This window comes from uncultured Sphingomonas sp. (assembly GCF_964243315.1).
In the GTDB taxonomy this organism is placed as follows: Bacteria; Pseudomonadota; Alphaproteobacteria; order Sphingomonadales; family Sphingomonadaceae; genus Sphingomonas.
Genome location: NZ_CAXTEM010000016.1, coordinates 1 through 54,624 on the forward strand (window position 1 = coordinate 1; position 54,624 = coordinate 54,624).

The 54,624-nt window shown below is 67.6% G+C and carries 49 protein-coding genes; 33 read left to right on the forward strand and 16 right to left on the reverse strand.

Annotated elements, in window-relative coordinates; genetic code table 11:
- Both ACFE77_RS07140 and ACFE77_RS07145 read left to right on the forward strand, forming a co-directional pair.
- A partial coding sequence (locus ACFE77_RS07140; protein WP_375420940.1) for a hypothetical protein occupies positions 1-191 on the forward strand: 191 nt, incomplete at its 5' end.
- Positions 192-216: 25 nt separating this feature from the next.
- Positions 217-1,206, forward strand: coding sequence for an NADP-dependent oxidoreductase (locus ACFE77_RS07145; protein ID WP_375420941.1), 990 nt, complete (start codon positions 217-219; stop codon positions 1,204-1,206).
- Between the two features lie 119 nt (positions 1,207-1,325).
- On the opposite strand, the gene ACFE77_RS07150 is transcribed toward ACFE77_RS07145, so the two are convergent.
- Complete coding sequence (locus ACFE77_RS07150) at positions 1,326-2,243, reverse strand: neutral zinc metallopeptidase (RefSeq protein WP_375420942.1); 918 nt, start codon at positions 2,241-2,243, stop codon at positions 1,326-1,328.
- A 112-nt stretch (positions 2,244-2,355) separates the two neighbouring features.
- On the opposite strand from ACFE77_RS07150, the gene ACFE77_RS07155 reads away from it, so the two are divergent.
- A complete protein-coding gene (locus tag ACFE77_RS07155; protein WP_375420943.1) occupies positions 2,356-3,141 on the forward strand; it encodes a 3-hydroxybutyrate dehydrogenase in 786 nt (261 codons plus the stop codon).
- A complete protein-coding gene (locus ACFE77_RS07160) occupies positions 3,138-3,758 on the forward strand; it encodes a DUF4893 domain-containing protein (protein WP_375420944.1) in 621 nt (206 codons plus the stop codon). Before ACFE77_RS07155 ends, ACFE77_RS07160 begins: the two co-directional genes overlap by 4 nt.
- Before the next feature lie 10 nt (positions 3,759-3,768).
- Here ACFE77_RS07160 and ACFE77_RS07165 read toward each other — a convergent pair whose 3' ends face one another.
- Positions 3,769-4,335: a hypothetical protein gene (locus ACFE77_RS07165; protein ID WP_375420945.1), complete on the reverse strand. Its 567-nt coding sequence runs from the start codon at positions 4,333-4,335 to the stop codon at positions 3,769-3,771.
- Positions 4,336-4,723: 388 nt separating this feature from the next.
- On the opposite strand from ACFE77_RS07165, the gene ACFE77_RS07170 reads away from it, so the two are divergent.
- Positions 4,724-6,106 carry a short-chain fatty acyl-CoA regulator family protein gene (locus ACFE77_RS07170; protein WP_375420946.1) on the forward strand — a complete coding sequence of 461 codons (1,383 nt, stop codon included), beginning with the start codon at positions 4,724-4,726 and terminating at the stop codon, positions 6,104-6,106.
- Positions 6,107-6,315: 209 nt separating this feature from the next.
- Here ACFE77_RS07170 and ACFE77_RS07175 read toward each other — a convergent pair whose 3' ends face one another.
- Genes ACFE77_RS07175 through ACFE77_RS07185 form a run of 3 tightly spaced genes read right to left on the reverse strand, consistent with a single transcriptional unit; the run spans position 6,316 to position 7,813 of the window.
- Positions 6,316-7,266: an aldo/keto reductase gene (locus ACFE77_RS07175; RefSeq protein WP_375420947.1), complete on the reverse strand. Its 951-nt coding sequence runs from the start codon at positions 7,264-7,266 to the stop codon at positions 6,316-6,318.
- A complete protein-coding gene (locus tag ACFE77_RS07180) occupies positions 7,263-7,466 on the reverse strand; it encodes a hypothetical protein (RefSeq protein ID WP_375420948.1) in 204 nt (67 codons plus the stop codon). The genes ACFE77_RS07175 and ACFE77_RS07180 overlap by 4 nt, the downstream gene beginning before the upstream one ends.
- Positions 7,466-7,813: a hypothetical protein gene (locus ACFE77_RS07185; RefSeq protein WP_375420949.1), complete on the reverse strand. Its 348-nt coding sequence runs from the start codon at positions 7,811-7,813 to the stop codon at positions 7,466-7,468. Before ACFE77_RS07185 ends, ACFE77_RS07180 begins: the two co-directional genes overlap by 1 nt.
- Before the next feature lie 103 nt (positions 7,814-7,916).
- Here ACFE77_RS07185 and ACFE77_RS07190 point away from each other — a divergent pair, with 103 nt between their 5' ends.
- From ACFE77_RS07190 to ACFE77_RS07210, 5 genes are all read left to right on the forward strand, one after another.
- Positions 7,917-8,888: an ArsR/SmtB family transcription factor gene (locus ACFE77_RS07190; RefSeq protein WP_375420950.1), complete on the forward strand. Its 972-nt coding sequence runs from the start codon at positions 7,917-7,919 to the stop codon at positions 8,886-8,888.
- A 2-nt stretch (positions 8,889-8,890) separates the two neighbouring features.
- Positions 8,891-9,826 (forward strand): methylenetetrahydrofolate reductase [NAD(P)H], encoded by a 936-nt coding sequence (gene metF / locus ACFE77_RS07195; protein ID WP_375420985.1) that lies wholly within the window; start codon positions 8,891-8,893, stop codon positions 9,824-9,826.
- Between the two features lie 120 nt (positions 9,827-9,946).
- Positions 9,947-10,993: a homocysteine S-methyltransferase family protein gene (locus tag ACFE77_RS07200; protein WP_375420951.1), complete on the forward strand. Its 1,047-nt coding sequence runs from the start codon at positions 9,947-9,949 to the stop codon at positions 10,991-10,993.
- A gap of 115 nt (positions 10,994-11,108) precedes the next feature.
- On the forward strand, positions 11,109-13,706 hold the full coding sequence (gene metH / locus ACFE77_RS07205) for a methionine synthase (protein ID WP_375420952.1): 2,598 nt from the start codon (positions 11,109-11,111) through the stop codon (positions 13,704-13,706).
- 5 nt (positions 13,707-13,711) lie between these two features.
- A complete protein-coding gene (locus ACFE77_RS07210) occupies positions 13,712-14,641 on the forward strand; it encodes a right-handed parallel beta-helix repeat-containing protein (protein WP_375420986.1) in 930 nt (309 codons plus the stop codon).
- A 176-nt stretch (positions 14,642-14,817) separates the two neighbouring features.
- Here the strand turns inward: ACFE77_RS07210 and ACFE77_RS07215 are convergent, their stop codons facing one another.
- Positions 14,818-16,452: an alkaline phosphatase family protein gene (locus ACFE77_RS07215; protein WP_375420953.1), complete on the reverse strand. Its 1,635-nt coding sequence runs from the start codon at positions 16,450-16,452 to the stop codon at positions 14,818-14,820.
- 66 nt (positions 16,453-16,518) lie between these two features.
- Between ACFE77_RS07215 and ACFE77_RS07220 the strand changes: the two genes are divergently transcribed.
- From ACFE77_RS07220 to ACFE77_RS07235, 4 genes are all read left to right on the forward strand, one after another.
- Positions 16,519-18,513 carry a protein-disulfide reductase DsbD family protein gene (locus tag ACFE77_RS07220; protein WP_375420987.1) on the forward strand — a complete coding sequence of 665 codons (1,995 nt, stop codon included), beginning with the start codon at positions 16,519-16,521 and terminating at the stop codon, positions 18,511-18,513.
- Positions 18,514-18,596: 83 nt separating this feature from the next.
- Positions 18,597-20,099 carry a circularly permuted type 2 ATP-grasp protein gene (locus ACFE77_RS07225; RefSeq protein WP_375420954.1) on the forward strand — a complete coding sequence of 501 codons (1,503 nt, stop codon included), beginning with the start codon at positions 18,597-18,599 and terminating at the stop codon, positions 20,097-20,099.
- Complete coding sequence (locus tag ACFE77_RS07230) at positions 20,099-21,034, forward strand: alpha-E domain-containing protein (protein WP_375420988.1); 936 nt, start codon at positions 20,099-20,101, stop codon at positions 21,032-21,034. The genes ACFE77_RS07225 and ACFE77_RS07230 overlap by 1 nt, the downstream gene beginning before the upstream one ends.
- Positions 21,034-21,834 carry a transglutaminase N-terminal domain-containing protein gene (locus ACFE77_RS07235; RefSeq protein WP_375420955.1) on the forward strand — a complete coding sequence of 267 codons (801 nt, stop codon included), beginning with the start codon at positions 21,034-21,036 and terminating at the stop codon, positions 21,832-21,834. The genes ACFE77_RS07230 and ACFE77_RS07235 overlap by 1 nt, the downstream gene beginning before the upstream one ends.
- Positions 21,835-21,837: 3 nt before the next feature.
- Here the strand turns inward: ACFE77_RS07235 and ACFE77_RS07240 are convergent, their stop codons facing one another.
- Positions 21,838-22,629 (reverse strand): arginyltransferase, encoded by a 792-nt coding sequence (locus tag ACFE77_RS07240; protein ID WP_375420956.1) that lies wholly within the window; start codon positions 22,627-22,629, stop codon positions 21,838-21,840.
- Positions 22,630-22,861: 232 nt separating this feature from the next.
- On the opposite strand from ACFE77_RS07240, the gene ACFE77_RS07245 reads away from it, so the two are divergent.
- Positions 22,862-23,110 carry a hypothetical protein gene (locus ACFE77_RS07245; protein WP_375420957.1) on the forward strand — a complete coding sequence of 83 codons (249 nt, stop codon included), beginning with the start codon at positions 22,862-22,864 and terminating at the stop codon, positions 23,108-23,110.
- Between the two features lie 48 nt (positions 23,111-23,158).
- On the opposite strand, the gene ACFE77_RS07250 is transcribed toward ACFE77_RS07245, so the two are convergent.
- The gene (locus ACFE77_RS07250; RefSeq protein ID WP_375420958.1) at positions 23,159-24,403 is read right to left on the reverse strand and encodes a threonine ammonia-lyase; all 1,245 of its coding nucleotides are present in this window, start codon (positions 24,401-24,403) and stop codon (positions 23,159-23,161) included.
- Between the two features lie 104 nt (positions 24,404-24,507).
- Here ACFE77_RS07250 and ACFE77_RS07255 point away from each other — a divergent pair, with 104 nt between their 5' ends.
- The gene (locus tag ACFE77_RS07255; RefSeq protein ID WP_375420959.1) at positions 24,508-26,127 is read left to right on the forward strand and encodes an amidohydrolase; all 1,620 of its coding nucleotides are present in this window, start codon (positions 24,508-24,510) and stop codon (positions 26,125-26,127) included.
- 494 nt (positions 26,128-26,621) lie between these two features.
- On the opposite strand, the gene ctrA is transcribed toward ACFE77_RS07255, so the two are convergent.
- Entirely contained in the window at positions 26,622-27,317 is a 696-nt protein-coding gene (gene ctrA, locus ACFE77_RS07260) for a response regulator transcription factor CtrA (protein ID WP_375420960.1), read from the reverse strand.
- A gap of 341 nt (positions 27,318-27,658) precedes the next feature.
- The gene (locus tag ACFE77_RS07265; RefSeq protein ID WP_375420961.1) at positions 27,659-27,841 is read right to left on the reverse strand and encodes a hypothetical protein; all 183 of its coding nucleotides are present in this window, start codon (positions 27,839-27,841) and stop codon (positions 27,659-27,661) included.
- Positions 27,842-27,999: 158 nt separating this feature from the next.
- Here ACFE77_RS07265 and ACFE77_RS07270 point away from each other — a divergent pair, with 158 nt between their 5' ends.
- From ACFE77_RS07270 to ACFE77_RS07280, 3 genes are all read left to right on the forward strand, one after another.
- Positions 28,000-28,209 (forward strand): hypothetical protein, encoded by a 210-nt coding sequence (locus tag ACFE77_RS07270; RefSeq protein ID WP_375420962.1) that lies wholly within the window; start codon positions 28,000-28,002, stop codon positions 28,207-28,209.
- Between the two features lie 82 nt (positions 28,210-28,291).
- Complete coding sequence (locus ACFE77_RS07275) at positions 28,292-30,244, forward strand: autotransporter assembly complex family protein (RefSeq protein ID WP_375420963.1); 1,953 nt, start codon at positions 28,292-28,294, stop codon at positions 30,242-30,244.
- A complete protein-coding gene (locus ACFE77_RS07280; RefSeq protein WP_375420964.1) occupies positions 30,241-34,362 on the forward strand; it encodes a translocation/assembly module TamB domain-containing protein in 4,122 nt (1,373 codons plus the stop codon). Before ACFE77_RS07275 ends, ACFE77_RS07280 begins: the two co-directional genes overlap by 4 nt.
- Positions 34,363-34,529: 167 nt before the next feature.
- On the opposite strand, the gene ACFE77_RS07285 is transcribed toward ACFE77_RS07280, so the two are convergent.
- The gene (locus tag ACFE77_RS07285) at positions 34,530-35,954 is read right to left on the reverse strand and encodes an aldehyde dehydrogenase family protein (protein ID WP_375420965.1); all 1,425 of its coding nucleotides are present in this window, start codon (positions 35,952-35,954) and stop codon (positions 34,530-34,532) included.
- Positions 35,955-36,074: 120 nt separating this feature from the next.
- Between ACFE77_RS07285 and ACFE77_RS07290 the strand changes: the two genes are divergently transcribed.
- The 4 genes from ACFE77_RS07290 to ACFE77_RS07305 all read left to right on the forward strand — a co-directional run bounded on the left by ACFE77_RS07290 (position 36,075) and on the right by ACFE77_RS07305 (position 39,144).
- Positions 36,075-37,049 carry a quinone oxidoreductase gene (locus ACFE77_RS07290; RefSeq protein ID WP_375420966.1) on the forward strand — a complete coding sequence of 325 codons (975 nt, stop codon included), beginning with the start codon at positions 36,075-36,077 and terminating at the stop codon, positions 37,047-37,049.
- Positions 37,050-37,113: 64 nt separating this feature from the next.
- Positions 37,114-37,866: a molybdate ABC transporter substrate-binding protein gene (gene modA / locus ACFE77_RS07295; protein WP_375420967.1), complete on the forward strand. Its 753-nt coding sequence runs from the start codon at positions 37,114-37,116 to the stop codon at positions 37,864-37,866.
- Entirely contained in the window at positions 37,866-38,555 is a 690-nt protein-coding gene (gene modB, locus ACFE77_RS07300; RefSeq protein WP_375420968.1) for a molybdate ABC transporter permease subunit, read from the forward strand. The genes modA and modB overlap by 1 nt, the downstream gene beginning before the upstream one ends.
- Complete coding sequence (locus tag ACFE77_RS07305) at positions 38,545-39,144, forward strand: ATP-binding cassette domain-containing protein (RefSeq protein ID WP_375420969.1); 600 nt, start codon at positions 38,545-38,547, stop codon at positions 39,142-39,144. The genes modB and ACFE77_RS07305 overlap by 11 nt, the downstream gene beginning before the upstream one ends.
- A gap of 19 nt (positions 39,145-39,163) precedes the next feature.
- Here ACFE77_RS07305 and ACFE77_RS07310 read toward each other — a convergent pair whose 3' ends face one another.
- The 4 genes from ACFE77_RS07310 to ACFE77_RS07325 all read right to left on the reverse strand — a co-directional run bounded on the left by ACFE77_RS07310 (position 39,164) and on the right by ACFE77_RS07325 (position 43,255).
- The gene (locus tag ACFE77_RS07310; RefSeq protein ID WP_375420970.1) at positions 39,164-40,834 is read right to left on the reverse strand and encodes an MFS transporter; all 1,671 of its coding nucleotides are present in this window, start codon (positions 40,832-40,834) and stop codon (positions 39,164-39,166) included.
- A gap of 222 nt (positions 40,835-41,056) precedes the next feature.
- A complete protein-coding gene (gene rpsI / locus ACFE77_RS07315; RefSeq protein WP_375420971.1) occupies positions 41,057-41,602 on the reverse strand; it encodes a 30S ribosomal protein S9 in 546 nt (181 codons plus the stop codon).
- Complete coding sequence (gene rplM, locus ACFE77_RS07320; RefSeq protein ID WP_375420972.1) at positions 41,602-42,081, reverse strand: 50S ribosomal protein L13; 480 nt, start codon at positions 42,079-42,081, stop codon at positions 41,602-41,604. Before rplM ends, rpsI begins: the two co-directional genes overlap by 1 nt.
- 121 nt (positions 42,082-42,202) lie before the next feature.
- On the reverse strand, positions 42,203-43,255 hold the full coding sequence (locus ACFE77_RS07325; RefSeq protein WP_375420973.1) for a COX15/CtaA family protein: 1,053 nt from the start codon (positions 43,253-43,255) through the stop codon (positions 42,203-42,205).
- 496 nt (positions 43,256-43,751) lie between these two features.
- On the opposite strand from ACFE77_RS07325, the gene ACFE77_RS07330 reads away from it, so the two are divergent.
- From ACFE77_RS07330 to ACFE77_RS07345, 4 genes are all read left to right on the forward strand, one after another.
- Positions 43,752-44,129, forward strand: coding sequence for a MerC domain-containing protein (locus tag ACFE77_RS07330; RefSeq protein ID WP_375420974.1), 378 nt, complete (start codon positions 43,752-43,754; stop codon positions 44,127-44,129).
- Between the two features lie 41 nt (positions 44,130-44,170).
- Entirely contained in the window at positions 44,171-44,647 is a 477-nt protein-coding gene (locus ACFE77_RS07335) for a Fur family transcriptional regulator (RefSeq protein ID WP_375420975.1), read from the forward strand.
- A gap of 122 nt (positions 44,648-44,769) precedes the next feature.
- Entirely contained in the window at positions 44,770-46,695 is a 1,926-nt protein-coding gene (gene dxs / locus ACFE77_RS07340; protein ID WP_375420976.1) for a 1-deoxy-D-xylulose-5-phosphate synthase, read from the forward strand.
- A gap of 429 nt (positions 46,696-47,124) precedes the next feature.
- The gene (locus ACFE77_RS07345; RefSeq protein ID WP_375420977.1) at positions 47,125-48,237 is read left to right on the forward strand and encodes a PEPxxWA-CTERM sorting domain-containing protein; all 1,113 of its coding nucleotides are present in this window, start codon (positions 47,125-47,127) and stop codon (positions 48,235-48,237) included.
- 320 nt (positions 48,238-48,557) lie between these two features.
- Here the strand turns inward: ACFE77_RS07345 and ACFE77_RS07350 are convergent, their stop codons facing one another.
- The gene (locus ACFE77_RS07350; protein ID WP_375420978.1) at positions 48,558-49,223 is read right to left on the reverse strand and encodes an RBBP9/YdeN family alpha/beta hydrolase; all 666 of its coding nucleotides are present in this window, start codon (positions 49,221-49,223) and stop codon (positions 48,558-48,560) included.
- Between the two features lie 191 nt (positions 49,224-49,414).
- On the opposite strand from ACFE77_RS07350, the gene ACFE77_RS07355 reads away from it, so the two are divergent.
- From ACFE77_RS07355 to ffh, 6 genes are all read left to right on the forward strand, one after another.
- Positions 49,415-50,170 carry a TlyA family RNA methyltransferase gene (locus ACFE77_RS07355; protein WP_375420979.1) on the forward strand — a complete coding sequence of 252 codons (756 nt, stop codon included), beginning with the start codon at positions 49,415-49,417 and terminating at the stop codon, positions 50,168-50,170.
- Positions 50,171-50,502: 332 nt separating this feature from the next.
- Positions 50,503-51,021: a TspO/MBR family protein gene (locus ACFE77_RS07360; protein WP_375420980.1), complete on the forward strand. Its 519-nt coding sequence runs from the start codon at positions 50,503-50,505 to the stop codon at positions 51,019-51,021.
- Between the two features lie 11 nt (positions 51,022-51,032).
- Positions 51,033-51,278, forward strand: coding sequence for an accessory factor UbiK family protein (locus tag ACFE77_RS07365; RefSeq protein ID WP_375420981.1), 246 nt, complete (start codon positions 51,033-51,035; stop codon positions 51,276-51,278).
- A gap of 94 nt (positions 51,279-51,372) precedes the next feature.
- Complete coding sequence (locus tag ACFE77_RS07370) at positions 51,373-51,882, forward strand: YbjN domain-containing protein (RefSeq protein WP_375420982.1); 510 nt, start codon at positions 51,373-51,375, stop codon at positions 51,880-51,882.
- On the forward strand, positions 51,879-52,679 hold the full coding sequence (proC, locus tag ACFE77_RS07375; protein WP_375420983.1) for a pyrroline-5-carboxylate reductase: 801 nt from the start codon (positions 51,879-51,881) through the stop codon (positions 52,677-52,679). Before ACFE77_RS07370 ends, proC begins: the two co-directional genes overlap by 4 nt.
- Positions 52,680-53,016: 337 nt before the next feature.
- Positions 53,017-54,540, forward strand: coding sequence for a signal recognition particle protein (gene ffh, locus ACFE77_RS07380; protein WP_375420984.1), 1,524 nt, complete (start codon positions 53,017-53,019; stop codon positions 54,538-54,540).
- The last annotated feature ends 84 nt before the right edge of the window (positions 54,541-54,624 follow it).

A 54,624-nucleotide genomic window follows, 5' to 3' on the forward strand; every position in this document is an offset into this window, starting at 1 on the left:
CCGCTGGCCTCTGCAGTGCGATTGCAGCGCTCTCCCATCTGAGCTACAGCCCCGCGCCCGTAACCCCGGCCGAGCCGGGTGCGTCGCCATTAGCGAGCCTTTTCGGGCTATGCAACAAGGCTTTGGCGCTGGCGCGCTGTACCCTCTTCGCCTTTTCCATTGCGATGGCTCCGTGGCAGGTCCACCGCTGATGCAAACAGAAAGAGGAGAGTGAGAATGGCACATGCTTGGACGCTGGCGTCGAGGCCGCAGGGCATGGCAGTGGCGGAGAATTTCGCGCTGATCGATCTTGGCGATGCGCCGCTTGGCGAGGGCGAGGTCCGCGTCCGCAACCGGTGGCTGTCGGTCGATCCCTACATGCGCGGCCGGATGAACGACGTGAAGAGCTACACGCCGCCGTTCCAGATCGGCGAGGCGATGCAAGGCGGCGCGATCGGCGAGGTGGTCGAGAGTCGGTCCGACCAGTTCAAGCCCGGCGACATGGTCCAGCACATGGCGGGCTGGCGCGACGAGGCGGTGGTGCCGGCGTCGCAGCTCCAGCCCCTGCCGCAACTCGCGGTCGATCCGCAGGCCTATCTCGGCCAGCTCGGCATGCCGGGCATGACCGCCTTTTTCGGGCTGCTGGAGGTCGCCTCCGCGAAGGAGGGGGACACCGTGTTCGTATCCGCGGCAGCCGGGGCAGTGGGCTCTACGGTGGTGCAGATCGCGAAGGCCAAGGGGATGCGCGTGATCGGGTCAGCAGGAGGCGCGGAGAAATGCGCCTGGGTCGAGTCGCTCGGTGCCGATGCGGTGATCGACTACAAGGCCGATCTGCCCGTGGTGAAGGCGCTGGGCGCCGCCGCCCGGACCGGCATCGACGTGTATTTCGACAATGTCGGCGGCGAGCATCTCGACGCGGCGCTGGCCCATGCCAATGCCGGCGCACGGTTCGCGATCTGCGGGATGATCGACGTCTACAACAGCGGGGCGGCGACCCAGTTGCGCTATCTGGCGCGGCTGATCGGGATGCGCATCCGCATGCAGGGGTTCATCGTCAGCGACTATGCGAGCCGGGCGCCCGAGTTCTACCGCGAAATGGGCGGGTGGCTGCAGGACGGCAAGCTGCGGCGCGAGGAGACGATCGTGGACGGGCTGGAAGCGATGCCCGACGCGTTCCTGGGGCTGTTCACGGGTAGCAACCGTGGGAAGATGCTGGTGCGGGTGTAGGCCGCACCGGCGATCCGTTGTTCCTGTTCTCCTGCGAAAGCAGGAGTCCAGGGCCGCAGGACCGGCGTTCGTGGCCCTGGGCTCCTGCTTTCGCAGGAGCACTGGAGGTTCAAACCTTGTTAGATCGCGCCGGAGAAGGTGTCGCACTGGGCGGGGTCGCCGCTGTCGATGCCGCGCTTGAGCCACTTCATGCGGTCGGCCGAGCTGCCATGCGTGAAGCTGTCGGGAACGACGCGCCCCTGCGACTGCTTCTGCAGGGCATCGTCGCCGATCGCCTGGGCGGCGGTGAGACCTTCCTGAAGGTCGCCGGGCTCCATGCGATCGCGGTTTGCCGCCGCCCAGACGCCCGCATAGCAGTCCGCCTGGAGTTCGAGGCGGACCGAGGCGGCGTTGCCTTCGGTTTCGCTGCCGCGGCGCTGGATCTGCTGGACTTGCTCCGACGTGCCGAGCAGGTTCTGGATGTGGTGGCCGAATTCATGCGCGATCACATAATCCTGCGCGAAATCGCCCTTGGCGCCAAACTTGGTCGCCAGTTCGTCGAAGAAGCTGGTGTCGAGATAGACGCCCTGATCGGTCGGGCAGTAGAAGGGTCCCATCGCCGATTGCGCCGCGCCGCAGCCCGATTGCCCTTGGCCGCCGTAGAAGACCAGCTTGGGTTCCTGGAACTGCTTGCCGCCGCGCTGGAAGATCTGCTCCCAGGTATTTTCCGCCGACTGGAAGGCGTTGCAGGCCGATTTGCTCTGCGGGGTGAGATTGCAACTGGTCGCGACATCGGTGCCCGCGCGCTGGGTCGTCGGCGCCGACACCTGGCTGCCGCCGAACATGCTGCCCAAGTTGCCGAGCCCGCCGAATACCGCGAGCAGGATCAACACGACGACGATACCGCCACAGCCGAAGCGGCTGCCGATCATCGGCAACAGGCCGAGGAGCAGTCCGCCACCGCCGCCGCCACCGCCGAACCCGAAGCCACCACCGCCGCCCTGGCCGCGTTGGTCCTCGACGTTGATGTCGTTCGGGTCGAAATCGTCGAGCCGCATCGGATGCCCCCCTTATCTGTTCGCTTGCGGGGCAAAATGCGCGGCGGCGGCGGGAGTTGCAAGCGACGGCTGCGGCGGGCAGGAGCGGAGCGCGCGCAACAGGAGGATTGCCATGTTTCTCGAGGGTAAGACCGCGATCGTCACCGGCTCCACCTCGGGAATCGGGCTGGCCTATGCGCGTGCGTTCGCAGCCGAGGGCGCGGCGGTCGTGATCAACGGCTTCGGCGAGGCGGATGCGATCGAAGCTATCCGATCCGAGCTCGCGTCGGCGAGCGGGGCGGGCGCGCTGTACGACGCCGCCGACATGACCCGCCCCGGCGAGATCGCGGCGATGGTCGAGCGCGCGGCTGCGGAGTTCGGGTCGGTCGACATCGTCGTCAACAATGCCGGCATCCAGCATGTCGCGCGGATCGAGGAGTTCCCCGCGGACAAGTTCGAAGCGATCATCGACATCAATCTGAAGTCGGCCTGGTACATGATGCGCGCGGCGGTGCCGCACATGAAGGCGCGCGGGTGGGGCCGGATCATCACCACCGCGTCGGCGCATTCGCTGGTCGCGAGCCCCAACAAGAGCGCGTACGTCATGGCCAAGCACGGGGTGGCCGGCCTGACCAAGACGATCGCGCTGGAGACCGCGGCGGCGGGGATCACCGTCAACTGCATCTCGCCAGGTTATGTCTGGACGCCGCTCGTAGAGGCGCAGATCCCGGACACGATGGCGTCGCGCGGGCTCACCCGCGAACAGGTCATTAACGACGTGCTGCTTGCAGCGCAGCCGACCAAGGCTTTCGTGACCCCAGAACAGGTCGCGGCACTGGCGCTGTTTCTGTGTCGTGACGAGGCGGCGTCGATCACCGGCGCCAACCTGTCGGTCGACGGCGGCTGGACCGCGGCGTGATCGGTCGCGGCGCGCCGGTCGCGATCGCATGCGGGCTGCTGGCGACCGCGAGCGGTGCCGTTGCGACCTATGTCGACGCGCCGCGGGAGACGGATTGGCGCAAGGCCGCGACAGCAGCGGATCGGGCCCGATTGCGTCGCTGGCGCGCCGCGTGGATCGAGGCGCTGACGAACGGGAGATCGAAGGGTGCGGGCGCTGCGGTCGCGGCGGATGCTGCATTGTCCGATCCCGACCGGGCGATGAGCGACGCTCGGCTGCCTGTCGGAGGCTATGCATGCCGTATCTACCGACTCGGCATCGTGGCCATGAACGCGTCGCGGACCGCGTCGGAATGGACGCGGTGCACGGTAACCCGCCAAGGTGAAGCGACCGCTTTCCAGATCGAGGGAGCGCAGCGGATCAATGGGTATATCTACGATGCCGGGAACACGCGGGGAGTGTTCCTCGGGGCGATCGGCTTCGGCGACGAACATCGGGTGATGCGCTACGGTCGCGACGCGACGCGAGACATGGCGGGCTTCGTCGAGCGGATCGGGGCGAAGCGCTGGCGGCTGGTGCTGCCCTATCCGCACCTCGGCGGAACGCTCGATCTGGTCGAGATAGTGCCGCGCGACTGACGCGCTCGCGTCAGTTCGGGATCGCGGTGGCGCCGATCTGCACCGGCGCGAGCGGCGGCAGCGTGGCGAGGTAGGCCTTGCCGGGCAGGTCGATCGTGGTGATTGCCGCGCGGTTCGCGGCCGCGACCGCCAGCAGATAGGATCGCGGTCGCTTCATCAGCTTTGGATGATCGAGCCCGGTGAGGCCGATGGTCCGCGCGGCCTCCTTCACGAAGTGAATGCAGTTGCGCTGGTTGAGGTTGTAGCGGCTGTCGCCGGTCTTCGCGTCCCATGCGGCGGCGAGCGCGCGAACCTGTCCATATTCCGCATCGGTCAGGGTCACGGAAAACCGCGCATCGCTGCTCGCGATGTATCCGCGCGCACCGACTTCGAGCTTGCCCGCGACGGTGCCGAGCAGGATCGCTGGGGTGAGGGACCGGGCGGTGAAGCCGTAGCTGGTATCGATCGGCGGGCCGCCGGCATCGGGCGTGCCGCGCAGCGTGAAGAAGGCGTGCGGAAAGGAGTTGCCGAGTTCGTGGCTCCAGAAGGTCATGGTCACCGCCGCGTGCGCCGGCGCTGCGATCAAGAGCCAAGCCATGGCGATCAACAGGCGCATCATGCTCGCGGCGCTCCGAAGAATACAGGCGTACCAGTCACTTGGTGATAATGCCCGTGGCGGTGTCCGGCTGGCAAGCCGGAAGCGACGCACAAATGGAAATACTCGCCGGCGACGAGCGCCGGCGAGTACCTTTCCTCCCCAGGAACGATGGGCGTGGCTACGACGAGTGCGTCGGCCTGTCGGCAATTTACAGCCGGTCGCCATGAAGTGTTGCCCGCTTCCTCTTGTACAATCGATCGATCGGCAATCGAGCTTACCAACCTCGCAGTGTCGCGGCGTGCGTCCGAACGACGCAAGCGCTGTCCGCTTGTAAACTGTTGACAAGGGCTTGCCCGGGCGAGAGATCGGGCCCGAGGGGGAACATCGAATGGCAGACCGCAAGCTACTCGCCGGGCACGCTGTACGGCGTCTCCGACGGCAGGCGGGCCTCACCCAGGCGGCGATGGCGGAGATGCTAGGGATCAGCCCGAGTTATCTCAACCTCGTCGAGCGCAACCAGCGACCCTTGTCCGCGGCGTTGCTGGTCAGGCTGGCGGAAAGCTTCGACTTCGATCCGCGCGCGCTGGCTGCGGCCGAGCCGGGCGGCGGTGCCGATGCGATGCGCCGCCGACTGGCGGATCCGCTGTTCGCGGACCTCGAGATCGACCGCAACGAACTCGGCGACTGGCTGCTCGCGGCGCCGGGGGGCGCGGAGGCGTTCGCGCGCGTGTTCGATCGGCTCGTCACCGGGGGCGCCGCGCCCGCAACGGCCGATCCGGCAAGCGGGGTGCGGCGTGAGATCGAGCGCTGGCGCAACCATTTCGCGGACCTCGACGCTGCCGCGGAGGCGCTGGCGGACGAGCTGCGGCTCGGCTCGGGCGATCTGTACGGCGCGATGGCGGAACGGCTGCGCGTCAAGCACGGCCTGATGATCCGGATCCTGCCGGTCGACGTGATGCCCGACATGCTGCGCCGGCTCGATCTCCATGCCCGGCAGCTGCAATTGAGCGAACTGCTGGACGCGGCGTCGCGGACCTTCGCGGCGGCGTTCCAGCTCGCGCAGATCGAGGCGCGGACCGAGATCGACGCGCTGACCCGCGGTGCCGCGTTCGAGGATCGCGCGCAGGAGCGGCTCCTCAAGCGGCACCTCACCAGCTATTTCGCGGCGGCGGTGATGATGCCCTATGCGCGATTCCTGCGAGCGTGCGAGGCCACCGGCTATGATATCGAGCTGTTGCAACGGCGGTTCGGTGCGGGCTTCGAACATGTCGCGCACCGGCTGACGACGTTGCAGCGCGTCGGTGCACGCGGCGTGCCTTTCTTCATGATCCGCATCGATCGCGCCGGGCAGGCGTCGAAACGCTATGCCGGGGCAAGCGGCGCGGCGCTGATCCAGGCGGAGGGCCGCTGCCCGTTGTGGCGGTTGCACCATGCGTTCGATCGCCCGGGAACATTGGCGGTGCAACTGGTCGAGTTGGAGGACGGCACGCGCTACCTGACGATGGCGCGGACGGTATCGCCGCAGGGGCGCCGGTTCGGCACCGTCGCCGCGGAGTTCGCGATCGGACTCGGGGTGGAGGTGTCGCTGGCGGGAACGCTGGCGGCGGCGGGCGGGGTCGACCTGGCGGGGGCGGCGACGCCGATCGGCCTGGGGTGCCGCGCCTGCTTCCGCACCGAATGCCCGCAGCGTTCGATCGCGCCGGCCGGCCGCGCGCTGACGATCAACGAGCGCGAGCGGCGGATGAGCGCGCTGACCTTTGCGGGGGATTGAGGGGCAATATTCAGAGTGGTGGTGCTCCGGACAGCGGGAGCCTTAAACTTCCTTTCGGCCTTCGTGGGACACCGGCCGTAACGTTCTTCTTCGTTCCCCGGCGGAGGCCGGGGCCCAGGTCGCAGATGCTGGAGGAGAGGGCGTCGATATAACGCTCAACCTCCGCGACTGGGCCCCGGCCTTCGCCGGGGAACAGTGTAGCGTACGCTTCAGGCCCCCGCGTCGGTGAGGCTGTCCAGCTGCTCCTTGGAGAGTTCCAGCGTCATCGCGCCGAGCAATTCTTCGATCTGCTCGACCTTCGTGGCGCTGGCGATCGGGGCGCTGACGCCGGGTTGCGCGATCAGCCAGGCCAGTGCGATCTGCGCGAGCGAGGCACCGGTGTCCGCCGCCACAGCGTCCATTGCGTCGAGCACGGCCTTGCCCTTGCCGCTGAGCAACTCGCTCATGCGGCCACCGCGTACGCTCTTGCCGAGATCGGCGTCGGTCCGATATTTGCCGGTGAGGAAGCCCGAGGCGAGACCGTAATAGGGCAGCACGCCGATATTCTCGGTGATGCAGTAATCCTGCAACTCGCCCTCGAACTTGTGGCGGCTGACCAGATTATATTCGGGCTGGAGCACATGGTAGCGCGGCAGCCCCGCCGCCTTGCCCGCATCGACCGCGGATTTCAGTCGTGCGGCGTGGAAGTTGGAGGCGCCGATCACGCGCACCTTGCCGGCGTCGACAAGCTTGCCGAATGCGCTCAGCACCTCGTCCTGCGTCACCGTCTCGTCGTCCTGGTGCGCGTAGTACAGGTCGATGCGATCGGTCCCGAGCCGCGCGAGCGAGGCTTCGGCGGCTGCGGCGATCCGCGCAGGAGCCAGTTTCTCGCCGCCCTCGCCGGGCAGCATCCCGACCTTGGTCGCGATCAGTATGTCGTCGCGCTTGCCGCTCGCACGCAGCCATTCGCCGATCATCGTCTCCGATTCACCGCCGCGATGGCCGGGCACCCATGCCGAATAGACGTCGGCGGTGTCGATCATCGTGCCTCCGCCCGCTACGAACGCGTCGAGGACCGCGAAGCTCGCCGCCTTGTCCGCGGTCCAGCCGAAGACGTTGCCGCCGAGCACGAGCGGGGCGATCCGGAGGTCGGTCGAACCGAGGCGGCGCTTGTTGATCATGGATTAGTCCGATCGTTGGCGGGCGCGCGCGGCGGGAGCGCGATGCTGTTCGCGTCGAGCATCTCGGCCGCGTCGTTCAGTTGCTGGGCCTGGTCGTCGGCGATCGTACCGGGCTGCGCGTCCGGCGGCGACGAACAGGCGCCGGCCAGCAGCACCATCATCGTCGTGACGCCTGACGCCCGCAGGCCCGGCACCGGCATCACTGCTTCAGCTCGCGGCCAGCCTTTTCGAGGAAGTTGCCGGTCGCATCGACGGCACGATCCGCGCCCTTGTCGATCGCTGCGCCGGCGCGGTCTGCTCCTGCCTCTATCCGATCGCCGGTTCGCTCGGCACCGGCCTCGATCCGCGCGCCGCTGTTGTCCATCGTTGCCTCGGCCGAGCCGAGCGCCGCGTCGCTGGCTGCATCGACGTCCTGAACCGCGTTACGGGTCGTCGCGTTGGCGTCCGCCGCGATCGCGTCGCCTGCCTCGGCCGACTCGTTCTGGGACTTCTGGCTGCACCCGGCGAGGGCAAGGGCGGCAATTGCGGGGATCAGGAAACGCTTCATGGTCACTCTCCAACGGTAGGTTCGCGTCAGGCGCAAGGAACGCCACGCTTATCGTTCGGGTCCGCGTTGACCACATATAAAGATATCTTTATATGTCGTTCCGATGACCCTCGCTCTCGACATCTTCCGCGCTCTTGCCGACGCGACGCGACTGCGCATCTTCTCGCTGCTGCGATCGATGGAGCTGTCGGTCGGAGAACTCGCACAGGTGCTCGGCCAAAGCCAGCCGCGGGTCTCGCGTCATGTGAAGATCCTGTGCGACGCCGGGCTTGCCGAGCGTCGTAAGGAAGGCAGCTGGGTGTTCGTTGCGCTCGGCGAGCAGGCGGCAGTGGCGCCGGTCGCGGCGGCGCTCGACGGGTGGGTCGCTCGCGAGCCCGATCATTGGGCGGTCGCCGACGCGGCTAGGCTCGCCGCGGTGCGCGCGGACCGCGCGTCGAGCGCGGCGGCGTGGTTCGAAGGGCATGCCGATCAGTGGGACGCGATTCGATCGCTCCACGTCGCGGATGATCAGGTCGAGGCGGCGATGGCGCGGGTGCTGGGCGACGCGCCGATCGGGCGGCTCATCGACATCGGCACGGGCACGGGGCGGATGCTCGAACTGTTCGGCGCGCGCGCCGACGCGGCGTTGGGGATCGATCGTTCGTCGGAGATGCTGCGGCTGGCGCGTGCCAAGCTCCACGACCGTGCGAACACCGAATTGCGTCAGGCGGATCTCTACGCGCTGCCGATGGCGGACGGTGCGGCCGACGTCGCGATCCTCCACCATGTGTTGCATTTCGCGCAGCAGCCGGGCGCCGCGATCGCGGAGGCGGCGCGCGTGCTCGGGCCGGGGGGACGGTTGCTGATCGCCGACTTCGCGCCGCACGACCGCGAGGAACTGCGCGCGCGTGACGCCCATAGCCGGCTCGGCTTCGCTGACGACCAGATCGCGACCTGGTTCGGCAATGCCGGGTTGCAGATGGCGCAGATCGAGACGCTCGAAGGCGGCGAACTGACGGTGACATTGTGGCTCGGGCGCAAGGCGGCTTCGGGCATTGGCGAGGGCGCGAGCTTGCGCGAGGTGAAGGCGGCATGACGATGATTTCGGTGAACCAGCTCGAAGAGGCGCGGGTCGCGCTAGAGGCGCCGCTCTATGCCGATGTCGCAGGCGATATCGAGGTGAGCTTCGAATTCTTCCCGCCCAAGACGGAGAAGATGGAAGAGCAATTATGGGACGCGGTGCGGACGCTGGAGCCGCTTGGGCCGAGCTTCGTGTCGGTGACCTATGGCGCGGGCGGCACGACGCGCGAGCGGACCCATGCGACGGTGGCGCGTATCCAACGCGAGACCAGCCTGGCGGCCGCTGCGCACCTGACCTGCGTCGAGGCGACCAAGGCGGAGATCGACCAGGTCGCCGAGGAATATTGGGCGGCGGGCGTGCGTCATATCGTCGCGCTGCGCGGCGATCCGCCCGCGCAGGGCAAGTTCGTCAGCCATCCCGGCGGGTATGAGAATGCGGCGGCATTGGTCGCGGGGCTGAAGCGGTTGCACCCGTTCGAGATCTCGGTGGCGGCTTACCCCGAATGCCATCCCGACTCCCCGGATCCCGCGGCGGACATCGACAATCTGAAAGCGAAGCTGGACGCCGGCGCGACGCGCGCGATCACGCAGTTCTTCCACGAGCCCGAGACGTTCTTCCGCTACCGCGACAAGGCTGCGGCGGCGGGGATCGGCGCCGAGATCGTGCCAGGGATCATGCCGGTCACCAACTTCGCGAGCGTCGTGCGGATGAGCGCGATGTGCGGCACCGACGTGCCCGCCTGGATGGCGCGGCTGTTCGACGGGCTGGAGGATCATCCCGCCGCGCGGCAGCTGGTCGCGGCGACGCTGGCGGCGGAGCTTTCCCGCAAGCTGTATGCGGGCGGGGTGAAGTCGCTGCATTTCTATACGTTGAACCGGGCCGAGCTGGCGTTCGCGATCTGCCACCTGCTCGGCGTGCGGTCGAAGCCGATGAGTGCGGTAGCGGCTGCTTGATTACTCCCCTCCCGCTTGCGGGAGGGGTTAGGGGAGGGCCTGTCCGCGAACACCGCACTTTCTGTGGACACGCCCGCCCCCCGCCCCTCCCGCAGGCGGAGGGCAAGAAGGAACTAGACGATGACCGCACGTGAACGATTGAATGCCGAGGCTGCCAAGCGGGTGCTGATCACCGACGGCGCGTTCGGGACCGAGATCCAGAACTGGAAGCTCGACGAGGCCGCCTATGCGGGGACGCTGGGGCTGACCCACGACCAGAAGGGCAACAACGACATCCTTGCGCTGACGATGCCCGAGGTGCCGGAGACGATCACCCGCGCCTATCTGGATGCCGGGTCGGATATCGTGTCGACCAACACCTTCAGCGCCAACGTGATCAGTCAGGCGGATTACGGCGCAGAGGCGCTGGTGCGCGACATCAACATCGCGTCGGCGCGGATCGCGCGGACGCTGGCCGACGAATATGAGGTGCGCGACGGCCGTCCGCGTTTCGTCGCCGGGGCGATCGGCCCGACCAACAAGACGCTGTCGCTAAGCCCCGACGTCAACGATCCGGGCTATCGCGAGATCGGCTTCGACTATCTGAAGGACGTCTATCGCGAGCAGATCGACGCGCTGGTCGAGGGCGGGGTGGACTTCATCCTGATCGAGACGGTGTTCGACACTTTGAACGCCAAGGCCGGGATCATGGCCGCGATCGAGGCCGCTGATACGCTCGGCCGTGACCTGCCGATCATGTTGTCGATGACTCTGACCGACCTGTCGGGGCGCAACCTGTCGGGGCACACGGTCGAGGCGTTCTGGCACGCGGTGCGGCATGCGCGCCCGGTAACGATCGGGCTGAATTGTTCGTTCGGGGCGGAGCAGCTGCGGCCGCACGTCAAAACGCTGGCCGACCTCTGCGACACGCTGATCATGGTCTATCCCAATGCCGGGCTGCCCAACGAGCTCGGCGAATATGACGAGATGCCGGATACCACCGCGGGGCTGGTCGGCGAATGGGCCGATGCGGGGCAGGTCAACGTGCTCGGCGGGTGTTGCGGATCGACCCCGGCGCATATCCGGGCGATGTCGGACCGGGTGCGCGGGGTAGAGCCGCGGCAGGTGTCGAAGCCGCCGGTGGTGACGCGGCTCGCCGGGCTGGAGCCGTTCACGATGGCGGCCTGATTCCCCTCCCGCTTGCGGGAGGGGTTAGGGGAGGGCCTGTCTTCCCAAGCTCCGTTTCGCGACATGCCCTCCCCTGACCCCTCCCGCGAGCGGGAGGGGGGAAGAAGTAGAACCTATGACCAATTCCTCCGCCCAGTTCGTCAACATCGGCGAGCGCACCAACGTCACCGGATCGGCGGCGTTCAAGAAGCTGATCATGGCCGGGGACTATCCCAAGGCGGTCGAGGTCGCGCGCCAGCAAGTCGAGAACGGCGCACAGGTGGTCGACGTCAACATGGACGAGGGTCTGCTCGACGCCGAGTTCGCGATGACCACCTTCCTGAAGCTGATCGCGGCGGAGCCCGACATCGCGCGGGTGCCGTTCATGATCGACAGCTCCAAATGGAGCGTGATCGAGGCCGGGCTGAAATGCGTCAGCGGCAAGCCGATCGTCAATTCGATCAGCATGAAGGAGGGCGAGGAACAGTTCCTGGCGCAGGCGCGCAAGTGCATGGCGTACGGCGCCGCGGTCGTGGTGATGGCCTTCGATACGGTAGGGCAGGCGGACACCCAGGCGCGCAAGGTCGAGATCTGCGCGCGCGCTTACGACCTGCTGGTCGGAATCGGCTTTCCGCCCGAAGACATCATCTTCGATCCCAACATCTTCGCCGTCGCGACGGGGATCGAGGAGCACAACAACTACGCGGTCGATTTCATCGAGGCGTGCAAGGAGATCAAGGTCCGCTGCCCGCATTGCCATATCTCGGGCGGGCTATCGAACCTCAGCTTCTCGTTCCGCGGCAACGAGCCCGTACGCCGGGCGATGCACTCGGTGTTCCTCTATCATGCGATCCCCGCGGGGCTCGACATGGCGATCGTCAATGCCGGGCAGCTCGACGTGTACGACACGATCGATCCGGCATTGCGGACCGCGTGCGAGGACGTCGTGCTCAACCGCGATCCGGAGGCCGGGGACCGGCTGGTGGCGCTCGCCGAGAGCTATCGGGGCACCGATGCGGTCGCCGAGAAGCAGGCGGCGGAGTGGCGCGGCTTGCCGGTCACCAAGCGGCTCGAATACGCGCTGGTAAAAGGCATCGATGCGCATGTCGTCGACGACACCGAGGAGTGCCGCCAGCAAATAGCCGACAGGGGGGGGCGCCCGATCGAGGTGATCGAGGGGCCGTTGATGGACGGCATGAACGTCGTTGGCGACCTGTTCGGATCGGGCAAGATGTTCCTGCCGCAGGTGGTGAAGTCCGCGCGCGTGATGAAGAAGGCGGTGGCGCACCTGCTGCCGTTCATCGAGGCCGCGAAGGAGCCCGGCGCCAAGGGCAAGGGCAAGATCGTGATGGCGACCGTAAAGGGCGACGTCCACGACATCGGCAAGAACATCGTCGGCGTCGTGCTCCAGTGCAACGGCTTCGATGTGGTCGATCTGGGCGTGATGGTGCCCTGGTCGAAGATCCTGGCGGCGGCGAACGAGAACGACGCCGACATGATCGGGCTATCGGGGCTGATCACGCCGTCGCTCGACGAGATGGTGACGGTCGCGGAGGAGATGAAGCGCGCGCGGATGACGATGCCGCTGCTGATCGGCGGCGCGACGACATCGAAGGTGCATACCGCGCTCAGGATCTCGCCGGCTTATGACGGGCCGGTCGTCCACGTCCTCGACGCCAGCCGCGCGGTCGGCGTCGCCACGACACTGGTCAGCGACACCGGGCGCGACAGCTATGTCGCGGGCGTTGCCGCGGATTACGAGGCGGTCCGCGAGGCACGCGCGAACAAGGGCCAGAACGACCTGCTGCCGCTCGCCGAAGCGCGCGCGCGGCAGTTCCCGACCGACCTGGCGTTGAAGGCGGCGCCGGCCGCGAAGCCGGGTCTGCACGTGTTCGACGATTGGGACCTGGCCGACCTGCGGCAATATATCGACTGGACGCCGTTCTTCCGCGCGTGGGAATTGGCGGGCACCTATCCCGCCATCCTCGACGACCGTATCGTGGGCGAGAGCGCGCGTGGGCTGCATGTCGACGCGCAGGAGATGCTCGATCGGATCATTGCCGAAAAGTGGCTGACCGCGCGCGGCGTCGCCGGCCTATGGGCCTGCCGGCGCGAGGGCGACGACGTCGTGCTCGATGACGGCACGCGGCTGCCGTTCCTGCGCCAGCAGATCGCCAAGCGCGAGGGACGGGCGAACATGTGCCTGGCCGACTTCGTCGATCCGGCGGGCGACTGGATCGGCGGCTTCGCGGTCGGCATCCACGGCATCGACGAGCATATTGCGCGCTTCAAGGCCGGGCATGACGACTATAACGACATCCTGCTGAAGGCTTTGGCCGATCGACTGGCCGAAGCGTTCGCCGAGGCGCTTCACTTGCGGGTGCGGACTGATCTGTGGGGCTATGCGGCGGGCGAACAGCTGACCAACGAGGCGCTGATCCGCGAGCAATATCGCGGCATCCGCCCGGCACCGGGCTATCCCGCCTGTCCCGAGCATTCGCTGAAGACTACCTTGTTCGAGCTGTTGGGCGCGACCGAGAAGACCGGGATCACGCTGACCGAGAGTTTCGCGATGCTGCCGACATCGGCGGTGTCGGGCTTCTATTTCGGCCATGCGCAGTCGGAATATTTCGGGGTGGCGCGGATCGGACCGGACCAGGTCGCCGATTACGCCGCGCGTCGCGGCATCGAGGTCCAGCAGGCGGAACGCTGGCTGCGGCCGAACCTCGACTGATGGCGATCGCCCGCTATTGGCCGCTGCTGCTGGCGCTGGGCTCGACTGGAGCCGACGCGATCGGCGCCAGGTCGTTCACCGTGGTGGAGACCGGCAAGCGCTATGCCGATCTGCAATCCGCGGTGTCGTCGGTGCGGATGGGCACCGCCACGATCCTGATCACGCCGGGAGTGTATCGCCAGTGCGCGGTGCAGGCGGGCGGGCGCATCACCTACAAGGCGGTGACGCCGGGCAGCGTGATCTTCGAACGCATGGTGTGCGAGGACAAGGCGGCGCTGGTGCTGCGCGGGGCTGCGGCGACGGTCGATGGGCTGGTATTCCGCGGCTACCGCGTGCGCGACGGCAATGGCGCGGGCATCCGGTCCGAGACCGGTGACCTCACCGTGGTGCGATCAAGCTTCCTCGATAGCCAGGAGGGGATCGCCGGCGGTCAGCCCGCGGCGCAGCGGATCGTGATCGACCAGTCGAATTTCGCCGGGCTGGGGCAGTGCGACGAGGCGCCGAACTGCTCGCATTCGATCTACCTCGGCAATCGCGGGCAGGTGACGGTTACCCGATCGCGCTTCGCGCGCGGGACCGGGGGGCATTACATCAAGCTGCGATCGCCCAACGTGACGATCACCGACAACAGCTTCGACGATCGCGCGGGCGCCAAGACCAACTACATGATCGACTTGCCGGAAGGCGCGACCGGCGCGATCGCGCGCAACATGTTCGTTCAAGGCCCGCGCAAGGAGAATGGCTCGGCGATGGTCGTGGTCGGGGCGGAGGCGAAGACCTACCGGTCGGCAGGCTTGCGGATCGAGGGCAACGAGGCGGTGCTCGCGGCCGGGGCGACGTCGCGGCCGGCGTTCGTGGTCGATTTCAGCCACGAGCGGCTGGCGATCGGGCGCAATCGATTGGGCGCTGGGGTGCGCGGGTTCGAGTTGCGGTGATGCTGGTGTAGGACAAGAGTCGCGACTTGCTCTTCCCCGGCGAAGGCCGGGGCCCAGGTGGGCGAAGTCCTGCAACGTGTCCCTGACTTCGGCCGCTTGACCATCGCAACTGGGCCCCGGCCTTCGCCGGGGAACAGTCAACGTGACCAGAGCCTGCTTCTTCGATCGCCACGCCTTCAGCCCGGACAGGTGCTCGCCGCACCTGGATCGAGATCGAGGCAGCGCCCGTCCAGTCCGCGTACCGGTAGGCCGATCGTCGCCGCCAGCGTCGGCGCGATGTCGACCGTCTCGACCGACAGCGGCTGTTCGAACGGTGTCATGCCTTTGCGCCAGAACATCAGCGGCACGCGGCGGTCGTAATCCCACGGGCTGCCATGCGTTTCGACATAGCCGGGTGCGGGAGTCTCGATCGTGGTGATCCGCGGCTTCAGCAGGACCAGCAGGTCGCCCGATCGATCGGGATCGTAGGATGCGCGGGCGCGCTCCAGCAGCGTCCAGGTCTCGGGCGGGGTGTTCGGAATCGCGGTCGCCGCGATCTGCGCGCGGGTGAGGGCGGCCGCGACTTGGGGCATCGCGGCGTAGATCCGCTGCGCTTCGGCCAGCACCTTGGCGCGGGTCGGGGCGGGCAGCGCGTCGGCGACATAGACGTCGCCCTCGGCGCCCAGCAGCGGCGCGCCGGGGAGCTTCAGCTTGGCGGCGATTAGCGCGCCGACAGCCTTGATCTGCGCGGTCGGGGCGACATGCGCCTCCATCGGCATCGCGCGCTGTTGCTGGCGTTCGGTCATGTCGTGCGCGCCGTGATCCGCGGTCAGCATCACCTCAAAGTCGATGCCCCAGCCGTCCAGCGTCGCGAAGAACGAACCCAGCGCCTGATCGAGCTGGTCCATCTGGATGCACATCTCGGTACCCTGGGTGCCGGTCGCATGCCCGATGTAATCGGTCGCCGAGGCGCCGATCGCGATCAGGTCGGTCTGCGTGCCCTGGCCGAGCTTCATGTCCTGGATCAGCCCCGCGGCGATCGACAGCACCGCCGCGTCGCTCGCGGGGGAGGCGCGGAACGCCTTCAGATCGCCCGCCGCACGTTCGAACCGGCCCTGGCCGAGCGTCTGCGTGCCGACCTGCACTGGCCGATCGAGCGGCTTGCACCAGGCGGGAAGCGGCAGCGCCACCTGCGGGCGCGCGACCAGCGCCGCGACCACCGCCTTGCCGCGGGTCACCGCGCGCGGCTCGGCGCGTCCGGCATAGGAGACATAGGTCTTGCCGTCCCACCACCAAAGCTCGTCGACCTTGTGCCCACCCATCATCACCGCGGCCCGGTCCTTGCCGGCGACCGACACTACGCGCGCCGCGGGGTTCGCGGCCTTCATCATTTCACCGAGCGTCGGCACCTTCAGATGCTTGTCCGACACGGTGTAGCTGTCGTGGGTGCTGCCGACGACGTTCTCGTCCTCGGAGCAATAGACGATCTTGTCGCTGCGGCCGACGCGCTGGTCGATCCAGTTGTTGGCGACGATGCCGGTATGCGCCGGGCGCATGCCGGTTAGGATGGTCGAGTGACCCGGGCAGGTCTCGGTCGCGGCATGGCCCTGATAGGCCGAAGGGAAGACGCCGCCCGACAGCAACCGCGCGAAGCCGCCGGTGAAGCGGTTGCGATATTGCTGGAAGAGATCGGCCGACAGCTGATCCACGGAGATCGCGACGATCAGCTTCGGCGGCGTCGCGGGGGCCGGCGCCGCGGGCGCGGGCGCCGCGGTCTGCGCGAGGGCAGGAGCGGCGGCTGCGAGAAGCAGGGCGGCGGCGAGCGACTTCATTGGGGTATCCCCTGATGCATTGCGGCGAGGCAGTCGCTATGGCTCCCGTCGATGACCATCGCAAGAATGCGCGTGCTGCTGTGCGCGGTAATCACGCTGCTGCTCGCATCGGCCACGCCGGTGTGGGCGCAGGCGGCGCCCGCGCGTCATCTCGCGATGCGGCTGGTTGCGGAGAGCGAGGCACCGAGAAGCGGCGCGCCGGTCGCGCTCGCGATCGAGACGATCCCTGAAACGGGCTGGCACGGCTATTGGCGCAACCCCGGCGATGCAGGGTTTCCGGCAACGCTGACATGGACGCTTCCCAAGGGCGCGAGCGTTGGCGCGGTGGAATGGCCGGTGCCGACGACGCTGCTGATCGCCGGGCTGATGAACTATGTCTACGAGCGGCCCTACGCGCCGCTGGTGACGTTGCGGGTGCCCGCGGGTCTTGCCGTCGGGACCAAGCTGCCCGTGTCGGTGGCGATCAGCTATCTCGTTTGCACCGACAAGATCTGCGTACCCGAACAGCAGACCCTGACGATCGCGCTCACCGTCGGCGACGGCGCGGCGGGAAACGCGGCGTCGTTCGACCGGTGGCGACGGGCGATCCCCAAGCCGCTCGATGCGGTCGCTCGGTATGCGGCTAGGGACGGCAATGTGACGCTGGCGGTGCCCTATCCGGCGGGCGCGGGCGCAGAGCAGGCCTATTTCTTCCCGGTGACGACCGGCGCGATCGACTATGCCGCTGCGCAGACCGTGACCCGGACCGGCGACACGCTGACGGTCGTCACGAAGGGCAAGCCGTCCGGCGTGATCGAGGGCGTGTTGCGGATCGGCGCCGACCAGGGCCTGGCGATCCGCGCGGAGCCCGGCGCCGTCGCGGCGGCTGAGCCCGCGTCGGGCGCCGCCGGGGCGACGATGCTGGCATTCCTGGGCGCGTTGCTCGGCGGCCTGATCCTGAACGTGATGCCGTGCGTGTTCCCGATCCTCAGCCTGAAGGCGCTGAGCCTGGCGCGCAGCGGCGGCAGCGAGCGCGAGGCGCGGCGCGAGGCGCTGGCCTATACCGCGGGCGTGGTGCTGGTGTGTTTGGCGCTCGGGGCGATCATCCTCGGGTTGCGTGCGGGTGGATCGACCGTGGGCTGGGCGTTCCAGCTACAGGATCCGCGCGCGATCGTCGTGTTGCTGCTGTTGTCGGTGGCAATCGCGCTGAACCTGGCCGGGTTGTTTGAAGTGCCGATGCCGCGCTTCGCCGATGCCGGTGGCGCGGGCGGCGCGTTCGCTACCGGCGCGCTGGCGGCGTTCGTCGCGACGCCGTGCACCGGGCCGTTCATGGGTGCCGCGCTCGGGGCGGCGCTGGTGCTGCCGTGGTTCGCGGCGCTCGCGATCTTCGCGGGGCTGGGACTTGGACTCGCCTTGCCGTTCCTGCTGATTGGGTTCGTGCCCGCGCTCAGGCGTCGGCTCCCGAAGCCGGGCCTGTGGATGGAGACGTTCCGTCACGCGCTCAGCATCCCGATGTGGCTGACCGCGCTCGCGCTCGCCTGGGTGCTGGGCCGGCAGGCGGGGATCGACGGGATGACTCAGGGGCTGCTCGCTGCGCTGCTGCTTGGCTTGCTGCTATGGGCGGCGGGGCGGCGCCAGCGAAGGGGGCTGGCGATTGGTGTGGTGCTCGGTGCGCTAATCCTTGCGCTGTTCGTTGTCGGCGCGGTGACGATGCGCCGCGCGACACCTGCGGCGCAGGTCGCCGAGGCCGGCGCGGAGCCGTTCGGCGAACAGCGGCTCGCGGCGTTGCGGGCGAAAGGAACCCCTGTCTTCGTCTATTTTACCGCGGACTGGTGCCTGACCTGCAAGGTCAACGAGAAGGCGGCGATCGAGACGCAGGGCGTCCGTGACGCGTTTATGCGCAACAAGGTCGCGGTGCTGATGGGCGACTGGACCGATGGAGACGCCGCGATGGGCCGCTTCATCCAGGCGCATAATCGTGCTGGCGTGCCGCTCTACCTCTACTACGCGCCCGGCGCGCCGCAGCCGAGCGTGCTGCCCCAGATCCTCACCCCCGGCATGCTCGAGAAGCTCGGCACCTGAAGCTGGATCGCATGGTTCCTTGTGCGGCGCAGCAAAGCCGTGCAGCATGGAACCCGGATCATCGCGCAGGACTTTAGCCGAGGATGGAGAAAACACCCGCTTTCGACGAGATCATGGGCCAGATCGGCTCGACGACCGCGCGCGACGAACTCGCCGCTCTTCGGCGGTGGCTCGACCAGACGCCCGACGGCGAGCTGCGGCGACGGCAGGAAGCGGCAGAGACCACGTTTCGCCAGCTCGGCATCACCTTCGCGGTATATGGTGAGAGCGAGGCAAGCGAGCGGATCATTCCGTTCGACATCGTGCCGCGAGTGTTCCTGGCGGACGAGTGGTCGCGACTATCCGAAGGGCTGGTGCAGCGGGTCGACGCGATCAACGCGTTCCTCGAAGACGTCTATGGCGAGCGCCGCATTCTGAAGGACGGGGTGCTCCCTGAGGATTTGGTGCTCGGCAATGCGCAGTTCCGGCCCGAGATCGCGGGGATCCGGCCGCCGCACGGCATCTGGGCGCATATCTGCGGAATCGATCTGGTCCGCACCGGGCCGGACGAATTCTACGTACTCGAGGACAATGCGCGGACGCCATCGGGGGTCAGCTACATGCTGGAAAACCGCGAGGCGATGTTGCGGCTGTGTCCCGAGCTGTTCCGCGAATTCCGCGTTGCTGCGGTCGACAGCTACCCCGACCGGCTGCTCGAGACGATGAAGTCGGTCGCGCCGCACGGATCGGGATCGGGCGCGACCTGCGTCGTGCTGACGCCGGGCCACTATAATTCGGCTTATTACGAGCACAGCTTTCTGGCCGACTCGATGGGGGTCGAGCTGGTCGAGGCGGCCGATCTGGTCGTCGACGAGGACTTCGTCTGGATGCGGACGATTGGCGGGCGGGTGAAGGTCGACGTGATCTATCGCCGGATCGACGACGACTATCTCGACCCTCTGGTGTTCAGGCCCGATTCCGCGCTTGGCGTGCCGGGGTTGATCGCGGCTTATGCGGCGGGGAACGTCGCGATCCTCAATGCGCCGGGCAACGGCATCGCGGACGACAAGGCGATCTACAGCTATATGCCCGAGATCGTCCGCTATTATTCCGGCGGCGAGCCGAAACTGCCCAATGTCGAGACATGGCGCTGTCGCGAACCGCAGGCGCTCCAATACGTACTCGACAATCTCGATCAGGTCGTCGTCAAGCTGGTCGATGGCTCCGGCGGTTACGGCATGTTGGTCGGGCCGACCGCGTCCAAGCAGGAGATCGAAGATTTCCGCGCGGCGCTAGTCGCGGAGCCGCATCGCTATATCGCGCAGCCGACGCTGGCGCTGTCGACCGTGCCGACGCTAGCCGATAGCGGGCTGTCGCCGCGCCATGTCGATTTCCGGCCATTCGTGCTGAGCGGCTCCAAAGGCGTGCAGGTGGTGCCCGGCGGGCTGACCCGGGTCGCCTTGCGGGAGGGGTCGCTGGTGGTGAACTCCAGCCAGGGCGGCGGCACCAAGGACAGTTTCGTGCTGATGCCCGATCTGCCGCGGCAGTCGCAGACGATGGGCACAATGAGCCAGTCGCAGGGCGCACGCCCGGGCGGTGCGGCATGATGCTCTCGCGCACCGCGGCGTCGCTCTACTGGCTCGGCCGCTACATCGAACGCGCCGACTTCATCGCGCGCCTGATCGAGGCAACGGTGCGGCTTGATGTGATGTCGTCGCGGCCGGCGGGCGAGGCGGCGTGGCAGTCGGCGCTGGCGGTCAGCGATACCGAGGCAGCGTTCGTTGCGAGCGGCGCGGCGCTGACGCAGACCGACGTGGTCCGTTTCCTGACCCTCGACAAATCGCATCCCGGATCGGTCGCCCGCTGTCTCGGTCGGGCGCGTGACAATGCGCGGGCAGTGCGCACCGCGCTGACCCGCGAATCCTGGACCGCGATCAACCGCGCGTGGCTGGTGTTCGAGAACCGCACTAACGTCGACGGCACCTCGACGACGCTGATGCTGGTCGATGCGGTGAAGAACGAGGCGCGCAGCTTCGAAGGCGCCGTGCACCGGATGCTGCGTAATCAGTCCACCTGGTTCATCCGGCTCGGCCAGGCGGTCGAGCGCGCGGACAACACCGCGCGGCTGCTCGACGTCAAATATCATATCCTGCTGCCAGAGGGCGAACAGGTGGGCGGTGTCGTCGACCGGGACCAATGGACCACGATCCTGCAGACGGTTTCGGCGGTGACCGCCTATCGCTGGATGTACAATGACGGTCTGTTGCCCGCCAACGTCATCGACCTGCTGATCGCGCGCAGCGAGCTGCCGCGCAGCCTGGCCGCGTCGGTCGAGGAGACGGTCGAGCTGCTCGGCTTGCTGGCGAAGCGGACCGGGACGCATGGCGAGGCGGATCGGATGGCGCGGATGCGCTCGGCGCGATTGGGGCGGACCCGATCGGGCGAGGTGATCGCATCGGGGCTGCACCAATATCTCGAAGCCTTCATCCGCGAGAACGATCAACTGCACGGCGCAATCGGCCGTCAGTTCAAGTTCCACTGATGCGGCTGTCGGTCGATCATCGCACCGTCTACCGCTTCTCGACGGCGCAGAGCCGTCTCGTCCAGATGCTGCGGATGACGCCCGAAAACCACCACGACCAGACCGTGGCGACGTGGCAGATCCACATCGATTGCGACGCGAAAATGCGCCCCGGGCGCGACGGCTTCGGCAATGCGATAACGATGCTCTATGTCGAAGGGCCGGTGAACGCGATCGAGATCGAGGTGTCGGGTGCGGTGCTGACCAGCAACTCGCAAGGTGTGCTAAACGGCGTCGCCGAAGTACTGCCGCCGGCGCTGTTTCTTCGTGCCACGATGCTGACGCCGCAGGATCCAGCGATCCGCGAGTGGGCTGCGGGCGTTGCCCACGGGGCGGAGCGCCTCGCCGGATTGCGGCTGATCAACGAGGCGCTGCAACGGCGCTTCAAGCATGACCACGGCCGGCCTAAGGGCGGGCTCGACGCTGCGGCCGCATTCACCCGCGATAGCGGCACGTCGCGCGACCTGGCGCACATCTTCGTGGTGGCGGCGCGGTCGATCGGCGCGCCGGCGCGGTTCGTCTCGGGCTATGCGCTGGTCGATGGCAAGCATCGTCCGACGCCGCATGGCTGGGCGGAGGCGTTCGTCGAGGGCGTCGGCTGGGTCGGTTTCGATCCCTGTACCGGCAAATCGCCCGAGGAGGATTATGTCCGCGTCGCCGCCGCGCTGGATGCCGCGGGCGCGGCCCCCGTCGCCGGTTCACGCCTGGGCGAAGGCGAGGAAGAACTCGACGTCGATGTCAGCGTGTCGCTGGCGCCCTGAGCGTCAGCCGAACGAGCCGATGTCCCGCGTATCGGTGCGACCCTCTACTACCCGAGTCGAGTCCTCGTCGAGCAGTCGCCAACCCTCGGGCCCGAGCACTTCGATCGGCCGATAGCGCGTCTTGTAGGCCATCCGCGGCGACCCCTTTACCCAATAGCCGAGATAGACATAGGGTAGCCCGGCGTCGCGGGCGCGCATGATGTGATCGAGGATGATGTAGTTGCCGAGCCCCGGCCGGCTGTCGTCATCGGCGGCGAAGAAGCTGTAGATCATCGACAGTCCATCGGCCTGACGATCGGTCAGGCAGGCGCCGACCAGTTTGCCGCGCTCGCCGGCGCGCGATCGTGCGCGATATTCGATGATCATCGAATTGACCGGCGAATGCTCGACCATGTCGGCGTAATCGTCCTCGTCCATGCCCGCCATGCCGCCGCCGGGGTGGCGCGCGGCGAGATAGCGGCGAAGCAACTGGAACTGTTCGTCGGTTGCCCAGGGTCGGCACGCGACCACGTCGATATCGTCGTAGCGCTTGACCATCTTGCGCTGCGTGGCGTTGGGCGAGAACTCCTGAGTGACCACGCGCACCGACACGCAGGCCGCACAGCCCGCACAGCTCGGGCGATAGGCGACGCCTTGGCTGCGGCGAAAGCCGATCCGGCCGAGCGCGTCGTTGAGCTCGCTGGCATGCGGGCCGGTAAGCTCGGTGAACACCTTCCGTTCCTGCCGTCCCGGCAGATACGGGCAAGGCGAGGGGCTGGTGACGAAGAAGCGCGGAAATCTGAAGGGCGCAGTCACCGCCGGTCGACCTTTCGAACGAGTGTCGCAAACGCGACGACCCGACATCTATGAATAAAATAACGGCTACTGAAAAGCTCGTTTACCATCTATGAGGGTTAAGCGTGCTGCTTAGTTCTTTGTCTTGGGGGTTAATGTCTCGTTAGGTGGAGATACGTATAGCCAGCGCGCAAAGCAGGAACCATAATGAACAGGCTGCGTTGCGAGAGCGCACGTAAGTGAGGGAGTTTCTATGTACAAGAAGTTGATTGGCATCGTTTCCGCGATGGCCCTGAGCACGATTCCGGTGATGGCATCGGCCGCACCCGCCGCGAACCCCGCCAGCTCGCTGTCGGTCGCGAAGGCTCGCGCCGGCACGCCCACCACGGGCAAGAACAAGCTGGGTGGCGGCGGCGCCGTCCTTGCAGCCCTGATCGCAGCGGGCGTCGTTGCCATCGTCGCGATCGCGGCGACGAAGGACGACAACTCCGACTCGAACTAATGACGACGGGGCCGCGAGCGATCGCGGCCCCTGACTTGTTACGGCAACCTATGCGAGCTCTACGGGGCTCGTGTCATATCCTGCCTCTCGCAGGGCAGTGATCAGCCGGTCGAGATGAGCCCGGTCGCGTGCCTCGCACTCGATGTCGGTGATCAATCCCTTGGCCGGCAGTGTCGTGAAAACGCGCTGATGATAAACCTCGATGATGTTGACGCGTTGCTGATCGAAGATTCGCGCGACGTTGAACAGCGCGCCGGGCTGATCCTGTAACCGGATCCGCAGCCGCGCCAGCCTGCCTGAGCGGGCGAGATCGCGCAGCAGCACGTTGGCGAGGAGCCGCGTGTCGATGTTGCCGCCGCACAGGACGACGCCGACGGTCCGCCCCTTGAAGCGCTCGGGATGCTGGAGCAGCGCGGCGAGCCCGGCGGCGCCGGCGCCCTCGACCACAGTCTTTTCGATCTGCAGCAACAGGCTGACCGCCTGTTCCAGGCTGCGTTCGGTCACCAGGACGATGTCGTCGACGAGTTCGGCGACCATCCGCGAGGTGATACCGCCCGGTTCCTTGACCGCAATCCCCTCAGCGAGCGTGTCCCCTGCGCAGGGCATGTCGGTGCCGTTGATGCGGTTGTACATCGACGGAAACAGCTCGGCCTCGACCCCGATGACCTCGATCGGGTGATCCGCGGCGCGCGCGACCGTCGCCATGCCCGAGATCAGCCCGCCGCCGCCGATCGGGGTGACGAACAGGTCGATCGCGGGAACGTCCTCCAGCATCTCGATCGCGACCGTGCCCTGGCCGGCGATGACGCGTGGATCGTCGAACGGGTGGACGAAGGTGTAGCCGCGCTCGGCCTCCAGCACCCGGGCATGGGCGTAGGCGGCGTCGAAGGTCTCGCCCTCCAGGATAACAGCGGCGCCGTGGCCCTCGGTCTGGGTGATCTTGATGGAGGGCGTGGTCCGCGGCATCACGATCGTCACCGGGATGCCGAGCCGGTTGGCGTGGTATGCGAGGCCCTGGGCATGATTGCCAGCCGATGCGGCGATCACGCCCTTCGCCCGCGCTTCGGCCGACAGCTGCGACAGCGTGTTCAGCGCACCGCGTTCCTTGTAGGCGGCGGTAAACTGGAGGTTCTCGAACTTCAGATACACCGTCGCGCCGGTCAGTTCCGACAGGGTGCGGCTAATCAGCGTCGGGGTCCGCACGATCGATGCGCGGATTCGGTCGTGCGCCGCGTGGACGTCGTCGATCGAGACCGGCATGGTCGGGGCGACGGATACAGGATAGCTAGCCATCGACGGGCGCTAGACCATCTGGCGCGGTGGGGGAACACCGCTTATGCGCTGCCGCTTGGCAGGCTTGGGAGCAGCTCGTGGTGGTTCGTCGGTGGTTCGCTTGCATGCTTTTGCTGTTGCCCGCGCCGGCGCTGGCCGACGCCCTGATCGACAACGTCAACGGGATGACCTTGGATAAGGAGCGGAAAGTGATCCGCTTCAACGGCTTGCTGATGTCGCCGGACGGCAGGGTGGTGCGCCTGCTGGGCGCCAAGGACAAGCGCCCCGAAAAGCTGGACTGGCGTGCGGACATGAAGGGCAGGGTGCTGTTGCCCGGCTTCATCGACGCCCACGGCCATGTCGCGGAATTGGGGTTTCGCGCGCTGGAACTCGACCTGTCGGGGACCAAGTCGCTCGACGAGGCGAAGGCGAGGATCCGCGCCTATGTCGCCGCCAATCCGGAACGCCGCTGGATCCTCGGCGGCGGCTGGAACCAGGAGACTTGGGGGCTCGGCCGATTTCCGACCGCGGCGGACCTCGACACTGTGGTGAGCGACCGCCCGGTCTGGCTGTCGCGCGCCGATGGTCATGCGAGCTGGGCCAACACCGCGGCGATGACCGCGGCGGGCGTGTCGGCGAAGAGCGTGGCGCCGCCGGGCGGGCGGATCGAAAAAACCGGCAACGTGCCGTCGGGGGTGTTCGTCGATGCCGCGCAGGATCTGGTGCAGAAGGTCGTGCCCCAGCCGCTCGGCAAGGACCGCACCGCCGCGTTCCTGAAGGCGCAGGCGATCCTGCTCAGCAACGGCATCACCGCGGCGGCGGACATGGGCACCTCGCTCGACGACTGGCTGACCTATCGCCGGGTCGGCGACGCGGGTGCGCTGCGGGTGCGGATCATGAGCTATGCTTCGGGCGTGAACACCGCGATCCGCGTCGGCGGCTCGGGCCCGACCCCGTGGCTCTACGGCGACCGGCTGCGGATGGGCGGGGTCAAGCTGTACGGCGACGGCGCGCTCGGGTCGCGCGGGGCGTGGCTGAAGGCGCCCTATGCCGACGCGCCGGGGCAGAGCGGGGCGGGATTCATGACCGATGACGTCATCCGCAACCTGATGAGTCGCGCGTCGATGGACGGCTACCAGGTCGCAGTCCACGCGATCGGCGACCGGGCCAACGCTCAGGCGCTGGGCGCGATCGAGGAATTGTCGGAGACCTACAAGGGCGACCGCCGCTGGCGGATCGAGCATGCGCAGATCGTCGACCCGGTCGATCTGCCGCGGTTCGCGCGCAACGGCATCATCGCGTCGATGCAGCCCACGCACCAGACCAGCGACCGGACCATGGCGGAGGCGCGGCTGGGCGCGGCGCGGCTGACCGGCGCCTATGCCTGGGCGACGATGCTGCGGCAGGGTACGCCGCTGGCATTTGGATCTGACTTTCCGGTCGAGCGCCCCGATCCGTTCGCGGGCTGGGCGGCGGCGTTCACCCGGCAGGACGCGTCGAGCGAGCCGTTCGGCGGCTGGCGGCCCGAGGAGGCGGTGACGCGCGAACAGGCATGGTGGGCGTTCACCGGCGGCGCGGCGTTCGCGGGGTTCGCCGACGACCGGTTCGGGCGATTGGCGCCGGGGCAGCGTGCCGACTTCATCATCGTCGATCGCGACCCGATGCTGGCGTCGCCGACCGATTTGCGGGCGACCAAGGTCGAGGAGACCTGGGTCGGCGGGCAGAAGGAATATGAACGGAAATAGCGCTCACGGGCCCCGAAGAGTCACAAGAGTCTCATCATTCGCGCGTGCGCGCCTGCGCCTGCGCGCGCGCGCCTTGGGGCGGTAAGATTATAGCGATGAGAAACAGCGGAGGACCGAGTTCCGCAGTTTCTCCAACATTGCAACGGTGATCGGAGCGTCCGGCGGCAGTTGTGCTCCCGCGAAGGCGGGAGCCCAGTACTGGGTCTCCGCCTTCGCGGGGACACAAGAGTGGGATGACGTTGCCTCAATCCCCTTCCGTCATCTCCGCGCAGGCGGGGATCCATACTGGCTCGTTTCAGTATGTCAGCCGCAACGCTTGCCAGTCTGGATCCCCACCTGCGCGGGGATGACGAACAAGGTGGCTGAACCCGCGGCACGTAATCCAACGCTAAGGCGGGAAGTGGTTACCCCGAGGTCCGCCGGCACATAAAAGAAAAGGCCGCGACGCCCCCCGACGTCGCGGCCTTGCTTCCGGTTCTGCCGGAAGGAAGCGATCAGGCGACCTGGACGACCTCTTCGGGTTCGCGCAGCACATAGCCGCGGCCCCAGACGGTCTCGATGTAGTTCTCGCCGTCGCATGCCAGGCTGAGCTTCTTGCGCAGCTTGCAGATGAAGACGTCGATGATCTTGAGTTCGGGTTCGTCCATCCCGCCATAGAGATGGTTGAGGAACATTTCCTTGGTGAGCGTCGTGCTCTTGCGGAGCGACAACAGCTCCAGCATCGCATATTCCTTGCCAGTCAGATGGACGCGGCTGCCATCGACTTCGACGGTCTTGGCGTCGAGATTGACCGCGAGCTTGCCGGTGCGGATGACCGACTGCGAATGGCCCTTCGAGCGACGCACGACGGCGTGGATGCGGGCGACGAGTTCTTCGCGGTGGAACGGCTTGGTGACGTAATCGTCGGCGCCGAAGCCGAACGACCGGACCTTGCTGTCCATCTCGTTGATCCCCGACAGGATCAGTACCGGCGTCGAAACCCGCGCGACGCGCAGCTTCTTCAAGACGTCGTACCCGTGCATATCGGGCAAGTTCAGGTCGAGCAGGATGATATCGTAATCGTACAACTTGCCCAGATCGAGGCCTTCTTCGCCAAGATCGGTAGTGTAGATGTTGAACCCTTCGGTGGTCAGCATCAGTTCGATGGCCTTGGCCGTGGTCGGCTCGTCCTCAATCAGCAGAACCCGCATCGCTTATTCCCCCGTTGGTGCACTCACGAACACCCCTGCTCGCGACCGACCTGGATCCATTAACCAAACAACCTCTGAAGGCAAAAGGTTAATTTACGTTTAATCCAATGGTTACAATGAGTCGGGTGAGGATGTTTTTGGAGGCATCCGGGTTGGGCAGGTAAGTCAGGCGAATGAGGGGCATCAACACCATTCGTCACCTCGGACTTGTCCCGGGGTCGACAGTGCCGCAAGGTTGCGACCTATTAGCGTTCGAGAAGCAAGCCGCTTAGTGGACCCCGGAACAAGTCCGGGGTGACGGATCGTTCTTGGGCGTTCGGCGTCGCGGCCTGCCGTGGGTATCAGCGGCGCCCGCGCCACCAAATGACGAGCGACAAAACGATCCCGATCGCGGTGCCGATCAGGAAGCCGGAGGTGGTTTCCCCCATCGACAAACCGACCCCGGCGCCGACGATCGCGCCCAGCGCGATGAGGAAGCCGCCGGCGGCGGGGGTGTTCGGACTGGCCATGGCTGCACTTGGCATGTCCCCGCTCGGGACGCCAGCGTCTCCGCATGGGACGCGTGGCACGATCCGCAGCATGCTGAAATCAGGGCATTTACCATTGCCTGCCGCGGCCCGCCGTCGATCCGACCGGGCTGGCACGGGACGTGTAATGGGAGAAGGACAGCAGGGAGTATCAGATGGTCGAACTATATCTCGCCGATGCGAAGCAGGTCCGCGAAGCCGCCGACCTGATCGCCGGTTTCGGTGAGAAGGCCGCGATAGAGGCAACGGTCCGTGCGGAGCGGAGCCGGGATCTCGGCAACCACGTCCATTTCTGCCGCTGGCGGCAGACGCGGCGATTGATCGACCTGCTGGTGTCGGAGGATGTGATCGGCACGGTGCATTGAGAATATCGCTTCCCGCCGACGCGGTGGAGAAACGGGTCGGCGGAGCATTGCGGGCACAGGGGCCACCGCCTAGGACGGCCACATGGTGTCCCGCGTAGGGTGGCTCGCTCTTGGTGGGTCCGCCGCGTTCCTTCTTGCTCAACCGATCGCTGCGCAAGGGCTTGGGCAGCAGGATGTACCGTCGTCGGAGCCGGTGCCGCTCGATCCGACCGCACCGCTGGCGCCACTCCCCGGGATCGGGGTGGACTGGCCCGATCTGGGCGCGGCGGCGAACGGCGAGGTTGCGGCGGCGACTCGCACCGATGGTGCGGCTGAGCTTCGCTACGGGTGGCGGATCGACGGCATCGATGCGGTCGCGACACCGCTGCTGCGCCAGCGTTTCGACGACCTGTCGACGCTCAATGCCAATGACGGCAGCCCCGCCAATGCGGCGCAGCTCGATCGGCGCGCGCGCGAAGATGCGGAACTGCTGACGACGCTGCTGCGCGGCGAAGGCTATTACGATGCGCGGGTGACGACGCGGGTCGAACCGGGCGCGAAGCCGCTCGTCGTGGTCGAGGCGCAGCCCGGGACGCTGTACCGCTTCGCCGACGTGACGGTGAACGGCCTGGCGGCGGCGGGTGACCGTGCGGCGGAGTTCCGCGAGGCATTCGGGGTCGCCGCGAACGATCCGGTCAATGCCGACGCGATCGTCGCGGGCGAGGCGGCGCTGACGACGCGGATCGGGCGCGAAGGGTTTCCGTTCGCCAAGATCGGCGAGTCGGCGATCGTGGTCGATCGCGCGGCGCGTACCGCGACGCTAGACCTTACCGTGGCGCCGGGCGGCCTGCGGCGGTTCGGGCGGGTCGTCGCGCTGCCGGGTAACGGTGTGTTCGAGGCGGGCCATGTCCAGGAGATTGCGCGGTTCACACCGGGGGATCCGTACGACGCCGCCTCGCTGGACGATCTGCGGCGCGCGCTGATCCAGACCGGACTGGTGTCGTCGGTCGAGGTCCGCGCGGTGCCGGGGGCCAGCCCGGACATCGTCGATGTCGGGGTGAAGCTCGAGCCCGCGCCGCCGCGCACCGTCGCGGGCGAGCTCGGCTATGGCACCGGCGAGGGCGCGCGCGCGGAACTGTCCTGGACACACCGCAACCTGTTCCCGCCCGAAGGCGCGCTGACGCTGCGCAGCGTGCTGGGGACACAGGAGCAACTGGGCAGCGTCGTCTATCGGCGCAGCAATTATCATGGGCGCGACCGGGTGCTGACGCTGCAAGGCGCGGCCGCGCGGACCCGCCGCAACGCCTATGACGCGACCACCTTCCTGCTCGCGGCGGGGCTGGAGCGGCAGACCAACATCTTCTTTCAAAAGGCGTGGACCTGGTCGCTCGGTGGCGAGCTGGTGGCGTCGGACGAGCGCGACGTCATCCTGGCGACCGGCGCGCCGCGGCGGCGGACCTTCTTCATCGGGGCGCTGCCGACGTCGCTCAATTACGACGGATCGGACGATCTGCTGAACCCGACGCGGGGCTTCCGGCTGGGCGGGCGAGTGAGCCCGGAGTTGTCGCTGCAGGGGACGGTGTTCGGCTATACGCGGGTGCAGCTCGACGCGAGCGCGTACCGGCCGGTGACGAGCAGCGTGGTGGTTGCTGGACGGCTGCGGTTCGGGACGATCGTGGGCGCGCCGCGCGACCAGATCGCGCCGTCACGGCGGTTCTACGCGGGCGGCGGCGCGTCGGTGCGTGGCTATGGCTATCAATCGATCGGGCCGCGCGACATCAACAACGATCCGATCGGCGGGCGCAGCCTGACCGAGTTCTCGATCGAGACGCGGGTGAAGGCGTTCGGCAATTTCGGGATCGTGCCGTTTCTCGACGGCGGTAACATCTACACCTCGCCCTTGCCGAAGCTTTCCGACTTCCAGCTCGGTGCGGGAGTCGGGGTGCGATACTATTCGAACTTCGGCCCGATCCGCATCGATGTCGGCACGCCGCTGAACCCGCAGCCGGGTGACAGCCGCATCGCTGTCTACGTGTCGCTGGGGCAGGCGTTTTGAGGCGGGCATGGGCGCGCTGGTTGCTCGGCGCATTGACGCTGCTGCTGGCGATCTTCGGCGTGGCGCTGATCGTGGTCGACACCAGCATCGGCCACCGCTTCGTCGCCGATCGTATCGCGGCGATCCGGACCCCGACGGGTCTGCGGTTCACGGTCGGGCGGATCGACGGATCGCTGTACCACGAGACGCGGCTGGTCGACGTCAGGGTCTATGATCTCGACGGGTTGCTGTTGCAGGCGCCCGCGGTGGCGCTCGACTGGGCGCCGCTGCGCTGGTTCCGCAACGAACTCGCGATCGAGCGGCTCGCGATCCCGCGCGCGACGCTGTTCCACGCGCCGAGGACGCGGAAGACGCAGAAGCAGGGGCCGATCCTGCCGGACTTCGACATCAGGCTGGATGCGGTGTCGATCGATCGGCTGGTGCTGGCGAAGCCGGTGATCGGGACCGCGCGGGTAGCGCGGCTGGCGGGGCGGGCGGACATCCGCGCCGGACGGGCGCTGGTGGATCTTACCGCGGTGGTCGCGGGCAGCGACGAATTGCGGGTGGCGATCGATTCGGCGCCCGATCGCGACCGCTTCGACATCGACGTGCGGGCACGGGGCGCGGCGGGCGGGGTGCTGGCGCGGAGCATCGGCTTCGGCCGCGCGGTGACGCTCGATGTGGCGGGCGATGGCCGCTGGGCGCAATGGCGGGGGCGTGCCGTCGCGCGGATCGCAGGGGCGCGGGGCGCGGATCTGGCGCTGGCGGCGCAGGCGGGGCGCTACACGCTGTCGGGATCGCTGGCCCCGTCGCCCTATCTGACGGGCAAGCTGCAACGGCTGACCGAGCGGCGGGTGTTGGTGAACGGCGCGGCGACGTTCGCGGATCGCCGCCTGGACGGATCGGTGACGCTGCGGTCGGAGGCGCTGGCGGCGACCGCGACCGGCGCGATCGACCTGGCGACGAGCGCCTATCGCAACGTGCGGGTCGACCTGCGGCTGCTGCAACCGCCGGCGCTGTTCGGGAACATGACCGGGCGGGACATGCGGCTGCGCGCGATCCTCGACGGCGGGTTCGGCACCGCCAGCTTCGACTACCGGATCGACGCGACGCGGCTGGCGTTCGATCAGACCGGGTTCGAGGATGCGCATCTCGTCGGGCGTGGGCGGCTGTCGGACCCGCCGGTGAACGTTCCGGCGCGCTTCACCGCAGCGCGGGTGACGGGGGTCGGCGATGTCGCGGGCGGGATTCTGCGTGGGTTGAGCGTCGACGGCGTGCTGCGCGTGACCTCGCGGCTGCTGACCGGTGACGCGCTGCGGCTGCGATCGGACAAACTGAGCGGGCAGATCAACCTGACGCTGGACCTGAAGACCGGCGAGTTCCAGGTCGGGATCAACGGTGCGCTCGGGCGTTACCTGATCCCCGGGCTCGGCATCGTCGACGTGAAATCGACGCTGCGGGTGGTGCCCGGCCCGAACCGCCGCGGCACCCGCGTGGTCGGGCAGGGCAGCGCGCAGATGGTGCGGCTCGACAACGCATTTTTTCGCAGCTTGGCGGGCGGGCTGCCGCGGATCACCGCCGATCTGGAGCGCACGCCCGACGGGATCCTGCGCTTCAGCAATCTGGTGCTGACCGCGCCGCAGATCAGCTTGCGCGGCGCGGGGTATCGGCGGCGCGACGGCAGCTTCCACTTCGAAGGCGCCGGGCGGCAGACTCAATATGGCCCGGTGACGCTGGTGCTCGACGGGCGGATCGAGAAGCCGACGCTGGATCTGGTGTTTGCGCGGCCTGCCGACGCGCTGGGCCTGTCGCAGGTCCGCGCTCATCTCGATCCGACGCCGCAAGGTTTCGCGTTTCGAGCGGCGGGGGGATCGCGGCTGGGACCGTTCACCACCAACGGCGCGATCCTGCTGCCGCGTGGCGGCACAGGAACGATCGCGATCGCCGATTTAGCGGTGAGCGGCACGCGAGCGGCGGGCAACCTCGCGATCGTCGATGGCGGTTTTCAGGGGCGGCTGGCTGTCGCGGGTGGTGGAATCAGCGGTGAATTGCTGTTTCGCCCGGTCGGCACGGTGCAGCGGATCGAGGCGCATCTCGCCGCGCGGGGCGCGACCTTGGGCCGGGCGAGTTTGCGGCGGGGCCAGCTCGACATGGTCGCGCTGCTCGACCCGGCAGGAACCTCGATCGAGGCGAGCGCGAGCGGGCAGGGAGTGCGGCAGGGGCGGCTCAGCCTGGCGCGGTTCGCGGGCACCGCGCGGTTGCGCGGCGGTGTCGGCGAGGTGCGCGCGTCGATCGCGGGATCGCGCGGGCGGGCGTTCTCGGTGCAGACCGTGACGCAGGTGTTCGCGGATCGCTACGTCGCGAATGCGGAGGGCACGCTCGACCGGCGGCCCCTGAAGCTGCTGACGCCCGCCGTGATAACCCGTGACGGCGCGGACGGGTGGGCGCTGGCGCCGACGCGGCTGAGCTTCGCCGGGGGCACCGCGCAGGTCGGCGGGCGCTGGTCCGATGCGGGCGCGGCGATCGATGCGTCGCTGACCGCGATGCCGCTGGCGATCCTCGACATCGGCTATCCTGGGCTCGGCCTCGGCGGCACCGCGTCGGGCCGGATGACCTATGCGACCGTCGCGGGCGGCAGCCCGACGGGGCGCATCGACATGACCGTACGCGGGCTGAGCCGGGCGGGTCTGGTGTTGTCGTCGCGTCCGATCGACGTCGGCGTCGCGGGGGTGCTCGGCGCGGACCGGCTGGGGGTTCGTGCGGTGATGGCGTCGGGGGGCAAGACGATCGGGCGGGCGCAGGCGCTGATCACGCCGCTCGGCAATGGCGACCTCGCCAGCCGCATCGCCAACGCGCCCTTGATCGCGCAGCTACGCTATGCGGGCCCCGCCGACTCGTTGTGGCGGCTGACCGGGGTCGAGCTGTTCGACCTGTCGGGGCCGGTGTCAATCGGTGCGGACGTGTCGGGCCGGATCGCGGCGCCGGTGATCCGCGGCGTCGTCCAGGCAAACGGCGCGCGGATCGAGAGCGCGACGACCGGCACGGTGCTGACCGATGTGCAGGCGAGCGGCCGCTTCGCCGGATCGCGGCTGCGGATCGACCGCTTCGCCGCGGCGGCGGGCAAGGGCGGGCGGGTGACCGGCAGCGGCGGGTTCGACTTCGCGGCGGCGAACGGGTTGGGGCTCGACCTGACGCTGCAAGCCGACCGAGCGGTGATGATCAACCGCGACGACATCGCGGCGACGGTGACGGGGCCGCTATCCTTCACCTCGGACGGGCGCGGCGGCCGGATCGCGGGAGACGTGGTGCTCGATCGCAGCCGCTACCGGCTCGGCCAGGCGGCGGCGGCAGCGGCGCTGCCGCGGCTCAACATCCGCGAGATCAACCTGCCCGAGGGCGGCGACGAGGAGGATGCGCCGGTCACGCCGTGGACGCTCGCGATCCATGCGCGCGCGCCGAACCGGGTGACGGTCAGCGGGCTGGGGCTGTCGAGCGAGTGGACCGCGGACCTGCAGATTGCAGGGGCGCCCGACAATCCCGCGATCACCGGACGCGCGACGATGATCCGCGGCAATTACGAATTCGCCGGGCGTGAATTCCAGTTGGCGCGCGGGATCATCCGGTTCGCCGGCGAAGTGCCGGCCAATCCTGCGCTGGACATCGAGGCGAATGCGGATTCCACCGGGCTGAACGCGACGATCCGGGTAACGGGCAACGCTCAGAAACCCGAGATCAGCTTCGCGAGCGTGCCCGCATTGCCGCAGGACGAGCTGTTGTCGCGGCTGTTGTTCGGGACGTCGATCACGAACCTGTCGGCGCCTGAGGCTTTGCAGCTCGCGGCGGCGGTGGCGGCGTTGCAGGATGGCGGCAACGGCATCAACCCGATCAATGCGGTGCGGCGTGCGGCGGGGCTGGACCGGCTGCGGATCCTGCCGGCGGACCCGCAGACCGGGCAGGGCACGTCGATCGCCGCGGGGAAATACGTGACGCGGCGGCTCTATGCGGAGATCGTGACCGACGGACAGGGCTATAGCGCGACGCAGATCGAGTTTCAGGTGACCCGGTGGTTGTCTTTGCTGTCGAGTATTTCGACCCTGGGGCGGCAGAGCGCGAACGTGCGGGTTTCGAAGGATTATTAAAGGTGGGCGAGCGACGAAGTGGGTTGCACCACCCCGGCGGAGGCCGGGGCCCAGTAGGGGATAGAAGATGACGGCGCGCAGCCTGTAGTCACACAGGCCTGTCTAACTGGGCCCCGGCCTACGCCGGGGTGGTAGAGGAAGGTGGCTGGAATTCACCTCCCCGTCGATCAAACCGGCCCGCCGACGATCGCCTTCAATTCCATGAAGTCCGCCAGGCCGTATTTGCCGCCCTCGCGGCCGTTGCCCGATTGCTTGTACCCGCCGAAGGGTGTCCCCCCGCCGCCGCTCCAGGCGTTGATCGTGACCATGCCTGCGCGAAGTTTAGGAGCGACCTTGGCTGCCGCCGCGGGATCGCCCGAAATCGTCGCCGACAGGCCGTAATCCGTGTCGTTGGCGAGTTCGACCGCTTGGTCTTCACCGTCATAGGTGGTGATCGTCGCGACCGGGCCGAAGGTTTCCTCACGCCAGATGCGCATCGACGGGGTGACGTCGGCGAAGAGGGTCGGCTTGACGTAATAGCCGCTGTTGCGGCCGTCAGGGCGGCCGGTGCCACCGGTGACGAGCGTCGCGCCTTCGTCGATCGCGGACTGGATCAGGTCCTGGATCTTGTCGAACTGTGCCCTGTTGACGACGGGGCCGATATGCGCGCCCATCTCTGCAGGGTCGCCGACCTGCGCGGATTCCATGATCGTCCGCACCACCGCGGTCGCCTCGCCCGCTTGGCTGGCATGGACGAGGAGGCGGGTGGGGGCGATGCAGCTCTGCCCCGAATTGGCGAGTACGCCCTGCACCGTCGGCGGCAACACCGCGGCGAGGTCGGCGCCTTCGAGGACGAGGTTGGGCGCCTTGCCGCCGAGTTCCTGATGGACCCGCTTGACCGTCGCTGCGGCGGCCTGCGCCACCGCGATGCCGGCGCGGGTGGAGCCGGTGAAGCTGACCATGTCGACGCCCTTGTGGCTCGACAGTGCGGCCCCGACGCCGGGGCCGTCGCCGTTGACAAGATTGAACACGCCCGCGGGCACCCCGGCCTTGTCGAGGATTTCGGCTAGGATGATCGCATTGGAAGGCGCCTCCTCGGACGGCTTCAGGATCATCGTGTCGCCCGCCGCGATCGCGGGGGCGACCTTCGCGCAAATCTGGTTGAGCGGCCAGTTCCACGGGGTGATCATCGCGACCACGCCGAGCGGCTCATGCACGACGCGCGCCTTGCCCACGGTCTCCTCGAACCGGAATTCCTGGAGGGCCTTCAGCGTGCCCATGAAATAGCCGAGGCCGGCGGGGGCTTGCGCCATCGTCGCGAAGCCGACCGGCGCGCCCATCTCCTCCGAGGTCGCCTTGGCGAGATCGGGGATGCGAGCCTTGTACTCCTCGATGATGCGTCCGAGCAGCGCGACCCGGTCGGCGACGCTGGTCTGCGAGAAGGTCGTGAACGCCTTGCGCGCGGCGGCGACGGCCTTGTCGACATCGGCGGCGCTGCCGAGCATGATCTCCGTGACCGGCTGTTCGGTGGACGGGTCGATGACCTGGTGGCGGGTGCCGCCGTCGCTATCGATCCACTGGCCGTCGATGTAATGTTTGAGATGGCTTTTCATGCGTGTCTCTCCGACCCGTTCGAACATCGGGTTTGGTAGATGCTTTGCGGCCCGGCGGGGTGCGTTGCAAGACGAAACGCGCTACGCGGGCTGAGAAGTCGAGCCGGAGAAGGAATGGGTATGGCGCGGACGGCAGTGATCAGGAAGACCGGCGGACCCGAGGCGATCGAATGGATGGACGTCGATCTGCCCGCGCCCGCGGCGGGCGAGGTCCGGATGCGGCACACCGCGGTCGGCCTCAATTATATCGACACGTACCAGCGGCGCGGGATGTACCCGCTGGCGCTGCCATCGGGGCTGGGCAGCGAAGCCGCCGGCGTGATCGAGGCGGTCGGCGAGGGGGTCGAGGGCTTCGCGCCGGGTGATCGGGTCGCGACTTTCGGGCCGGCGCCGGGGGCGTATTGCACCGGACGCAACGTCCGCGCGGCGCAACTCGTCCACCTGCCCGACGATATTGACGACCATACCGCGGCGGCGCTGATGCTGAAGGGCTGCACCACCGAATGCCTGATCGAACGCTGCGCGAAGGTCGAGGCGGGGCAGACGGTGCTGGTCTGGGCCGCGGCGGGCGGGGTCGGTCATCTGATGGTCGGCTGGCTGAAGGCGATCGGCGCGACCGTGATCGGTACGGTCGGGTCGGCGGCGAAGGCGGAGCAGGCGCGCGCCGCGGGTGCGGATCACGTGCTGCTCCACAAGACCGACGACGTCGCGGCCGAGGTGCGCGCGATCACCGGCGGGGCAGGGGTGCCGGTGGTGTTCGACGGGGTCGGGATGGCGACCTGGGAAGTATCGCTCGCGGCGACCGCACGGCGCGGGCTGATCGTGAGTTATGGCAATGCCGGCGGGCCGGTGACCGGCGTCGGGCTGGGGGTGCTTGCGGCAAAGGGATCGCTGTTCGTCACCCGGCCGACCTTGTTCGACTATTATGTGACGCCCGAGGAGCGGCAGGCGGGCGTCGAGCGGGTGTTCGCGATGCTGCGGAGCGGCGCGATCGTGCCGGAGATCGGGCAGACCTTCCCGCTGGAGCAAGCGGCGGCGGCGCACCGTGCGCTGGAGGCGGGCGAGACGTCGGGGAGTACGGTGCTGTTGCCGTGAGCACCGGCTTTCCGATGCCGCAGCGCGCGCTATAGCGGGCGATCCACTCGCGAGGGGCTTTCGCATGCGTTTTCTGGCCGGGCTGCTGGCGCTGATCCTCCTCGCCGCGCCGGCGACCGCGCAGCGTGCGCCCTTGGTGCTCGCGGCGGCGAGCTTGCAGGAATCGATGACCGCCGCCGCCGATGCCTGGGCACGACGGGGGCATAAGCGGCCGGTGGTGTCGTTCGCCTCCTCTGCGGCGCTGGCGCGGCAGATCGGGGCGGGGGCCCCTGCGGACCTGTTCGTCTCGGCGGACACGGCGTGGATGGACGATCTAGCGGCGAAGAAGCTGATCGTGCCCGCCTCGCGCGCGGCGTTCCTGGGTAACCGGCTGGTGGTGATCGCGGCGGCGGGCAACCCCGTACGGATCCCGCTGCGTCCGGCCGCTGCGCTGGCGCGGGTGCTCGGCGCCGGGCCGCTGGCGATGGCGGATCCCGATGCCGTGCCCGCCGGGCGCTACGGCAAGGCGGCGCTGGAGAAGCTGGGCGCGTGGCAGGCCGTTGCGCCGCGGGTGGTGCGCGCCGAGAATGTCCGTGCGGCGCTGGCGCTGGTCGAGCGCGGCGCGGTGCCGCTCGGGATCGTCTACGCGACCGACGCGCGGGCGTCGCGGGCGGTGCGGATCGCGGGCGTCTTCCCGGCCGGAACGCATCCGCCGATCACCTATCCGATCGCGCTGGTCGCTTCATCCACCAACCCCGAGGCCGCGGGCTTCCGGCGGTTCCTGCTGTCGCGCGAGGGCAGGGCGATCTTCGTGCGCTTCGGGTTCTCGGCGCGCTGATGCTGGATACGGCCGAGTGGGCGATCGTCGCGCTGTCGCTGAAGGTCGGCGCGGCGGCGATGCTAGTGACCTTGCCGCTCGCCTTCGCGCTCGCCTGGCTCTTGGCGCGGGTGCGGTTTCCGGGGCGGATCCTGGTCGATGCGCTCGTCCACCTGCCGCTGGTGGTGCCGCCGGTCGTCACCGGCTGGGTGTTGCTGATCCTGTTCGCGCCCGCCGGCGCTATCGGCGCGCCGCTGCAGGCGGTGTTCGGGACGAGCGTGCTGTTCCGCTGGACCGGCGCGGCGATCGCGGCGGGGATCATGGCGTTGCCGCTGATGGTCCGCGCGATGCGGCTGTCGATAGAGGCGGTCGACCGGCGGCTCGAGGACGCGGCGCGGACGCTGGGCGCGGGAGCGTGGCGGGTGTTCTGGACGATAACGCTGCCGCTGAGCGTGCCCGGCGTGCTGGCGGGCGCGGTGCTGGGGTTCGCGCGCTCGATCGGCGAATTCGGCGCGACGATAACCTTTGTATCGAACATCCCCGGCGAGACGCAGACGCTGCCGCTGGCGATCTACGCCGCGCTCCAGCAGCCGGGCGGCGATGCGGTAGTGTGGCGGCTGTCGGCGATCTCGGTCGCGCTGAGCCTCGCCGCGCTGATCGCGGCAGAACTGCTCGCGCGGCGCGCAGGGCGGGGGCTGCATGGCGTTTGAGATCGACGTCGCCAAGCGGTTGGGCGAGACCGACATCGCGCTGCGGCTGAGCGCGGGCGAGGGGGCGACGGTGTTGTTCGGGCCGTCGGGGGTGGGCAAGACCAGCGTGCTCAACATGGTCGCAGGGCTGATCCGGCCCGATCGCGGGCGGATTGCGGTGGGTGGAACGCTGTTGTTCGGCGACGGAGTCGACCTGCCGGCTGAACGGCGGCGTGCCGGCTATGTCTTTCAGGAACCGCGATTGTTCCCGCATCTGCGGGTGCGGGCCAACCTGCTCTATGGCGCTAGGGACGCGGGGGAGCGGCTGGCCGAGGTGGCGGCGACGCTCGACATCGCCGGTCTGCTCGATCGCTGGCCGCGGAGCCTGTCGGGTGGCGAGGCGCGGCGGGTCGCGATCGGGCGCGCGCTGTTGTCGAACCCGCGGTTCCTGTTGCTCGACGAGCCGCTGTCCTCGCTCGACCGGGCGCGACGCGAGGAAGCGATGCGGGCGATCGAACGGGTGAGGGACGAGACGCGGCTGCCGATGCTGATCGTCACGCATGATCCGGAAGAGGCCGAGCGATTGGGCAACCGGATCGTTCGGATGTGAGGGCGCCCTTCTCGCGAGGTCATGGCAGGGGGTCCCGATCGGTTTGCGCGGGGTGTCGATCGAGTTCGTCGAGGAACGCGTCGAATTCGCCGTCGGCGGGGGGCTCGAAAACGCCGCTAAGCATGCGGCCTACGGCTTGCGCCCCGACGTCGGCGCGTTTCGCATTGCCGTCGCGCTCGAACAGCGATTCGAGGAGAAAACGCGTGCCTTCGCGCGATCTGATCAGGGCGTCTGCCGGGAAGGCGAGCGCTTGGCGGACACCGGCAACGGATGACGCATTGCGCAGATTGTAGCGGGCGGACTCGACGACATGGGTGATCACTTCCCGGCTTCCGACGGAGCCCGGCTCGGCGACGATCGACAGGCGGTGCAAGGCGTAGACGCCGAGCATGGCCGAGAGGAGGAAGAAGAATTCCCAATGATCGACCCTGACGCCGAACAGCTCGGCGGTGCCGCTGGGGCTGCTCCAGTCGAGGGAGAGCAAGAGCTGCCGACGGGCGAAGAACTCGGTCAGCCAGCCGCCGAGGATCGGCGCGGCGCCGGCTGCCGCGGCGCTGACCAGGGCATTGGTCGCCATGAAACTGGTGGCGCCGCCCGCAGGGCTGAGCTTGATGACGATGTTGCCGGCGGCGAGGCCTACCCCCGCCTGCGCAGCGCCCATCACGAGGTGCAGCAGCACGAGATAGACCGAGCGCCCGGTGCCTGCACCGAATTCCCCTGCAAAGGCGGTGGCGGCGATGCAGACGAGATACAGCGGCGATGCGACCGAGAGCACGGACTTGTTGGCGTACCGGTCGGACAGCCGCCCCCACCCACGCACGACAGCGGCATTGGCGAGCTGGCTCACCACCGTCAGCACGAGCACGAAGCCCATCGAATAGCCGAGTTCGCGCACGAAATAGACCGTGAAGAACGGTGTCGCGAGGTTCACCGCGAACTGCCAGCTTGCGATGTAGCGGAGCACCGACCGGAAGTTCCTGTCGCGCAGCGGTTGAAGCAGCAGGCGCGCGAGCGATGAGCGGCCCCGAGCAGGCCCCATGCTCGGCTCAGGCACCTGCGCGAGCGCCGCGGTGCTCACCAATCCACACAGGAAGCCGGCCGCATAAAGCGCGACATAGACGCTGTCGCCCCCGTCACCGGGACCGGCACGGTCGAGCGCGAGGGCGGCGATCAGCGTCGCTGCCGCACCGACCGCCGTGCCGTAGAGATTGCGGCGCGCGAAGAAGGCACCGAGCTGATCTTCCGGCAGCAGATCGCGCATCCAGCTGTTCCAGCTGCACGCGCCGACGGCGTTCAGGCCGTAATGGACGATCGCCGCGGCGACGAGGACGGCGACCGCGAGATCCGGGTCCGCGATCAGGGGCACCGCCGCATAGACCGGGAGCGACAGGCGCGCGCCGAACACGCACGCGAGGGAAATCAGCCGACGTCGGCGTACCCGCTCGACGAGGCTGACCGCCGGCGCCTGCAGGGTCTGGGTGAGCAGCGGGATGGCGGCCAGCAAGCCGATCTGCACGTTGCTCGCGCCGATATGAAGCGCAAGCGCGAGCAGCACGACACCGCTATTCAGGGCGCCGATCGCGGTCGCGAATGCGGCATCCACCAGAAGGAAGCGCAGGCCGCGGTCGCGTTCCTCGGGCGATATCGCCTGATCCGAGCCGAAGGCGGTCCGCGACGGTGCAGCGTGCATCGGCAAGGCTCCTGGCGGATCGCGTTCGTTGACGTGGCTGGACTAACGGCGGGCGAACTTGTTGAACGCGCGGCACAAGTTCTTGGTCCATCGCTCGAGCAAGCGCAGTGCGGGGAGCGTATGGGAAGGTCCGGTCGGCCTCCCGATCGGCACGGCCCGCACCAACGAAGAAGGGCGGCCCGTTGCCGGACCGCCCTTTTCGTACCCGAATGATCGGTCGGATCAGCGCTTCGAGAACTGGAAGCTGCGGCGTGCCTTGGCGCGGCCGTACTTCTTGCGCTCGACGGTGCGGCTGTCGCGGGTCAGGAACCCGGCGGCCTTGACCGGTGCGCGCAGGATCGGCTCGTACTTGGTCAGCGCCTGGCTGATGCCGTGCTTGACCGCGCCGGCCTGGCCCGAAAGCCCGCCACCCTTCACGGTGCAGACCACGTCATACTGGCCCTCGCGCTCGGTCACGCCGAACACCTGGTTGATGACGAGGCGCAGCGTCGGACGCGCGAAATACACTTCCTGGTCGCGGCCGTTGACCGTGATCTTGCCGGTGCCGGGCTTGACCCAGACGCGGGCGACCGCATCCTTGCGGCGACCGGTGGCATAGGCGCGGCCCTGCTTGTCGATGATCTGCTCGCGCAGCGGCATCGTCGAGACGACGGGAGCGGGGGCAGCGGCCGGCGCCTCGCCACCGGCAGCGTCCGTGGTCGGCGCGGCGGGAGGAGCCTGGTTCGCCAGAGCGGCGAGATCGGACAGGGACTGGCGATTGTCGGACATCAGTTGCCCACCTTGTTCTTGCGGTTCATGCTCGCGATGTCGAGAACCTGTGGGTTCTGCGCTTCGTGGGGGTGTTCGCCGCCCTTGAAGATACGAAGGTTGCGCATCTGTTCACGGCCCAGCGGACCGCGCGGGATCATACGCTCGACGGCCTTTTCGAGAACGCGCTCAGGAAAGCGACCCTCGAGGACCTTGGCGGCGGTGATGCCCTTGATGCCGCCGGCATAGCCGGTGTGCCTGTAATAGACCTTCTTCGCGGCCTTGTTGCCGGTGAACCGGATCTTGTCGGCATTGATGACGACGACGTTGTCGCCGCAATCGACGTGCGGGGTGAACGACGTCTTGTGCTTGCCGCGCAGGACGTTGGCGATGATCGACGCAGCGCGACCGACCACCAGGCCGTCGGCGTCGACGATATGCCACTTCTTGTCCACCTCGTGCGGCTTGGCCGACTTGGTGGTCTTCATGAGCGCCTTCATGGGCGAGACCTTCCAGATTGAAATGCAACGCGCCAGCCGTTGCGGGCTGGCGCGAATGGCGGTCTAATGCGCAGAAGAGCCCGCGAAGTCAAGCATTCCGCGGTTCTGCTGACGGGTATCTCTATACCCGAGCGACGGCCGGCTGGTGGCGGCCGGCCGCATGTGCCGCGAAGACGGTCGCGATCAGCAGCAGTGCGGCGTTGGCCTGATGGGCGACCGCGACCTCGATCCTGACGCCGGTCATCAGCGTTGCGACCCCGAGGAACATCTGGAGCGTGACCAGCCCAACGACCCAGAAGCCCGCCTGCGATCCCGTGCGGGTCGCCCTAGCGGCGAGCCAGACCAGCCCGGCGGCGGCGGCGAACGCCCACCAGCGATGGATGAACTGGACGACGATCGGGTTGTCGACCGCGTTTGCCCAGGTCGGATCCGTCATCGGCACGCCAGCGGGGAACAGCGCGTCGCCCATCAGCGGCCAACTGGCGAAGGCGTAGCCCGCGTTCAGTCCCGCGGTGAAGGCCCCGTAGACGAGCTGGACGAACAGCAGCGCAAAGGCGACCACCGCCACCCGGTCCAGCCGCGCCGGCGTCGCGAGCGGGTTGCGCGCGAGCGTCCGCAGGTCGAGCGCGGTCCAGGCGATCCCGGCGAGGGTGACTAGCGCGGTCATCAGGTGCACCGCGAGGCGGACGTGGCTGACGTCGGTACGGACCGACAGGCCCGACGCGACCATCCACCAGCCGATCACGCCCTGCAACCCGCCGAGCAACAGCAGCGCCACCAACCGCGGTCCGTAGCCGGCGGGGATGCGGCCGCGCACCCAAAACCAGAGCAGCGGCAGCGCGAAGGCCAGCCCGATCGTTCGCGCGAGCAGGCGGTGGAAATATTCCCAGAAGTAGATCGTCTTGAACCCGGCGAGCGTCATGCCGCTGTTCATCTGCGTATATTCGGGAATGCGCTTGTACGCCTCGAACTCGGCCTGCCATTGCGCGAGGCCGATCGGCGGGATGATCCCGCGGATCGGCTTCCATTCGGTGATCGACAGGCCCGATTCGGTCAGCCGCGTAATCCCGCCGACGATGACGATCGCGACGATCATCGCGGCGACGACGAACAGCCAATTGGCCACGGCCCGGGGCCGCGCGCGCGACATGAAGGCGCTGCTGGGTTGAAGCATGTCGCGCGGTACTCCTTGCGCGGGCGTTCGCCAAGCGGGAGCTTGGGGGCGGCGGCGTCCTTCCGATTTAGGGTGATTTCCGGGGAAGCAAGGGCTGGCGCGGAGGGTGGGACAAATTGCCCGGGTGTGGGGTGGATGGTGGGGAGGGCGGTGATGTTGCTGAAAGAGCTTCGGTCTTCGCGGTTACTTACATTTAATCTTCACCACCCCGGCGAAGGCCGGGGCCCAGTTGCGCGACGTCATTTGGCGGATGCTGCGCTAAGTCACATCCAACTTCGCACCTGGGCCCCGGCCTTCGCCGGGGTGGCGATTCTTGCCGCATCATCTGCATCACCCCGATGGTGCCCCGGCTCCGCGGGGGTGGTTGGCGCGGGCGTGGCTTGTACCGCAAGAACGCAACGTGCTCCCGATCTTCCAGGCTCCGCCGCTCTGCGTGTCCTCCCGCGCAAATGTGATGTTGTATCTTGTCGTTGCCGGGCCTACATCGCCGATCAGGATGACGACCACGAATCGCCTCGGCTGGCCTGCACTCGATCGCTTTGCAATCGCGCTGTCGGGGCTGTGCCTGGTGCATTGCCTTGCGAGCGCGGTGTTGCTGGCGATGTTGTCGACCGTCGGTGGCATGTTGCTAAGCCCGATCTTTCACGAGGTCGGGCTGACGCTGGCGATTGGGCTGGGGGCGGTGGCGCTCGGCAAGGGCGTGCTCGAACATGGCTATCTGATGCCGGCGTCGATGGGCGCGTTCGGGCTCGGCGTGATGGCCGGCGCGATGTCGTTGCCGCATGACGGCGGCGGCGGCGAAGCGTTGTGGACGGTGATCGGGGTGGGCCTGCTCGCCTTCGGCCATGATCTCAACCGTCGGGCGTTCGCCTGACGGCGCTTGTCGCGGCGCTCGCGGCGTCCTACTTCTCCACCATGGCGCACGCGCACGATCATCACGAGCCGCAGGGCGCCGAACTCGCCCTTGCGGCACAGACGACGCTCGAGAAGTCGGGCGAGCAATGGACCAGTATGCGCGCCAGCGTCTACGAGGCGCTCGCCGGTTTCGCCAAGCCGGCCTCGGCCTATGACATCGCCGACGCGGTGTCGAAGAGCGAGGGGCGGCGGGTCGCGGCTAACAGCGTGTACCGCATCCTCGACCTGTTCGTCGGTGCGAACCTTGCGCACAAGGTCGAGAGCGCGAACGCGTACATTGCCAACGCGCATCCCGATTGCCTGCACGATTGCATCTTCCTGGTCTGCGACAATTGCGGGCAGACGACCCATCTCGACGACGATCGAATCACCGGCGGCGTGCGCAATGCCGCCCGCGCGGCGGGGTTCTCGCCGGTGCGCCCGGTGATCGAGGTCCGCGGCACCTGCGCCGCGTGCGAGCCCGTCCCGGCGCGCTGAGCGGCGACTTCGCTGCGGTAATCGCGCAGACGATGTGCAGGCGTTGGGGTGTTTCGTTCGCAAGACTCTGACAAGTTGTCGGTTGCAATCGACACCACCCGACTGCGCGGGTAAACGGGGTGATGGCCGATCTACCCGCAACGCCGTTGCTCGACACCGTCGCGACGCCCCAGGACCTCCGCACGCTCAAGCCCGAACAGCTTCGCGAGCTAGCCGACGAACTTCGCGCCGAGGTGATTTCGGCAGTCGGCACCACCGGCGGGCATCTCGGCTCGGGGCTCGGCGTGGTCGAACTGACCACCGCGATCCACTATGTCTTCGATACGCCGCGCGACCGGCTGGTGTGGGACGTCGGCCATCAATGCTATCCGCACAAGATCCTGACCGGGCGGCGCGATCGGATCCGTACGCTGCGCCAGGGCGGGGGCCTCAGCGGCTTCACCAAGCGCAGCGAAAGCGAATACGACCCGTTCGGCGCGGCGCATTCGTCCACCTCGATCTCCGCCGCGCTCGGCTTTGCGATCGCCAACAAGCTCGCGGGGACGCCGGGCAAAGGCATCGCGGTGATCGGCGACGGCGCGATGTCCGCTGGCATGGCGTACGAGGCGATGAACAATGCCGAGCAGGCGGGCAACCGGCTGGTCGTGATCCTCAACGACAACGACATGTCGATCGCGCCGCCGGTCGGCGGGCTGTCGGCGTACCTGTCGCGCATGGTGTCGAGCCGCGAGTTCCTGTCGCTCCGCGAGCTGCTCAAGCGGTTCGCGCGCAAGCTGCCCCGATCGTTCCAGACCGCGGCCAAGAAGACCGACGAGTTCGCGCGCGGGATGACGATGGGCGGCACGTTGTTCGAGGAACTCGGCTTCTATTATGTCGGGCCGATCGACGGGCATAATCTCGACCATCTTATTCCGGTGCTGGAGAATGTCCGCGACGCCGAGGAAGGCCCGATCCTGGTCCATGTCGTGACCAAGAAGGGCAAGGGCTATGCCCCCGCGGAGGCATCCGCGGACAAATATCACGGCGTCCAGAAGTTCGACGTGATCACCGGCGCGCAGGCCAAGGCGCCACCGGGACCGCCGGCGTACCAGAACGTGTTCGGCCAGCAGCTGGTGGCGGAGGCCGCGCGGGACGACCGCGTCTGCGCAATCACCGCGGCGATGCCGTCGGGCACGGGGCTGGACGCGTTCGCGGCGACCTATCCCGATCGGTTCTTCGACGTCGGGATCGCGGAACAGCATGCGGTGACGTTCGCGGCGGGGCTCGCGGCGCAGGGGATGCGGCCGTTCTGCGCGATCTATTCGACGTTCCTGCAACGCGCCTACGATCAGGTCGTCCACGACGTCGCGATCCAGAACCTGCCGGTGCGCTTCGCGATCGATCGCGCCGGGCTGGTCGGGGCGGACGGCGCGACGCATGCGGGGGCGTTCGACGTCACCTATCTGGCGACCTTGCCGAACTTCGTGGTGATGGCGGCGGCGGACGAGGCCGAGCTGGTGCACATGACGCACACCTGCGCGATGCACGACAGCAGTCCGATCGCGGTCCGCTACCCGCGCGGCAACGGCACCGGCGTGGCGCTGCCGACGACGCCCGAGCGGCTGGAAATCGGCAAGGGACGGCTGGTGCGCGAGGGCAAGACCGTCGCGATCCTGTCGCTTGGCACCCGGCTGGAGGAGGCGCTGAAGGCGGCGGAGATCCTCGAGGCGAAGGGGCTGTCGACCACGGTCGCCGACCTGCGCTTCGCCAAGCCGCTCGACGTCGCGCTGATCCGGCGGCTGCTGACCACGCATGAGGTCGCGGTGACGATCGAGGAAGGCGCGGTCGGCGGGTTCGGCGCGCACGTGCTGACGCTGGCCAGCGATGAAGGGCTGATTGATGCGGGGCTGAAGCTGCGCACGCTGCGGCTGCCCGACGCGTTCCAGGACCAGGACAAGCCCGAGAAGCAATATGCCGATGCCGGCCTGGATGCCGCGCACATCGTCACCACGGTACTGACGACGCTCCGCCACAACAGCAGCGCCGTCAGCGAGGGCGCCTGCGCCTGACGTCCTTAGGCGAGGCGCGCGGCGGGGTTACCGTCGCGCGGGACGGCGTGAGGCGGGGAGCTTAGCCCCTTATCTCGAGCGGCACGCTGATGAGCGTCCTATGCACGACGCCGCGACGGCAGGCGTCGGCGCCCGATTGGCTGTCGCCATGTCACCGATCGTGTGCCCGCGGATGCGGGGACACAGTATTGAGCTCACGCCTTCGCGGCAGACCGATCGGGCTTTATCGTCTCGAAAACAGTCTGCCGTGTCTTCGAAGATGAAGCACCGAAGATCATTACTAACAGTAAACGTCCGAACGTTACGTAATGAGGGTAAGTATTCAAAATATACGAAGCCGCAATACGTCATCCTCCCCTTCTCCTTATCGTTGGTTTAATATAGGTAAATCAATCAACGCGGCAATTGGCGCGAGTCGTGGAGATTTAGATGGGTGGAACTCTCAAGAAGCGGCTGGCGATGATGTCAGCTACTATATCGTTTGCAATGCTCACCAGTTCCGCCGATGCGCTCGTAATCAATAATTATTTCTCATACTATCTAAGAAGCAGTCCGCGTGCCGATGAGATCATGGCGGCGATAAACTATTCGTCCAGGGCTTTTGAGGCGGCATTGTCCAACGATGTCACCGTGAACATCCAATATGATCTATCGAACGACAATAACTATCTCGCTCGGGCCGGTTATGCGGGATCTGCGGCCAGTAAAGACGATTACCTTGAGATGATGCAGGACAATGCAGCTGCTCATCCGGAGAACACAGTATTGGCACAGGCGATCAAGGACATCGGGAAAGGCAACTTCGCCAACCGAAATCTGACCGAGGTCCTTGGAAGCACTGCTCAATTTCGTGCCAACGGCATTCCAGCCGTGGGGAATTATGATATATTCACATACGAAGACGGCACGCCGATATTCGATCTCGGTGGTGAGGCGTTGAAGGGGGGTGGCCTGGACGGCGTCGTAAGCCTGGCGTCCATCGGCGAGATGTTGTTCGGGTTCGATATCCCGGCATATGACGGAACCCCGCAGTCGATCCGTTACGCCGCGATCAACACGATTCAGCACGAGATCATGCACGTTCTCGGCGGCGGCAATACGAGCATCGGATCCGAGACATACTTGGAACCCCTCGACATGTTTCGCTATTCGGCGCCCGGCGTTGCGAACTTCGGAGAGCCGGGCCTCGCCTACTTCTCGATCGATGGCGGCAAGACTGCGATTCAGGAATTTTATTGGCAACCGATAAAAGCTGGAGATCCTAATGGCTGGGGCCCGATCACCCCTTGTTCAACCGGGTATGGGATGGGCGGGCCGATCGGGTTGTTCATGGATTCGATTTCCTGTTCCAATCAGCCGACCGTAACGCTTAGCCTGGACTCGCCCGAGGGCATCCAGTTGATGGCGCTCGGTTGGAACCCGCGGGTCGCCGCCGTCCCCGAGGCTGCGACGTGGACGATGATGATCCTGGGCTTTGGCGGTATCGGCGCGGCGTTGCGGCGGCGGCACCGGAAGCCGACGTCTCGAGTAAGGTTCGTCTAATCAGCGAACAGATTGGAAATCACGATGAAGATTTCGTTCACGCGGAGGCGCGGAGGCGCGGAGGCGCGGAGGACGCGGAGATTTCGGCATCCGGGCGGGCCTTCAGGCCAGCAACGCTGCTCTCGATCTGGTCACCCATGAGAAGCGAGACGCCGCCTTGCGCGGAACATCTCCGCGTCCGCCGCGCCTCCGCGCCTCCGCTCGAAACATACTCCCTTCCGCTGCGCGAGCTTCTCTAGCTCACGTGTCGGCTCCGACGCCGGACCAGATACGCTAACCGCACATGGGGAAGGCCGCCCCGATCCCGACCGACAGGTTGCTCAACCCTGCCCGAGCCGCTGTTCCACCCCAAGCGTCCGCGTCAGCATCGCGCGGGCGTCGCCGGGCGGGCGGGCGTGGCCGCGGCCGTCGCGGCTTGCGCCGATCACGCGGTCGAGGAGTTCCTGCCCCTCGTGCCAGGCCCCGAGTCCGCTCGCGGCGTTGATATGGCCTTGCGCGCCGATCTCGACATGGTGGCTGCCCCATTCGGCGGCCATGCTATGTGCCCTGGCAGGCGCGACCCAGGGATCGTCCGTCGAGGACACCAGGATCGACGGGAACGGCAGCGGGCCGTGAGGGACGGGAGCAAAGCCAGCCAGTTCGCGCGGCGCGTCGGCGCGGTCGACATCGGCGGGCGCAACCAGCAGCGCGCCCGCGACTGGCCAACCATAAGGCTGCGGCGCCAGTTCGGCCCACCACGCGACCGCGATGCAGCCGAGGCTGTGCGCCACGAGAATAACCGGCGCCTGCGCCTGGCGGATCGCCTCGTCGAGCTTGGTCACCCACGAATTGCGATGCGGTGTGTCCCACATGCCGAGTTCGACGCGGACGGTGTCGAGGCGCGACCGCTCCCATAGCGTCTGCCAGTGCGAGGCGCCCGAACCCCCCAGCCCGGGCACCGTGAGGATCGTCGGGGAAACGGCGTCGTGCGGCGCGAAACTACCCATGGTCACCTCCTGCTCCTTGCGAAGAAGCGGCTGCTTCTCGCCAAGAGGGGCGTGTCGGACCTGCGCTCTAGGGCACGCCGATCCGGCACGCCCCCCCGCTACAGACATATACCTACCGATCCGGGGGACAATGCTACTGCGACGAGCGGATCACGGCTTGCGGCGGGCCGATGTGGCGGCGATAGCGAGCCATGGCGAAGCAACGCGCGGACCAGATTCTCGTCGATCGCGGCCTCGCCGAATCGCGCACCCGCGCGCAGGCCCTGATCATGGCGGGGCTGGTCTTCGCAGGAACGCGCAAGGTCGAGAAGCCGGGACAGACGCTTGCCGACGACGTCGAGCTGGACGTCCGTGGCCGCGATCATCCGTGGGTGTCGCGGGGCGGTATCAAGCTGGCGCATGGCCTGGCCGCGTTCGGCTGGGACGTCGACGGCGCGGTCGCGATCGACGTGGGCTCGTCGACGGGCGGCTTCACCGACGTGCTGCTCACAGGCGGCGCCCGCCGGGTCTATGCGGTCGACAGCGGCACCAACCAGCTGGCGTGGAAACTGCGCCAGGACGATCGCGTCGTGGTGCTCGAACAGACCAGCGCGCGCATCCTAACTGATCTTCATATCCCCGAACCGATCGACCTGATCGTCTGCGATGCGAGCTTCATCGGGCTCGCCAAGGTGCTCGAACGCCCGCTGTCCTTCGCCCGCGACGGGGCGCGGCTGCTGGCGTTGATCAAGCCGCAGTTCGAGGCCGGGCGCGGGGAGGTCGGCAAGGGCGGGGTGGTGCGCGATCCGCTGGTGCATCGGCGGGTGTGCGACGAGGTGGTGGCGTGGCTCGGCGCAGCGGGGTGGTCGGTGCTGGGCGTGGTCGAGAGCCCGATCACGGGGCCGGAGGGCAATGTGGAGTTCCTGGTGGCGGCGGTGCGGGCGTTGCCCTTCTCGTCAGCTTCTTGAGACCCAAGTCGATCCTGCGACAGCGTGCGTGAGAGCTGTTCCCCGGCGGAGGCCGGGGCCCAGGCTGGAGAACGCAGGAAACGGAGAGTTGAGCTCTCGCCGCCCGACACCCGTGTCTGGGCCCCGGCCTGCGCCGGGGAACGATACAGATAGGCGCTACCAAACACGTTCTAGATGCCGCTCCGGCCTTAGAGCTCGGGCGCCAGTCAGGTCGAACCCCGATCATACGCACCCTATCGCTTTACCTGCCGCCCGCCGCGCGCCAGAACGTCGGGCGACAAACGAAATCGGGGGATGCCGTGGGGGAGATCGCGTCGAGGGGCCAGCTGCGCATGTCGTTCGTGCGCTGGGCGATGGTGACGGTGCCGTCTATCCTGCTGCTCGGGTTCCTGGCCGGGCAGGTGGTACCCGTCGGCAACGAGAATGCCTGGTATCGCGCGCTCGCCAAGCCTGCGCTGACCCCAGCAGGGTGGGTCTTTCCGGTAGTGTGGTCGGCGCTGTACGTAATGATGGGGCTCGCGCTGGCGCTGGTCCTCAACGCGCGCGGTGCGCCGGCGCGGGGCGCGGGGATCGCGCTGTTCTTCGCGCAGTTCGCCCTCAACCTGTCGTGGACGCCGCTGTTCTTCGGCGCGCACCGGGTCGGGCTGGCGTTGCTGGTGATCGTGGCGATGACCTTGCTCACGATCGCGACGACCTTCGCGTTTGCGCGGGTGCGGAAGGCGGCGGCGTGGCTGCTGGTGCCGTATCTGGTGTGGATCAGCTTCGCGAGCGTACTGACGTTACGGATCGGGCAGCTCAACCCCGACGCGGAAACACTTGTACCCGTCCCGCAAACAACCCAGATGTTGTGAAAGGAACGATGATGCAGACAGAAAATCGTATGTTCGACGACATCGTCAAGATGTTCAACGGTGCTGCCGGCACGATCGCCGGTGTCGCGCGCGAAACCGACGCGTCGGCGCGCAGCCGCGCGCGCGAATGGATCGGCGGGCTCGACTTCGTCTCGCGCGACGAGTTCGAGGTGGTGAAGGCAATGGCGGTGGCGGCGCGCGAGCAGAACGACGTGCTCGAGGCGCGGATCGCGGCTCTAGAGGCCAAGCTGCCCTGACCTTTTCCACAGATTTTTCGACTCCGTCGGCCACCGCGCTTGCCCGCGCGGTTTTGCCTCGGCAGCGTCTTTCGTGCGATAGCGCTGCCAGGACATGATGATGCTCGATCAAGCCGACCACGACAGCGACCCCGCCGCGCCGATCGACATGCTCGAAGCCTATTATGGCGCGCATGGCTGGGACCACGAGCGCCATGACGACGAGATCGTCACCAACGTGAAGGGCAGCTGGGCGACGTACGAGCTGCGCGCGCTGTGGCGCGAGGAGGACAGCGTCCTCCAATTCCTCGCCTTCCCCGACATCAAGGTCACCGACGACCGCCGCGCGCAGGTCTACGAGACGATCGGACTGGTCAACGAGCAGCTGTGGATCGGGCATTTCGAGCTATGGTCGTCGAGCGGCGTGCTGCTGTTCCGTCATGCGGCGATGGTCGACGGCGGGGAATCGGGGACGATGTCCTTGGAGGCCACCGAGTTGCTGGTCGAATCCGCGATCGAGGAGTGCGAGCGCTTCTATCCGGTGTTCCAGTTCGTGCTGTGGGGCGGCAAGAACCCCAAGGAAGCGCTGGCCGCCGCGTTGATCGAGACGCAGGGCGAGGCGTGAGCGCGCTCGCCGAGGCGCCGGTCTGGCTGATCGGCTGCGGCAACATGGGTGGCGCGATGCTGCGCCGCTGGATCGCGGCGGGGATGGACCCGCAGCGGGTGACGGTGATCACGCGCGGCGCGGTCGATCTGCCGGAGGGCGTTCGCCACACGACCATCGTTCCTGAGGGGGACAGCCCCGGCATCCTCGTCCTCGCGGTCAAGCCGCAGCAACTGGACGTGGTGGCGCCGCGGCTGGCGCATCTGCGGCCCGCGTTGCTCGTGTCGATCCTGGCCGGGGTGGAGGTCGCGGCGCTCGCCGCGCGCATGCCCGCCGCCGCGATCGTACGGGCGATGCCGAACCTTCCGGTCGCGATCGGCAAGGGCGTCACCGCGTTGTTCGCCGGCGCGATCGACCCCGGCGCCCGAGCGGTCGCGGAGGAACTGGCGACGCCGCTCGGGCTGGTCGAATGGATCGATGACGAGGCACAGTTCGACGCGGTGACGGCGCTGGCGGGATGCGGGCCGGGCTTCGTGTTCCGCTTCGCGGACGCGCTGGCTGAGGCCGGCGCGGCGCTGGGATTGCCCGCGGATCAGGCGGCGCGGCTGGCCCTGGCGACGTTGGAGGGCTCGGCGTTGATGGCCGCTACTTCGGTTGACACGCCTGCGACGCTGGCGGACCGGGTCGCAAGCCCGGGCGGGTCGACGCGTAAGGGGCTGGATGTGCTTGACGAGGGTGGGGCGCTGGTGGCGCTGATGACCGACACGCTGGCCGCGTCGGCGCGGCGTAATGCGGAAATGGCGGCGGCGGCGCGCTGACCCGAAACGCCGGTCGTCCTGAGTAGCCGTCGAGTAGCCCGCAGGGCGTATCGAGAGATGGGTTGTCGCGCGGAACCTGTACCTCGATGGGAGCTCTCGATCCGCCGTGCGGGCTACTCGATTTCTGCTCGGCCGAACGGGTGATACTGAGGCGATCAGAGTAGCGGGTCGCACTCGCCAAGCCCCGCCGGCTTGCCCGCGGACGGCTTATGCGCTAGGACAGCGCTCACGTTTCTTGCGAGACGCAGATGACACGCGCTTGCGGGCGCACGCTGGCCGGCGAGGTTTCGCCCGCCGGCGCTTTTGCGTTTGGCGGTTTTTGGTCTGAGGAAGCATCATGTTCGACAGCCTGAGCGACCGTCTTGGCGGCGTGTTCGACCGCCTCCGCGGTCGTGGCGCGCTGACCGAAGCCGATGTCCGCGGCGCGATGCGCGAAGTGCGCGTGGCGCTGCTCGAAGCCGACGTCGCGCTGCCCGTCGCGCGCGACGTTGTCGACCGGATCACCGAACAGGCGGTCGGGCAGAACGTGCTACGCTCGGTCACGCCGGGGCAGCAGGTCGTCAAGATCGTCAACGACGCGCTCGTCGAGATGCTCGGATCCGAAGCGGTCGAGCTCGAACTCAACGTCGCGCCGCCCGCGGTGATCATGATGGTCGGCCTGCAAGGCTCGGGCAAGACCACGACCACCGCCAAGATCGCCAAGCGGCTGTCGGGCGGGCAGGGCGGACGCGAGCGCAAGAAGGTGCTGATGGCGTCATTGGACGTCAATCGCCCGAACGCGCAGGAACAGCTCGCCACGCTCGGCACCCAGATCGAGGTCGCGACGCTGCCGATCGTGACCGGGCAGCAGCCGGTCGACATCGCGCGGCGGGCGATGCAGGCGGCGAAGCTCCAGGGTTTTGACGTGCTGATGCTCGACACCGCGGGTCGGCTCCATGTCGATCAGGCACTGATGGACGAGATGAAGGCGGTCGCGGATGTCGCGCAGCCTGCCGAGATCCTGCTCGTCGTCGATTCGCTGACCGGTCAGGACGCGGTCAACGTCGCGCAGAACTTTTCGGATCAGGTGCCGCTGACCGGCGTCGTGCTTACCCGGATGGACGGCGATGCGCGCGGCGGCGCGGCGCTATCGATGCGCGCGGTGACGGGCAAGCCGATCAAGTTCGCGGGCACCGGCGAGAAGCTCGACGCGCTCGAAGCGTTCCACCCCGGGCGGGTCGCCGGGCGCATCCTCGGCATGGGCGACGTCGTCAGCCTGGTCGAGCGTGCCGCGGAATCGATCCAGCAAGAAGACGCCGAGCGGATGGCGAGTCGGATGGCCAAGGGCCAGTTCGACATGAACGATCTGCGTGCTCAGCTGAGCCAGATGGCCCGCATGGGTGGGCTCGGCGCGCTCGCGGGGATGATACCCGGCATGAAGAAGGCGCAGGCGGCGATGGCCTCCGCGCCCGGCAGCGACAAGATGCTCGTCCACATGGACGCGATGATCGGGTCGATGACGCTGAAGGAGCGCGCCAAGCCCGAGCTGATCAACGCCAAGCGCAAGATCCGCATCGCCAAGGGATCGGGCACGACGGTGCAGGAGGTCAACAAGCTCCTGAAGATGCACCTCGAAATGTCGACCGCGATGAAGAAGATCAAGAAGATGGGCGGCCTGAAAGGCATGATGGCGATGCTCGGCAAGGGCGGCATGGGCGGCGGCATGGCCGGGCTCGGCAACGCGCTCGGCGGCCAGCAACTCGGCGACATGATGGGCAAGGCGGGCGGTGGCCTGCCGGGTCTTCCCGGCCTCGGCGGCGGCGACGCGGGTGGCATGCCCAAGCTACCACCCGGCTTCGACAAGTTTCTCACCAAGAAATAACAACCAACTAGAAACGAAGGAAATTACCAATGGCAATCAGCATTCGCCTGTCGCGCGGCGGCTCCAAGAAGCGTCCCTATTACC

Excerpts from the sequence above, each read along its gene's own strand:
- ACFE77_RS07145 (WP_375420941.1), top strand. The coding sequence starts at position 217 with ATGGCACATGCTTGGACGCTGGCGTCGAGGCCGCAGGGCATGGCAGTG.
- ACFE77_RS07150 (WP_375420942.1), bottom strand. The coding sequence starts at position 2,243 with ATGCGGCTCGACGATTTCGACCCGAACGACATCAACGTCGAGGACCAA.
- ACFE77_RS07155 (WP_375420943.1), top strand. The coding sequence starts at position 2,356 with ATGTTTCTCGAGGGTAAGACCGCGATCGTCACCGGCTCCACCTCGGGA.
- ACFE77_RS07165 (WP_375420945.1), bottom strand. The coding sequence starts at position 4,335 with ATGGCTTGGCTCTTGATCGCAGCGCCGGCGCACGCGGCGGTGACCATG.
- ACFE77_RS07170 (WP_375420946.1), top strand. The coding sequence starts at position 4,724 with ATGGCAGACCGCAAGCTACTCGCCGGGCACGCTGTACGGCGTCTCCGA.
- ACFE77_RS07175 (WP_375420947.1), bottom strand. The coding sequence starts at position 7,266 with ATGATCAACAAGCGCCGCCTCGGTTCGACCGACCTCCGGATCGCCCCG.
- ACFE77_RS07180 (WP_375420948.1), bottom strand. The coding sequence starts at position 7,466 with ATGCCGGTGCCGGGCCTGCGGGCGTCAGGCGTCACGACGATGATGGTG.
- ACFE77_RS07185 (WP_375420949.1), bottom strand. The coding sequence starts at position 7,813 with ATGAAGCGTTTCCTGATCCCCGCAATTGCCGCCCTTGCCCTCGCCGGG.
- ACFE77_RS07190 (WP_375420950.1), top strand. The coding sequence starts at position 7,917 with ATGACCCTCGCTCTCGACATCTTCCGCGCTCTTGCCGACGCGACGCGA.
- metF (WP_375420985.1), top strand. The coding sequence starts at position 8,891 with ATGATTTCGGTGAACCAGCTCGAAGAGGCGCGGGTCGCGCTAGAGGCG.
- ACFE77_RS07200 (WP_375420951.1), top strand. The coding sequence starts at position 9,947 with ATGACCGCACGTGAACGATTGAATGCCGAGGCTGCCAAGCGGGTGCTG.
- metH (WP_375420952.1), top strand. The coding sequence starts at position 11,109 with ATGACCAATTCCTCCGCCCAGTTCGTCAACATCGGCGAGCGCACCAAC.
- ACFE77_RS07215 (WP_375420953.1), bottom strand. The coding sequence starts at position 16,452 with ATGAAGTCGCTCGCCGCCGCCCTGCTTCTCGCAGCCGCCGCTCCTGCC.
- ACFE77_RS07220 (WP_375420987.1), top strand. The coding sequence starts at position 16,519 with ATGCGCGTGCTGCTGTGCGCGGTAATCACGCTGCTGCTCGCATCGGCC.
- ACFE77_RS07225 (WP_375420954.1), top strand. The coding sequence starts at position 18,597 with ATGGAGAAAACACCCGCTTTCGACGAGATCATGGGCCAGATCGGCTCG.
- ACFE77_RS07230 (WP_375420988.1), top strand. The coding sequence starts at position 20,099 with ATGCTCTCGCGCACCGCGGCGTCGCTCTACTGGCTCGGCCGCTACATC.
- ACFE77_RS07235 (WP_375420955.1), top strand. The coding sequence starts at position 21,034 with ATGCGGCTGTCGGTCGATCATCGCACCGTCTACCGCTTCTCGACGGCG.
- ACFE77_RS07245 (WP_375420957.1), top strand. The coding sequence starts at position 22,862 with ATGTACAAGAAGTTGATTGGCATCGTTTCCGCGATGGCCCTGAGCACG.
- ACFE77_RS07250 (WP_375420958.1), bottom strand. The coding sequence starts at position 24,403 with ATGGCTAGCTATCCTGTATCCGTCGCCCCGACCATGCCGGTCTCGATC.
- ACFE77_RS07255 (WP_375420959.1), top strand. The coding sequence starts at position 24,508 with ATGCTTTTGCTGTTGCCCGCGCCGGCGCTGGCCGACGCCCTGATCGAC.
- ctrA (WP_375420960.1), bottom strand. The coding sequence starts at position 27,317 with ATGCGGGTTCTGCTGATTGAGGACGAGCCGACCACGGCCAAGGCCATC.
- ACFE77_RS07265 (WP_375420961.1), bottom strand. The coding sequence starts at position 27,841 with ATGCCAAGTGCAGCCATGGCCAGTCCGAACACCCCCGCCGCCGGCGGC.
- ACFE77_RS07270 (WP_375420962.1), top strand. The coding sequence starts at position 28,000 with ATGGTCGAACTATATCTCGCCGATGCGAAGCAGGTCCGCGAAGCCGCC.
- ACFE77_RS07275 (WP_375420963.1), top strand. The coding sequence starts at position 28,292 with ATGGTGTCCCGCGTAGGGTGGCTCGCTCTTGGTGGGTCCGCCGCGTTC.
- ACFE77_RS07285 (WP_375420965.1), bottom strand. The coding sequence starts at position 35,954 with ATGAAAAGCCATCTCAAACATTACATCGACGGCCAGTGGATCGATAGC.
- ACFE77_RS07290 (WP_375420966.1), top strand. The coding sequence starts at position 36,075 with ATGGCGCGGACGGCAGTGATCAGGAAGACCGGCGGACCCGAGGCGATC.
- modA (WP_375420967.1), top strand. The coding sequence starts at position 37,114 with ATGCGTTTTCTGGCCGGGCTGCTGGCGCTGATCCTCCTCGCCGCGCCG.
- modB (WP_375420968.1), top strand. The coding sequence starts at position 37,866 with ATGCTGGATACGGCCGAGTGGGCGATCGTCGCGCTGTCGCTGAAGGTC.
- ACFE77_RS07305 (WP_375420969.1), top strand. The coding sequence starts at position 38,545 with ATGGCGTTTGAGATCGACGTCGCCAAGCGGTTGGGCGAGACCGACATC.
- ACFE77_RS07310 (WP_375420970.1), bottom strand. The coding sequence starts at position 40,834 with ATGCACGCTGCACCGTCGCGGACCGCCTTCGGCTCGGATCAGGCGATA.
- rpsI (WP_375420971.1), bottom strand. The coding sequence starts at position 41,602 with ATGTCCGACAATCGCCAGTCCCTGTCCGATCTCGCCGCTCTGGCGAAC.
- rplM (WP_375420972.1), bottom strand. The coding sequence starts at position 42,081 with ATGAAGGCGCTCATGAAGACCACCAAGTCGGCCAAGCCGCACGAGGTG.
- ACFE77_RS07325 (WP_375420973.1), bottom strand. The coding sequence starts at position 43,255 with ATGCTTCAACCCAGCAGCGCCTTCATGTCGCGCGCGCGGCCCCGGGCC.
- ACFE77_RS07330 (WP_375420974.1), top strand. The coding sequence starts at position 43,752 with ATGACGACCACGAATCGCCTCGGCTGGCCTGCACTCGATCGCTTTGCA.
- ACFE77_RS07335 (WP_375420975.1), top strand. The coding sequence starts at position 44,171 with ATGGCGCACGCGCACGATCATCACGAGCCGCAGGGCGCCGAACTCGCC.
- dxs (WP_375420976.1), top strand. The coding sequence starts at position 44,770 with ATGGCCGATCTACCCGCAACGCCGTTGCTCGACACCGTCGCGACGCCC.
- ACFE77_RS07345 (WP_375420977.1), top strand. The coding sequence starts at position 47,125 with ATGGGTGGAACTCTCAAGAAGCGGCTGGCGATGATGTCAGCTACTATA.
- ACFE77_RS07350 (WP_375420978.1), bottom strand. The coding sequence starts at position 49,223 with ATGGGTAGTTTCGCGCCGCACGACGCCGTTTCCCCGACGATCCTCACG.
- ACFE77_RS07355 (WP_375420979.1), top strand. The coding sequence starts at position 49,415 with ATGGCGAAGCAACGCGCGGACCAGATTCTCGTCGATCGCGGCCTCGCC.
- ACFE77_RS07360 (WP_375420980.1), top strand. The coding sequence starts at position 50,503 with ATGTCGTTCGTGCGCTGGGCGATGGTGACGGTGCCGTCTATCCTGCTG.
- ACFE77_RS07365 (WP_375420981.1), top strand. The coding sequence starts at position 51,033 with ATGCAGACAGAAAATCGTATGTTCGACGACATCGTCAAGATGTTCAAC.
- ACFE77_RS07370 (WP_375420982.1), top strand. The coding sequence starts at position 51,373 with ATGATGATGCTCGATCAAGCCGACCACGACAGCGACCCCGCCGCGCCG.
- ffh (WP_375420984.1), top strand. The coding sequence starts at position 53,017 with ATGTTCGACAGCCTGAGCGACCGTCTTGGCGGCGTGTTCGACCGCCTC.